The following is a 57,671-nucleotide window of genomic DNA, read 5'->3' on the forward strand; positions in this document are numbered from 1 at the left end:
ACATTAACGAGAACGTTAACGCATCTAAGAGCCGTATTAAAGATACCGATTTCGCGAAAGAAACGACTCAGATGACTAAGTCTCAGATCCTTTCTCAAGCTTCAAGCTCGATTCTTGCTCAAGCGAAGCAAGCACCGAACTCGGCACTTAGCCTACTAGGTTAATCGATTGAAAAGCCACGTTGACCGATAGTGTTGACGTTAGGCTTCCACAAATTAGCTCGTGGTGAGAGATGAGCGCTAAACAGACCCAGCTTCGGCTGGGTTTTTTATTGCCTGAAATTTGGAGAAGAGAGGGGAGTTGTGGTGTTGGTAGTTGATTGGAAAGCGAGATTCCCTATCACGTTCGTGCCTCACTGTAGGGAATGACGGGAGTTGGGTATTGGTGACTCTATAGCTAACTGTATAGAAGAGGTCGGTTTGAGTAACAATCACTCAGGCTTAAACCATAGTGTTTAATCGTCATCCCAGAATCGAACCGAGCGAGATGTCAGGGATCTCTGTTCGTGAGAGGCCCAAAGAAGAAGGGGATTTGTAGTTGTTAGGTATAAGGCCAAAGCGGCTGGTAATCTGGCATTAGAACTATATAGCAGGCACAAAAAACGCCACCCTTAGGTAGCGTTTTAATTAAAGCAGATAAGTAATCGAGATTACTTAGTTACTTTAAGAACTGGAGTTTCGCCAACAGTTACAGAACCAGAAAGCTTGTTCAGCTCTTTGATTTCGTCCATGTTAGAGATAACAACTGGAGTAAGCGTAGATTTTGCTTTCTCTTCTAGAAGCGCTAGGTCGAAAGTGATGATAGTGTCACCAGCTTTAACAGATTGACCTTCTTCAGCTACACGAGTGAAGCCTTCGCCTTTAAGTTCAACAGTATCGATACCGAAGTGAACGAAAAGCTCAACACCGTCGTCAGACTCGATAGAGAATGCGTGGTTAGTTTCGAAGATCTTACCGATAGTACCGTTAACTGGAGCTACCATTTTGTCGCCAGCTGGTTTGATCGCGATGCCGTCACCAACGATTTTTTCAGCGAAAACTACATCTGGCACATCTTCGATGTTTACGATTTCACCAGAAAGAGGTGCGATGATTTCGATTGCACCAGCATCAGCGCTGTCATCAGATACAAGCTTTTTCAGTTTGTCAAACAGACCCATTGTGTCATGCTCCTAACGTTTAGTTTTATTCTGTAGAATATACTATACCAATCTAACAAATTAGACGACTATTTTTAGCCGTCTAACGTTATTAAGCGATTGGCGATTACTGAGTTTTCTCAGCGATGAACTTTTCTACGCAAGCTTCAATTTCAGCAGCTGTTGGTAGAGATAGTGCTTCGTCAGCCATAGCTTTAACTTCAGCGAAGTTAGAGTTACGGATTACTTTCTTAACTTTAGGGATAGAGATACCGCTCATAGAGAACTCATCTAGACCCATACCAAGAAGAAGTAGCGTTGCACGCTCATCACCAGCAAGCTCACCACACATACCAGTCCACTTACCTTCAGCGTGTGATGCGTCGATCACTTGCTTGATTACTGTAAGAACAGCAGGAGATAGTGGGTTGTATAGGTGAGAAATCATTTCGTTACCACGGTCTACCGCAAGAGTGTATTGCGTTAGGTCGTTAGTACCGATAGAGAAGAAAGATACTTCTTTCGCTAGGTGGTGTGCGATTGCAGCAGCTGCTGGAGTCTCAACCATTACGCCGATTTCGATTTCTTCATCGAAAGCTAGGCCTTCAGCGCGAAGTTCAACTTTGTACTCTTCGATTGCTTTTTTCAGTTCACGGATCTCTTCAACAGAAATGATCATTGGGAACATGATACGTAGTTTACCGTGTGCAGATGCACGTAGGATGCCACGTAGTTGGTCACGTAGGATTTCACGACGATCCAAGCTGATACGTACTGCACGCCAGCCTAGGAACGGGTTCATCTCTTGTGGAAGGTCCATGTATGGTAGGTCTTTGTCGCCACCGATATCCATAGTACGGATAATCACTGACTCGCCTTCCATTGCTTCTGCTACTTCTTTGTAAGCAACGTATTGCTCTTCTTCAGTAGGAAGCGCGTCACGGTCCATAAATAGGAATTCAGTACGGTACAGACCAACGCCTTCACCGCCGTTACGCAGGATACCGTCACAGTCTTTTACTGTACCGATGTTGCCACAAACTTCTACACGGTGACCGTCTAGAGTTTCAGCGTGTAAATCTTTTAGTTTTGCTAGTTCAGCCGCTTCTGCTTCAAAATCTGCTTTGATTTTCTTAGCTTCTGCTAATTCAGCTTCAGAAGGGTTGATGATGATTTTGTTGTTCATCGCGTCTAGCACAAGCATGTCGCCGTTCTTAACTTGCTTAGTGATATCGTTAGTACCAACGATAGCTGGAAGCTCAAGAGAACGTGCCATGATTGAAGTATGAGATGTACGACCGCCGATGTCACAAGCGAAACCAAGAACGTAGTCTAGGTTGATTTGTGCAGTTTCAGATGGCGTTAGGTCGTAAGCTACTAGGATAACTTCTTCACTGATGTCTGATAGAGACACAATGTTGATGCCTAGAGCATTTTTAACGAAACGAGTACCGATATCGCGGATATCAGTTGCACGTTCTTTTAGGTACTCATCATCAAGAGATTCAAGCGCACAAGCTTGCTCTTCGATCACAGTGTGGATCGCGTTGTCTGCGTGCATTTTTTCTTTCTTGATGAGTGCTAAAATCTCTTCTTCTAGCTCTTCATCTTCAAGCAGCATGATGTGGCCTTCAAAGATTGCTTCTTTTTCTTCGCCAAAAGTTTCAAGTGCTTTTTGCTTAACAACTTCAAGCTGTTGAGAAGATTTGTTACGAGCGTCAAAGAAACGCTGTACTTCTGCTTCAACTTGGTCGTCAGAGATAGATTGAGTGTTTAGGACAATTTCATCTTCTTGAAGTAGTAGTGCTTTACCGAAAGCAATACCGGGAGATGCTAGGATGCCTGAAATCATAGCCTTACCTTAGTTGTTCAACTGTAAACGGGAGAGTGTGTGACTTTAAGTCGTCGACTAATGTCGCGCTTATTCCTATCTATTTCGAACAAAGCCACTTTGCTATGCAAAATGGCTTTGAAAGAAGGAGACCGTATTAGTGTAGTTGATCCATAAGAGCAACTAGGTGGTCTACTGCTTGCTGAGCTTGAGGACCTTCAGCTGAAATAGTAACGTTAGTACCTTTTACTAGGCCTAAAGTTTGTAGTTTGAACAGGCTTTTCGCGCTAGCGCTTTTGCCGTTAGAAGTCACTGTGATGTCAGCGTCGAAAGATTTTGCTTCTTTAACGAACTGTGCAGCTGGACGAGTGTGAAGACCGTTTTCTGCTGTGATTTCTACTTGCTTCTCGTACATTTTATATACCCCAATTAATTTATTTTTTGTAAGTTTGTAACCAGATTAGCTTAACTGCTTTAGCCCAAATGCGCTAGAGGCTAGTACGCCATGTTCGTGTTAGAACTTAGACTGGTTATAAATTTTTATCCAGCCATGGTCGTCTTTTGCTGAGTACTCATGACTTTCAGAATTTGTTTATTGCTTCTTTTATTTTGAAGCGAAAAATAAAACAGACCTGATATTACCAAAGGTGGGGCAGGGATCAACAAAAAAGCCCCTAAACGGGGCTTTTTTGGACGAAAAATTGATTTGACCACATATTATTGTTGGTTCTCTTTTTCCGTAAAGATGCCAGCAAATAGGGCTGTGCTTAGGTAACGCTCACCAGAGCTTGGTAGTACAGTAACGATAGTTTTTCCTGCAAATTCAGGTAGTTCGGCGATTCTGTTTGCTGCTACAACTGCCGCGCCAGATGAGATGCCTGCAAGAATACCTTCTTCTTTCATTAGGCGTTGAGCCATCTCAATCGCTTCTTCAGAAGTTACCGATTCAACACGGTCAATAATCTCTAAATCTAGGTTTCCAGGGATGAAACCTGCACCGATACCTTGAATTTTGTGTGGAGCTGGTTTGATTTCTTCACCTGCAAGTGCCTGTGCAATCACTGGAGACTCAGCCGGCTCAACCGCGACTGAAGTAATCGCTTTGCCTTTTTCACCTTTAATGTAACGACTCGTACCAGTGATAGTACCGCCCGTACCAACACCCGCTACAAACACGTCGATTTCGCCGTCTGTTGCTTCCCAAATTTCAGGACCAGTCGTCTGCTCGTGAATCTGTGGGTTAGCAGGGTTGTTGAACTGTTGAAGTAGCAGGTATTTGTCTGGGTCTGAAGCAACAATCTCTTCTGCTTTAGCAATCGCGCCGTTCATGCCTTTTGGTGCTTCAGTTAGCACAAGGTTTGCGCCAAGCGCTTTAAGCAGCTTACGACGTTCTAGGCTCATTGATTCAGGCATAGTTAGCGTTAGTTTGTAACCGCGTGCTGCTGCTACGAATGCAAGTGCAACACCTGTGTTACCACTGGTAGGTTCAACAAGCTCGATACCTGGCTTAAGCGTACCTGCTTTTTCTGCTTCCCAGATCATATTAGAACCGATACGGCACTTAACACTGAAGCTTGGGTTACGAGCTTCGATCTTAGCTAGGACGTTACCTTTGCTTACTTTGTTAAGGCGGACTAGAGGTGTGTTACCAATCGTTAGGGTGTTGTCTTCGTAGATCTTGCTCATGCGATATTCCTTCATTTAATGACAGAACTAAACGTAGTATATCAATCACTTTACCGTCTAGTGTCTTTCGATGTTTGTTCAGCTTGAATTTAGATTAAACAAGTTGAAAAAAAGGTAAAAGGATTAAAAAGTTATATCATATAGATATGTAGCAGAATTGACGCCTATCTTTATTGAAATCAGAACTTCAAAAAGATAGGCGAAACTAGGAAGTGTAGAAAGGGTTAGAGACGAGAACTATAGACGAGAACGTAGAGCTTGGTCTTTAAACTCAGCAACCCACATTGCTGTCGCGCCACAAACGGCAACGGGCATCACAATCAGGTTTAAAATTGGAATAGTAGTGAACACAGAAACAAGCGCGCCAAAGCTGTAGCTCTTACCTTGTTTTTGTTTCAAATTGTTTCTCATGTCATCAAATTTGATTTTATGGTTATCGAACGGGTAGTCGGCGTATTGAATCGCTAACATCCATGCTGTGAAAATGAACCATAAAAACGGAGCAACGGTTTGCCCTAGTGCTGGAATTAACAAAAGTAGGAATAAACCGATCGCTTTTGGCAGAATGTAGACAAGCTTGCGCCATTCTCTCGCTAATATACGTGGGGTATCTTTGAGGACATCAAGTAAACCATCGTCATTAACTTTTTTACCGCTCAACAACTCTTCAACTTTTTCCGCGAGTAAACCGTTGAACGGTGCGGCAATGAAGTTAGCGAGCGTGCTAAAGAAATACGAGAATGTGGCCAAGACGGTTAACACAAGTAATGGCCATAAAATGTATGACAACCACGACAAGAAACTTGGCAATGCACCAATCCAACCTTCAATCCAAGTGTTTAGGTTGGAGAAGATATAAAACAAGGCACCACCAACGAGTAACACGTTCGCGATAAGTGGCATTAGTACAAACTTACGAATGCTCGGTGATAAAGCGATTTTTATTCCGAAAATAAAATAGCCAAAGCCGGAGCGGGGAACAGATTCAATAGTCATATTTAAATTAGGTCACATGTGAATTTGGTTAAATAGCAAACATGTCTAGTGTACTCGACCGAAATTAAGAAAAAAAGCGTGGTGAAAATCACACCATGTAAGGAACTAATTGTATTAAGTTGTTCTAAAACAGTGGCTACTTTTGATAGAGTAGTGAGATTAGCCAAATTAACCCAACTTAGTGACAGCGTGTTTATAGCTAGTTGACTAAGAAAGCTGAGAGCGAAAAATGCAGGAATTGCGATTTGTACTCATTATTGTTGGCGCATTAGCTATCGCCGCATTATTGTTCCATGGTCTATGGACGAGTAAAAAAGAAGGGAAAGCAAAGTTTGGAGATAAGCCGCTCGGTAAGCTTGATAACGACAGCTTAGATGAAGCAGAAACTATTCCAAACCGTTCATTCGCCCCAGAAGATGATTTTGAGATAATCCGAAAAGAACGTAAAGAGCCGGATTTTGCTGTTTCACCCTCTGATACTGATCCGCTGATCGACTCAGATCCGCTAACAGCGCCACAAGCGAAAGAAGCTTACGAAGATGATATCGAATTAAATGATCTTCCTTCTTTCAGCGTAGAAGACCCAATTAAGGTTGAAAGTGAACCTGAAGTGATTGAGGAAGAGAAGGACGTTGAGCCTGAAGTTCCAAGCTTTGAGTTGACTGACGAGCAAAAAGAAAACCATGCCGGCTTTAAAGTGCAGTACGGTTCGTTTGAAGAGCCTTCTGAAACAGTTGATGAGCCAGTCGTTCCAAACGAAACGCTTACTCAAAGAGAGCCCGTTGTTGCGAAAGAAGTCGTGACTCCGCAAAGTGCGACTGTTGAAGAAGCAAAACCAGATGAAGAACTTGGTTTAGAAGTGATCGTTCTTAATGTTCACTGTGCTGGAGAGATCCCATTCGTTGGGACTGAACTTTTCCGCAGCATGGAGAACAACGGTTTAACTTATGGTGAGATGTCTATTTACCACTGCTTTGCACAATCTACAGATGCACCAAAGGTTATTTTCAGCGTTGCAAACATGATGCAGCCAGGAACGCTAGAACATGATGATCCTGCTGACTTCACGACTAAAGGTATTTCGTTCTTTATGACGTTGCCTTGTTATGGTCAAGCTGATCAAAACTTCAATGTGATGCTGAGTGCGGCGCAGAAAATTGCTGACGATATGGGCGGAAACGTGTTGGATGAGTCACGCAACTTAATGACACCAAACCGTTTATCTGACTACCGCAAGCAAATCAGAGACTTTATGACGGCATCGAATGCCTAGCCGTATTGTTTAGCCTTGTAAATAATCTATATTTATAGAAAAGGGCTCCTAAGGGAGCCCTTTTTGATATTTCAATCACGATAGAGAATGATATGAAAGAATCGATTCAAGTTACCTTAGAGCAGTTAAGAGAAACTCTGCATTATCACGCCGTTCGTTATTACGTAGAAGATAGCCCTGAGATCCCTGATGTCGAGTACGATCGATTAATGCAGCAATTGCTAAAGATCGAAGAAGAGAACCCGGAACTAGTGACGGTAGATTCTCCGAGCCAACGTGTTGGTGGTCAGCCTCTCGATGGTTTCACTCAAGTGACTCATGAGATCCCAATGCTTTCTCTGGACAATGCTTTCTCTGATGAAGATTTGGATGCGTTCAATAAGCGAATGTCTGATAGAGCGCCAACCGCTAACCTCAAGACTTTCTGTTGTGAACCTAAGCTTGATGGCCTTGCAGTTAGCCTACTCTATGTGAATGGTATTTTAGTTCAGGCTGCGACACGTGGTGACGGTGCGACGGGTGAAAACATCACTGAAAACGTGCGTACGATCAGCTCTATCCCACTTAAGTTACAAGGTGAAGGCTGGCCGCAGCGTATTGAAGTTCGTGGCGAAGTGTTTATGCCAAAAGCGGGTTTCGATAAGTTGAATGAGATGGCGTTGAAGAAAGGCGAGAAAGTATTTGTTAACCCACGTAATGCCGCCGCAGGTAGCCTGCGTCAGCTTGATTCTCGTATTACTGCGAAACGTCCGCTAGCTTTCTACGCATACAGTGTCGGTGTTGTACAAGGCGCTGAGCTATCAAATAGTCACTACCAACGCTTTTTACAGCTTAAAGGTTGGGGCTTACCTATGTGCCCCGAGACTAAGCAACTGAGCTCTCTCGAAGACGTGAAAGCCTATTACCAAGATATTATGACTCGTCGTGATGCTCTGGCTTACGAGATTGATGGCGTTGTTATCAAAGTCGACGATATCGCGGCTCAAGAAGTACTTGGCTTTGTTGCACGAGCGCCACGTTGGGCAATTGCTTATAAGTTCCCAGCTCAAGAAGAGATTACACTGCTCAATGACGTTGAATTTCAGGTGGGCCGTACTGGCGCTATTACGCCGGTTGCTAAACTTGAACCTATCTTCGTTGGTGGCGTGACAGTCAGCAATGCCACTTTACACAATGCCGATGAGATTGCGCGTTTAGGCGTGAAGGTAGGCGACAGCGTTATTATTCGCCGTGCAGGTGACGTTATTCCACAAATAGTGGCTGTTGTACTAGATCGTCGCCCTGAAACGGCTAGAGACATTGTTTTCCCTGATGCTTGCCCAGTATGTAGTTCTGCGGTTGAGCGTGTAGAAGGTGAAGCTGTAGCGCGTTGTACTGGCGGTCTAGTGTGTCAGGCACAGCGTAAAGAAGCGCTTAAGCACTTTGTGTCGAGAAAGGCGTTGGATGTCGATGGCCTTGGCGTAAAAGTGATAGAGCAGCTTGTGGACCGTGAAATGGTAGAAACGCCCGCTGACTTGTTCAAGCTTAGCGCGGGCGTAATTACAGTTCTTGATCGTATGGGGCCTAAATCGGCGCAAAATGTAGTTAGTGCACTTAATAAAGCCAAAGACACAACATTGGCACGTTTCCTTTATTCGTTAGGTATTCGTGAAGTGGGTGAAGCAACTGCGATGAACTTGGCGCAACACTTCAAGACGTTGGAGTTGGTTCAAGCAGCAACCCATGAACAGTTAGTTGAAGTGTCAGATATTGGTGACATCGTAGCAAGTCACCTCACGAGCTTCTTCTCGCAGGAGAAAAACAGAGCTGTAGTCGAGCAGTTGCTAGAGCTTGGTGTTAACTGGCCTGCAATCGAAGCTGTTGCGGATGACCAAGAGCTACCGTTAGAAGGTAAAGTGGTTGTGTTGACGGGTTCATTGTCGCAATTAGGTCGTAGTGAAGCGAAAGCCGCTTTGCAGGCTTTAGGTGCAAAAGTAACCGGTAGCGTGTCTAAGAAAACGGATATCTTATTCGCGGGTGAAGCCGCTGGTTCTAAACTGACTAAAGCACAAGATTTAGGTATCGAAATAAGAACAGAAGAAGATCTAATAGCCCTTATTTCGTAAGTAAATACAGATAAAAAAAGCTCAAAGGCACTCCTTTCAAGGGAGTGCCTTTTTTGTTTCTGATATAAAAATGAGGGCTTTTTAATTGTTGAGAATTTTGTTCCTATACGAACTCTAAAATCAGGACAGTGACGCTGCTCAACATTAATGAAATACCATTGTAGTTGTATCAAAAATGCGAGTCACTTCTATTTTTATAAGAGCGCGCTCCACTCAAGTGTTTGATATTTATTATTTTTATTGTTTTTGGTTGTGAGCTTTACGATTTATCGATCTGGATCACTAAGTGCCTACTAAATTTGCACCAACTCATATTTTTTTAGATGAAAATTAAGTTCTCATTGATCTTTTTGAGGGCGAAGTTAGTCTTAATGCCATGGATGCACATGATGTGTATAACCAGAAAGGAAATAGAGAATTCAGAGTTTAGGGTTCTCAAACAAGAAAAGGTATTTCTCTCTACGGCGGCCAACTTTAGGCGGGGAATATTCAAACAGCTATATCCATTTTTAGGAGTTTTATTCCATGGAAAACAAATTTTTTAAACGTACTCTACTAGGTGCAACGGTTGCACTTTTATCGACAGGCGTAATGGCGAAAGAAGTTGGTATCAACTCTGATTTCAACGTTGACGTATACGGTGTTGCAGCTATCTCTCTAGTTAACTACAACACGACTGATAACAATGACTCTAGCTCAGGTTACGCTGTAGAGAATGAATCTCGTATCGGCTTCCGTGCTCACAAAGATATGTTTGAAGACGTTACTATCACAATGCAGATCGAATCTGGCTACGTAGATAGCACAGACTGGTCTCACGGTGGCGTTTCAGGTGGTGTTCTAGGTTTCCGTGATACGTTCGTTGGTGCTTCTGGCTCTTGGGGTAACCTTCGTGTGGGTCGTGTTCTTACACCACTATACGAAATCGTCGACTGGCCATTCTCTAACCCTGGTTTAGGTTCTGTATTCGATTGGGGCGGCATCAACGGTCACTACGATCGTCAATCTAACCAAGTACGTTACGATTCAGCTAAATTTGGTGGTTTCTCTTTTGCAGCTTCTGTTGGTCGTGATGATAACGACAACGGTGGCGGTGCAGCGACTCGTGATGCAAACTTTGTTGGTGCAAGTGCTAAGTACAGCTTCGAAAAAGTAACATTCATGGGTGCGGTTGAATCTGGTACTCGTGTAGTAGCGGAGACTGGTGGTGAGTATGTTGTAGCTCAAGAAGACATTAAAGATGCAAACGGCAACGTAACTACGCCTAAAGGTGAAATTTACCTAACTGATACTGTAGCTGGTTACGATGACGATACATTCGCATACATCGTAGGTTTTGAAGCTAGTCTACCAGCTGGTTTCGGTATCGCAGCAGCATATAAAGGCGAAGAGCTAGATAACGGAATCCGTAAAGTGACTCAAGATTCTTACTCAATCATTGGTCAATACTGGAATGGTCCAATCGGTTTCAAACTAGGTTACGCAGCTAACCTTGAGTCTGAAACAAATGGTTCTAAAGATGCTAACTCAGACAGCAACACTATTTCTGGTCAGCTAATGGCTGTTCATAACGGTTTCGTACCTTACCTACGTGTAGCGGGTCGTACTGTTGGTGACGCTGATACAGATATCGTAACTCGCGTTGGTCTTGAGTACGGTTTCTAAGCTAGAATCTTTAGCTTAAACAGTTAGATAAAAATCAAAACGCTGGTAAATTTTGTTTGCCAGCGTTTTTCCATAGTGAACATAAGGAATTAGTCATAATGAATAAAGTTAGTGTAGTTGTATTATCATTATTTTTGGGAGCTTGTAGTTCACTCGATTCACAAAGTAATTTTGCAGACTCAGTTGCAGATGTACAGCCAAAAGGTGGTTACATTCAAGTGACTGGACAATCTTATGTAGCGGAAAGTAAAGCGAACGTCGGTGCTGATATCCTGAAATCGTCACTTTACTTTACATACAACAAAGAAGTAACACAGAACTCGGCTCCAGAATCTTCAATTATCATGGATGTGAGTTACTTCCAGAGCTATAAAGAATACGAAACCGTAAGCTTTTTTGGAAAGACGATAGACCTTGAAGAGAGACAGGTTCCAAGAGAGAGCTGCAGCGAACACTGCACAAAGACTCAATATATTGAATTTCCATTGAGCGAAGCTGACATTCAGCAAGCAAGAGAAAAGAACTTAGAATTTACACTTGATGGACAAAACTCAGTAATGAGTACAACTTTCATTGTGCCGAAAGCGTATATCGACACAATCTATAATGGCGCAAATAATCATACAGCTATCGCTGTTGCTCCAGTAGCGGTGCCTGTTGCGGCTGTAGTTGCTGAAGAACCAAAAGCATCACAAGCACAAGAGATGGTGAATTACTGGTATGGTGAAGCAACCAAAGAAGAGCAAGCTGCAGTGACAGATTGGGCATTCAAGAATCGTAAGAACGCGAACCCAGCACCACTAGAAGGCTCAAAAGAGATCGAAATGGTTTCATACTGGTTCAACAAGCTAGATAGTGAAGAAAAATCTCAAACTATTATTTGGTTGTTAGAGCAAGAGTAAGCCTTTAACGTTACGCCCTAACTATGTTTTTCAACCGCAGTATTGTATAACAGCAGTACTGCGGTTTTTCATTTTAGGCTTACAGGTAAGATTGTGAATATTGGTGAAGTAGCGAAGCGTGTTGGTACAACAGCGAAATCCATTCGTTTTTACGAAAGTAAAGGCATGATGAGTCCTCCACATCGTTCAGAAAACGGCTATAGGCAATACGGCGAGATTCACATCGAACAGTTGGAGTTTGTACTAAGAGCTAAAATGGTTGGATTTACCCTTGATGAGTGTAAAGCACTAGTTGATTTGGCAATGAACCCCGATAGAGCAAGCTACGAGGTAAAAAAGAAGGCAACGCAGAAGTTAGACGAAATAGAGTTGAAGCTTGCTGAATTAAATAAGATGAAAGCTCAACTGCAATCTTGGGTTCATGATTGCCCTGGTGATGCTTCAACGGAATGTCCTATCTTAAACAATTTATCTGGCCGCAGTTAGGTTATGTCAGCTAAAAAGAATCGTCAGGCCGCAATTTCATTACTAGCCTGACTTTAATCACCTATCACAGCACCTATCACAGCACCTTTCCGCCGTAATGTTTACAGATCAGCAATGGTACGTGAGTGACTGCATTACCATCTGAGCATTTTACAATTGGCCCCATGTTTCCGTTACCAGGAGACTGACTGCTCGCGAGAGCACTTCCGAATGATAAGCTGAAAATAGCTGTTAGAATTATTAAAAAATGTCTCATACAAACTCCATTAGGTTTATCTCTAATTGAGATAATTGAAAGTATGGACAAGGAAAAGAAAATTTCAAAAATTGGACGGACTTAACATTTTTAATAATTATAAATAAGCGAGAGTAAGGTTAACTATTCATATATATATTGGGTAAGAAATCTGGCTTTCTTATACCTTTTTAGCTCAATCAAACTTTTTAGCTTTACGAAATAAGAACTTATTTTTTTTTCAATTCAATCTATCGCAATGATAATTCGAATATTATTAAGGTTCAAAAATAGAAAAAGCCTGCATTTATTGAAAATGCAGGCTTCATATAGCTCTTGTTTATAAAGGTTCTATTATTAGAACGATTCCGTCTAAAGCGACAATCTTAATTTCGGTTCCAGATGGAATATCTTGACTGGCCTTTGCTGACCAAGAAGAGTCACCGAACTTAATTCGACAGCTACCTTTCTTTACGTCTTCACTTAAAATAACGGTTTGACCTACCAATTGCTTTTCTCTTTGGTTTAACTCTCGCCCTGCATCCGATTGCTTGTCATTCGAGAGTTGTCTTCTCCACCACAACCAAGTGGTAATAAGAGAGAAGCTAGCAAAGGACAGCCATTGCATCTGCCAACCAATTGGTAATGCTCCTAATAGGGCACCGACCAGCATGGCAGATATGCCTATCCATAAAAAGTAACCAGCGGTTCCAATTAGCTCAAGCGCTAACAATGCTAGACCAAACGCTAACCAATGCCAGTGGTTTACTTGTTCTAGTAATTCGACCATAAGTTAGTCCTTACTACCTTTGTCATTCTTATGTGCAAACATCTCCGCGATACCCGCTACAGAACCCATAAGGCCAGTTGCTTCGAGTGGTAGCATGATGATCTTGCCGTTTTCAGCTTGGCCTATAGATTTCAATGCGTCGGTGTAACCTTGTGCAATGAAGTAATTGACCGCTTGCATGTCACCTTGAGCAATTGCCGTTGATACCATTTCTGTCGCTTTAGCTTCTGCTTCTGCGGCACGCTCACGGGCTTCTGCTTGCAATATTGCCGCTTGCTTCTCACCTTCTGCTTTCAGGATCTCTGATTGCTTGTGGCCTTCTGCTTTCAAGATCTCAGCTTGTCGTACACCTTCTGCTTCTAAGATATCAGCACGTTTATTACGCTCGGCTTTCATCTGGGCATTCATCGCAGCAGTAAGGTCTGCTGGTGGCTGTACGTCTTTAATTTCGATACGGGTGACTTTTACGCCCCAAGGGTTTGTCGCTTCATCAACGATGTTCAGTAGCTTGGTATTGATCATGTCACGCTGACTCAGCATCTCATCCAGTTCCATCGAGCCAAGCACAGTACGGATATTGGTGAGGGTTAAGTTACGGATCGCATGTTCAAGGTCATTCACTTCGTAAGCTGCCTTAGGCGCGTCGATAACTTGAACAAAACAAACCGCATCGATAACCACATTTGCATTATCTTTGGAGATGACTTCTTGTGCTGGGATGTCGAGAACACGCTCCATCATGCTGATGCGCTGTCCAACTTTATCAATAAATGGAATGATTAAGTTAAGACCCGGTTTAAGGGTGTGTGTGTATCGCCCGAAGCGTTCAACGGTCCAGTTGTTGCCTTGTGGAACGGTTTTTACGCCAGCGAAGATAAATAACAGTGCGACGGCAGTAAAGACGCCGATAGTAATCAAGGTATCAATAGGCATACAAAATCCTTTGCAAGTTTGAGTTTTTGATAGTTCAGTATTGATACTGGCTCATATTTAAATTCTGAGCAAATTTATAAACGAGAAATGGGCCATAAAATATTGATTTTATGGCCCATTTTACATTCTATTATGCGATAAACTAATTGATTGAATTGTCAATTTTCGATGTTTAATCTACGGCTTTTTAGGTTTAACTAGTAAAGCAGAGAGTACAGTTGTCGACGGTACTTACTGGCAACTGGGTTACCTTGTCCAAGCGCACTCAAGATGTCCATGAACTCTTTCTTCATGTCACCATCGAGAGCATTAAGATCTTTGGCTAGGAAAGACCATAATAGATCCATAGCTTCTTCACTGCGGTTCACTTGGTGATATTGCAATGCTAATTCAGATGCTGTTTTAGCGTCGCTCGGATTTTGCTGAAGAGCTGCTTCTAATGCTTGTATTTCAGGGCTGTCTGCTGCTTGTTTATGAAGTTCAAGCTTTGCAACTAAGCCTTTGTAGTAGTTGTCTTGGTACTCAAGAGGGATAGTTGCTAGCTGAGTTTCAGCAAGGTCAAATTGTTGCGTTTCTAACAAACACTCTGCGATCGCCAGTTTTACTTCACCTTTATTCGTCAGCTCTGCTGGAAGTTGCTGCATTGCTGCTAGTGCCTGTGTGTGCTCGCCAGCTTGCATTTGCTCAAGAGCCTGACGCAAAGCAAGTTCATCTTGGCTAGGAAGGTGTTTGCTGAGCATATCGACAATAGCTTCTATGCTTTGAGGGCCACCGAGCCCATCGACTGGCTGACCATTAACAAACAGTGCAATAGTGGGCAGTGCTTGAACACCAAACTGGCTAGCAATAGCTTGCTCTTGTTCGCAATTGAGCAGGGCTAAGGTGAAGGCACCGTTGTATTGCTGAGTTAAAGTTTGCAGTTCAGGAATGACTTGGGCGCTCTCTTGGCTCATTGGTGCCCAAAAATGGATGAGTACAGGGGTCTGCATCGAACCTTCTAATACTTGACGAAAGTTCTGCTCATTAAGTTCAACAATATGCGGAGATTGCATTTACGTTCCTTGAGGTTTGTTTTGTGGATACGTTGCAAATATGGGGGGATTAGTCGGTAACTTCAAGATCTAACTCGGTTATCTCGGATAAAAAGAACCAAAAATAGAAAAACGCTATGCTTCGATGTTGATATAATTGTTATCTCAACATGGAAGGCATAGCGTTATCATCGAGGTAGTCAGTGAGGCGTTGCGTGAGATACTCAAAACAGAATAAACAACGTAATCGCCAGACCCACACCTACCCAATTAAGGCGGTTTAAAGTCATGAGATTTCCAGAGTAGAACCATCAATTGGGAATAACTGATGGGATAGGATAATCATGACATCTTATTGTTACGGAAAAATTACATCGTTACATTAAAGTTTGCGACTCTGCATTCAAAGTTAGTAATTTATGCAGCTTTTCTCAAAATAGGGTCTAGCAAGCGACTCGGTAGAATCCTTTTCAATACCGCGAACACTTTAGTCGGGGTCGTAACTCGGTATCTTAGCTTGGGTTTGTCGGCGGTGAGAGCATGGAATACCGGCTCAATACAACTTTCTGGAGGCAGGACAAAAGCGTTATTCGATGATTCTTTTTCGAGTCGATCTTTTTGTTGTTGGTAAGCGTCTTGGTGGGCGCTGCCAGAAATGTTGATCCATTTATTGAACGCTTTCAAGGCATTGGTTCTAAATTGAGTCTCAATTGGCCCTGGTTGCAGTAATGAGATCTGTATACCGCTGCCATGCAGTTCTAATCGTAAGGTATCTGTCCAACCCTCAATCGCGAATTTAGAAGCATTATAAGCACCACGATACTTCATGGCTGCAAAACCTAATACGGAACTGTTTTGTACGATTCGACCTTCGCCACGCTCGCGCATGTGCGGAAGGATCTGACAGACGAGATGATGCCAACCAAAGAAGTTGGTTTCGAATTGTTCTCTGAGTCCTTGGGTCGGTAAGTCTTCTAGCGCACCTGCTTGACCGTAAGCACCGTTATTGAATAATCCATACAATCCATTAGGTGCGAGATCAATAGCAAGCTTGGCGCCATGCTCAATACTTTCTTGGTTGGAAAGATCTAATTGAATACAGGTGAGGCCTTCATCTTGAAGGCGTTGAACATCTTGTGGATCACGACAAGATGCAATGACATGAAAACCACGCTTTTGAAGTGCATGAGCACATGTATAGCCAATACCTGTTGAGCAACCGGTAATCAGAATCGACTTGTTCACACTTAATCCTTTATTAGAGTCTCTATCGCTCTAGGGTAAAGAATTAGTCTTGATGTTGTAACAAGTTTTTTAGTGCTGGCTCGATTCTTGAGTAACTAAAGATGAATCCCATCTCAGTGAGTTTCTTCGGCTTGGAGCGAATGCTGTCAAATAGCAAACAAGATGATTCCCCCATGAGAATCGACATTGCCCATTTCGGCGTGAATAAGAAATGCGGTCGGCCTAATTGTTTCGCTAACGTGCTGCTGAACAGTTTGTTGGTCACAGGGTGAGGGGCACACATATTGAATTCCCCTTGAGCGTGGGGGAGTGACAACAAGTGATTGATGGCTCTCACCATATCGAGAATGTGAATCCATGGCATGTACTGCTCACCTGAACCTATTGGACCACCGACGCCGAGTTTATAAGGCAATAGCATCTTCTTGAGTGCGCCGCCATTCTCGCCAAGTACAACCCCTGTTCGCAGTAGTATCACGCGTGTGCTTTCTGATTGTGCTCTCTTGGCTATCTCTTCCCAGTGGGCACAGACTTTATGAGGAAAGCTTTCATCTTCTACTTGCAGTGACTCGTCAAATGGGTGCTGCTGTTGATCGCCATAGTAGCCGACGGCTGAACCGCTAATAAAAGCGTGTGGCGGGTTGTTACTGGCATGAATTAATTCGACCAGCTTTTCAGTGATGTGCCAGCGACTGTTACAGATCCTCTCTTTTTGCTCTGTACTCCAACGCTTATCGGCAATCGGTTCACCCGCGAGGTTGACCACCACATCAAAGTCATTGAGATCACTGAGCTCATCAAGGGATTGAATGTAATGAAGGTTGTTCTGGTTGAGGTGATTTAGGTTTTGCTTCGCATTTTCAGGACTCCGCGTCAGCAATGTCACGTCGTCAGTGTTCCAACTCTTGACCAATTCAGAGCCAATAAATCCAGTACCACCCGTTAACAATATCTTCATACCAATCTCCCTATTAAACATAATTATAGACATGGCTTGTTTTTAGTCGCCAATCAATACGAAAAAATCACTATAACGATCATAAGGTTTCAATCGTGTGATGCCCAAATTACGCCTTTTTCAATTTACAAAGGAGTGAAATTAAATTCATCAAGTCAGGATGTGTACCGTCATCACACTTATGCACTTTACTCGGATATGTTACCAACTGCGTAATATTTGTCACATAAGCAATGATAAGGATTTGCCATGATTATTATTAATTCATAATCAGCGACAAGGAATTGCGATGACGGCGGTGCTTGCTTTGTTTCGATCCATGTTAGGTAGCCTGAGGGATCTATTGCCAATCGTGGCGGTAATCGCTTTCTTCCAGCTTGCTGTCTTACAAGAGCCACTTCCTCATCTTTTATCTATTCTGACTGGCTTAGTGCTCGTCGTTTTTGGACTCACTTTCTTTATCTTTGGCCTTGAAATGGGGTTGTTTCCAATTGGCGAATCGATGGCTCAAGCATTTGCCAGAAAGGGGAGTGTGTTCTGGTTATTGATCTTCGCTTTTTGTTTGGGTTTTGGTACCACCATAGCCGAGCCAGCGTTAACCGCAGTCGCTGCCGAAGCCGCAGAAGTGGCAGCTGAGGGAGGTGTAATCCCCAATACGTTAGATGAAATGGAGCAGTATGCCAATGGCCTGCGCTTTACTGTGGCACTGTCAGTCGGTATCGCTATTTTACTCGGTGTGCTGAGAATCTTAAAAGGTTGGCCAATCCAGTACATGATCATCGGTGGATATATTGGAGTGGTCGTGCTCACTGCATTTGCTCCGGAAAACATCATTGGAATTGCGTATGACTCTGGTGGAGTAACGACATCGACGATCACCGTCCCATTAGTAACTGCGTTAGGGGTGGGTTTAGCCTCGGCAATTAAAGGGCGTAATCCGATGATAGATGGTTTTGGGTTGATCGCGTTTGCTTCGTTGCTGCCGATGATGTTTGTCATGGTGTACGGGATGGTGGTGACATGATCAGTGTTCAACAATTTATCGACACCTTTCTCGGCACTGTGATGGATGTGATCCCGATTGCGATCATCATCTTCGGTTTTCAGTTGGCGGTATTACGAAAGCCAGTCAATAACCTAGCCAAAGTGCTGATCGGTTTCTTCTACGTCATTCTTGGCTTATCACTCTTTTTGATGGGATTGGAGCTCGCGTTATTCCCTCTAGGGGAGACGATGGCAATGCAACTCACCGAGCCAAGCTTTTTGACTGAGTTTAAGATCAGTTCTGGTCTTGCTTTGGCTTGGTTTGATTATTACTGGGTCTATCTTTTCGCGTTTTGTATTGGTTTCAGCACCACGATAGCCGAGCCCTCTTTGATTGCTGTAGCGATTAAGGCGAACCAAGTTTCCGGTGGCAGTATCAGCGTCAATGGGCTGAGGATCGCCGTGGCATTGGGCGTTGCTATCGGTATCTCACTGGGCAGCTACCGTATCGTTGCGGGTGACCCGATCCACTACTACATCATTTTTGGTTATGTCGTCGTGGTCATTCAAACCTTTTACGCCCCAAAACTCATTATTCCATTGGCCTACGATTCGGGTGGCGTCACTACATCAACGGTGACAGTCCCTTTAGTGACGGCGCTCGGGCTTGGACTCGCTTCAACCGTACCAGGAAGAAACCCTGTTATTGATGGCTTTGGGTTGATCGCCTTTGCCAGCTTATTTCCCATCATTTCAGTGATGGGCTATGCCCAAATAACACAATGGTTAAACCGTTTACACACCTCTAAGGAGAGCAAAGATGCGCTTTAAACTTATCTTAGCGTTTGTAGAAGAGAGCAAGACCGACACTGTGCTCGATGCCGCGCGTGATGCGGGCGCGACTGGAGCAACGGTGATTAACAACGCCAGAGGGCAAGGCTTAAACCAAAAAACCACCTTCTTTGGCCTAACGCTAGAGGTACAAAAAGATGTGTTGCTGTTTGTGGTTGAGGAACACTTAGCGAGGCATATTCTTGAAACTATTGGCGAAGTCGGTGAGTTTGACCAAGAGTCAGGACAAGGTATAGCGGTGCAGATCGATATCGAAGATGCAGTCGGGGTTGCGCATCAAGTCGAGACATTAACTAAGGTTGTGGAGGATGAGTTATGAGTACCAGTGAAAAAATCCGAGTAGGTGATGTCATGGCCAATACGTACGTGATTATCGATGGGCTAACCACAGTGTTAGAAGCGATAGAGATGGCGAAGAAGCACAAAGTGAAAGCAATTATTGTCGATAAGCGCCACGAAGATGACGAATACGGCATCGTATTGATGAATGACATTGCCAAGAAAGTACTGGCTAAGAACCGATCTCCAAAGCGAACCAATGTTTATGAGATCATGACCAAGCCAGCGCTAAGCGTGTCTGCTGAGATGAACGTAAAGTATTGCGCTCGCCTGTTTGAACGCTTTGGTATCAGTCGTGCGCCAGTAGTTCGTGATAACAAGATAGTCGGTATGGTTAGTTACAATAATATCGTGATCAATGGTATGGCGAGAGATGACGTGTAGCATTTAGATACGTACAATAGGCTCATAAATTTTATGGAGAAGTACGTGTGAAATTATTTTTTGCTTCAGACCTACACGGTTCGCTGCCAGCAACAGAAAAGGTATTAGAACTCTACCAAGCATCTGGTGCGCAATATTTAGTTCTATTGGGTGACATTCTGAATCATGGACCAAGAAATCCGATTCCAGAAGGATACAACCCGCCGGCGGTTGCAGATAAGTTGAATGCGTTTTCTCAAGAGATCATTGCCGTTCGTGGTAACTGCGATAGCGAAGTGGATCAGATGTTGTTGTCTTTTCCAATGATGATGGATTACTCGTGGGTGCTATTAGAATCAGGCCAGCGTATCTTCCTAACGCATGGCCATTTGTACAACACCAATAAACGCCCTGCGTTGAAGGCGGGCGATATCATTGCACACGGTCATACCCATATTCCTGTCGCCGAATACCAAGATGACATCTTTATCTTTAACCCTAGCTCGGTGACATTCCCACGAGAGGGACACGCGGCAAGCTATGGCATCTATGAAAACAATACCTTCAAAGTCATTAGCCTTGAAGGTGATGTTCTCGTGAGTGGTCAGCTTTAAATCATTGGATCGGCTGTGAAAGGCTTATTTTGAGTCCACGTGGCCGAGATCTCTGTCTGGAGCAATGATGTTTCGTACTCTTTGCTTCAGAACTTTCGCCTCTGGAAAACCGTCATCTGCTTTTCTTTCCCAAATCTGCACACCATTACAAAAGATTTCGAACCTGCCTCCTGTGTCTGGGTGTAAGCTCACTTGTTCAATTTCTTCGCTGAAGGTATGCAGTAGCTCTTGGCATAACCAACTAGAGCGAAGCATCCAATTGCATTGACGGCAATAGTGTATCGCGATTGTGGCTTTTGTTGCTGTCTCTTTCGCTGGCGCCAGATTAGGTTGTTCCGTTTTCATGGTTAATCCTTAAAATGCTACATCCGTAATTTGATACCAACGGCTAACAAAAAAGGGGCTTCATGCCCCTTTTTTCTATTGGTTTACCGTTTCATGGTATTCAGCTATTCATAAACAGTAAATAGCGATCCAATCTTAGTTTGAAAACAATACGGTAGAACCATGATTTAAGCTAGTCAGTAGCAGTGCCTTCGGGTTAACAATATCTATGCGGCGGCTTTGCTCTGCGTCCATCTTAATGACTTGAGTGATCAGCTCTAGCTGTTCTTCTGAAAAGTCTTGGCGCTGAGCCGAGGTCACATCTTTAAACTCCGTTGGCGAAACCAGTAAGTAGTTATCGTTAATATCCCACTGACCCGTTTCAGAGATGTTGATGACATTCGCAGGCTCAGTTTGATTACCGTAAAGTCTAACCACTGACATTCTTAAATATGTACCATTTGGTAGGTATTTCGCATTCGATGATAGTTCAACTCTACGAAGTGGGCCGATTGAGTCAGCTTGCTTGTTATCGCTAATCAGCGTCACCATTCTCGACTGCCATTCATGCTGAGTGAGCAAGCGCTCTACTTTTGCATTGCTGCTCCAATATAGCCAACCACTCAAAAATGCCGATAGAACCAGTAAGATAATCGATACTTTTAATTTCATGTTACTTACCACCGTTACAAATGTCGTTTACATCCGACTGGTTTGCGTAAATTCTTAGGGTTACATTTTCGCTCGAGTAATCTTGCGGGTGAATGTAATTGAGGGCAAGGTTATTGGTTTGTCCTCCTGTAGCGATCACTTCAGCCGGCTTTAACACACCAGTGTGACTCGTGTTGTAACTTAATACACACTTTTCTATTGCTGGCAGCCAACTGCTGAGGTCTGGGTGGTTAACCGGTGATTGAACCTTTACACCATCCACTTCAGTCAAAACCGTGAACTCGGACTCCACCGGGGTAGTAAACGTTAAAACGAGAATCGGCATGATGAAAGCGGCAAGCAGTAACCAAAATGTTAACCATTTATTGGTGCTTTTAGCCGGAGCTACAACAGGAGCGGTTGCTGGTTCTACTGCCACTTTAGTTTGTTGAACTTTTGTAATTGGCTCAGGTTCAAATGTGTCAGTGATTGCTTGTTCAGTCGCTGCAGGCGTTGCAAACGTTAGGATAGGTTCAACGTCATTTTCTGCAATTTCAGCGGCTACTGGCTGATCATTTGATGACAGTGGCGCAGAGCGCTCAACGGTCGCAATAAATTGGTAACCGCGCTTCGGTACTGTCTTTACGAATTCAGGAGATTTAGTCGAGTCTTTGAGCATCTTTCTCAGAGTCGATACGGCTTGCGTTAAGCTTGAGTCATCCACCTCAAAGCCTTGGTCTCGCCAAACATACTCATGCAATTCATTACGAGTGATAACTTCATTAGGCCTTTCTGACAGCATCAAGAGAATGCGGCTTTCATTGCTACCAAGACGTACGACTTCACCGTCGCTCATTTGATCGACAAGTGAATTGCTGTTTGGGTCGAATACGAACCGTTGTGCGAGAATAAACTTTGTGCCGATATTACTCATTGAATTCTTCTATTTTGGATTGTTTTGGGGGGCGAAATAGACAAATCTCAGGTGAAGTTCCGTTAATTCTTCACCAAATCATGGCTTATTTTATGTTCTTTTATATTTATCAGGCTCAAGGATAATAAAAACAGATAAAAAAAACAGTGTTTTTATGATTTTTGACCTTGAATTTACATTTGTCATCCTCATGTTAATGAACAGAAGAGTGGCATCAAGTGTTACGCCCCTATGATTATTCAACATAAAGTATAGATGTTTTGGAGTAAAAATGAGCGAAACGGCAACGCAAAATAAAGAGACTCGTGGCTTTCAATCTGAAGTAAAACAACTACTTCATCTAATGATTCACTCACTGTATTCAAATAAAGAAATCTTTCTACGTGAGCTGATCTCTAACGCATCTGACGCGGCTGATAAGCTTCGTTTTCAAGCTCTATCGAACGGTGACCTTTACCAAGGTGATGCAGATCTAGGTGTAAAACTTTCTTTCAACGCGGAAGCAAACACGTTAACCATTTCTGATAACGGTATCGGTATGAGCCGCGACAACGTTATTGAGCATTTAGGTACGATTGCTAAGTCAGGCACTGCAGACTTTTTCTCAAAGCTGTCTGAAGACCAAAGCAAAGACTCTCAACTGATTGGTCAATTTGGTGTGGGTTTCTATTCTGCATTCATCGTCGCAGACGCGGTAACGGTTCGCACACGTGCAGCTGGCCTGCCGAACAATGAAGCTGTTCAGTGGCACTCTGCAGGTGAAGGCGATTACACAATCGAAGACATCACTAAAGAGTCTCGTGGTACTGACATCGTTCTGCACATGCGTGAAGACGGTAAAGAGTTCTTAAATGAGTGGCGTCTGCGTGAAGTGATTGGTAAATATTCTGACCACATCGGTATTCCTGTTTCTATCTTCACAGCAGTGAAAGATGACGAAGGTAAAGACACCGAAGAGAAACATTGGGAACAGATTAATAAGGCGCAAGCGCTTTGGACTCGCAACAAATCTGATATCGAGAAAGAAGAGTACCAAGAGTTTTACAAGCACGTATCTCACGACTTTGCTGATCCACTAACCTGGAGCCACAACAAGGTTGAAGGTAAGAACGATTACACAAGCCTGCTTTACATCCCAGCGAAAGCACCTTGGGACATGATGAACCGTGACCACAAGAGTGGCTTGAAACTTTACGTGCAGCGTGTATTCATCATGGATGACGCAGAGCAGTTCATGCCATCTTACATGCGTTTCGTTCGTGGCTTGATTGACTCAAACGATCTGCCATTGAACGTGTCTCGTGAAATCCTGCAAGACAACAAGGTAACTCAGTCTCTTCGTGGCGCATGTACCAAGCGTGTACTGACTATGCTTGAGCGCATGGCGAAGAATGACAATGATAAGTACCTAGAGTTTTGGAAAGAGTTCGGCCTAGTATTGAAAGAAGGCCCGGCTGAAGATATGGCGAACAAAGAGAAGATCGCTGGTCTACTTCGTTTCTCGTCAACGGAAGTGGATTCTGCTGAACAAACCATCAGCCTAGAATCTTACGTTGAGCGCATGAAAGAAGGCCAAGATAAGATTTACTACCTGACAGCAGATAGCTACGCTGCCGCTAAGAACAGCCCACACTTGGAGCAGTTCAAAGCTAAAGGTATTGAAGTGGTTCTAATGTACGATCGTATTGATGAGTACGTAATGAACTACCTGACTGACTTCGACGGTAAACAGTTCCAATCGATCACTAAAGCAGGCTTAGACCTAAGCAAGTTTGAAGGTGAAGAAGAGAAAGAGAAGCAAAAAGAGACAGAAGAAGAGTTCAAATCTGTTGTTGAGCGTACTCAATCTTACCTAGGTGGTCGTGTTAAAGAAGTTCGTACGACCTTCAAGCTAGCAACAACACCTGCGGTTGTTGTGACTGACGACTTCGAAATGGGCACGCAAATGGCGAAGCTTCTTGAAGCTGCGGGTCAAGCGGCACCGGAAGTGAAGTACATCTTCGAGATTAACCCTGAGCACGCACTGGTTAAACAGATGGCTGACGAAGCAGACGAGCAAGCGTTTGGTCGTTGGGTTGAGTTGCTACTTGGTCAAGCGATGCTGGCTGAAAAGGGCTCAATGGAAGATCCGTCACAATTCTTGGGTGCAATCAACGAGCTACTAACAAAGCGTTAGTCTTTCGACTTTAGGTTAAGCCAACAATTACAATAAAAAGCTCGCAAATGCGGGCTTTTTTTTATGAACGTCGTTGAAAATTGACCTAACGTGGTCAACGTCACCGTTATCGTCACAACAAATGTTGTCGATGTATTCTTTAGTCGTAAATTCAGCCCAATTGAATATTAATGTGATAGAATGCTCGACCTAATCAGCTGGGGCTAAGAAGCGACTATCTCCAGTTGTATGATTTTTAAACGTTATACCGAAACTTACCGTTTTGCTTCTGTTCACAGTTTTGCTTAGCCTCAATGGTTACTTAACGCTTTCTGTTCATCCTAAAAATGAGCAAGAATGGAGGGATAGTGAGCTTCGGTATAAATCATAATTTTATAAGAGGATTAAACATGCGCATCATTCTTCTAGGTGCTCCTGGCGCGGGTAAAGGTACTCAAGCTAACTTCATCATGAACAAATTTGGTATCCCTCAAATTTCAACTGGTGACATGCTACGTGCTGCTATCAAAGCGGGTACTGAGCTTGGTAAGCAAGCAAAATCAGTAATCGACGCTGGTCAGCTAGTTTCTGATGAAATTATCCTTGGTCTTATCAAAGAGCGTATCGCTCAAGATGACTGTGAGAAAGGTTTCCTACTAGACGGTTTCCCACGCACAATCCCACAAGCTGATGGCCTAAAAGAAATGGGCATCGCTGTTGATTACGTTGTTGAATTTGACGTAGCTGACGATGTGATTGTTGAGCGTATGGCTGGTCGTCGTGCTCACCTTCCTTCTGGTCGTACATACCACACTGTGTACAATCCGCCTAAAGAAGAAGGTAAAGATGACGTAACGGGTGAAGACCTAGTGGTACGTGATGACGACAAAGAAGAAACAGTTCGTGCACGTCTAGGTGTATACCACGATCAAACAGCTCCGCTAATCTCTTACTACGGTAAAGAAGCTGAAGCAGGTAACACTCAGTACCTTAAGTTTGACGGTACTAAGCAAGTTGCTGAAGTTAGTGCAGAACTTGAGAAAGCACTAGCATAATTGGCTAACAGCCAGTTTTAGAATTTGATATATTGGAAGCGACCTTAAGGGTCGCTTTTTTTGTTTCAATTTTTAGTACGATACCAATCTAGATAATTCGATTACACATCGTTCAAGACGAAACCGTTTTTGATGAAGGTGGCTCACAATCGAAAGTAGATGTTGTGATATCCCGTTTAAAGAATGATTATTCAGACATTTAGTGGGAAGCAATGATCTTAAACTTATGCAGATTAGTATATTACTTTCCAGAAAATCACATATTGGTCTCAGGTATCTATGGAAAATAATAAAAAGCAGGGCGTTTTACTGGTGAATTTAGGTACGCCAGATTCTGCGACCCCAGCTGGCGTTCGTCGATTTTTGAGTGAGTTCTTGCACGACAAGCGAGTAGTAAACCTAACTCGTTGGCTTTGGTGTCCTATTCTGCATGGGGTGATTCTTCCTATTCGTTCACCTAAGGTTGCGAAGCTATATCAGTCGGTTTGGATGGATGATGGATCACCTTTGCTCGTTTACTCGCAGAGACAAGCGGAAAAGCTAGAGAAAAAATTAGAGATGCCGGTTGCATTGGGAATGACCTATGGTAACCCAAGCCTTAAGACGGGTATCGAACAACTGATGGAGCAGGGCGTTGAAGACGTTATTGTATTGCCTTTGTACCCTCAGTACTCAGGTACAACGACAGCGGCTGTTTCTGATGGCTTAACCAAAGCTTTTAAGCAGATGCCTGTAATCCCAAGCTATCGCTTTATTCGCGATTACTATTCACACCCGAGCTATGCCAAAGCACTGGCTGAAAGCGTTCGCAGTCATTGGGATCAAAATGGCAGAGCTGATCACTTGGTTTGTTCGTTCCACGGCATTCCGAAGCGCTTAGCTGATGAAGGCGATATCTATCCACAGCACTGTGAAGCAACGACAAAACTGCTTGCAGCAGAGCTAGGTTTATCTGAAGAAGACATCACCATGACCTACCAATCTCGATTTGGTCGAGAGGAGTGGTTGAAGCCATACACTGATGAGACGCTTGAATCACTGCCAAACAAAGGCATCAAGAAGATCGATATCATGGCGCCTGCATTCTCGGTGGATTGCTTGGAAACATTGGAAGAGATTTCAGACCAGTGTAAAGAGACGTTCATCGAAGCTGGTGGCTCAGACTTTAGCTACATTATGTGTCTGAACGACAGAGACTCACACATCGACATGATGGCTGAACTAGTGGCGCTTCATCGCTAACTGATATGGCGATTGAATAGATAACAAAAGGGCTGCTCATTGAGCAGCCCTTTTTGATCTTGATGTTTCTTCTTGAAATCGATCTAGCTATTAAGCGACCGAAGTTTCTGCTTTTGGTTCTGCTTCAAGCGTCATGTTGGTTTCTACACCATGCATCCATGATACAAGCTTACCAGCACAAAGCAGCAGTAATATGGCACTCACCGTTGCTGTGATAGCAATACCACTGAAGATTGACATAGCACCAAGCTCACCAACGTGAGAACCGACCAGGCCTGCCACGTAGTTTGCCACCGCATTGAAGCCAAACCATGCACCCATCATCAATGATGCTAGGCGAAGCGGAGCTAACTTAGTGACCAACGACAGGCCAATAGGCGATAGACAAAGCTCACCAAGGGTATGGAAGAAGAAAGCACCGACTAGCCATAGCATTGATGTTTTCACGGTTAGGTCACCGCCTTGCTCCATTACCGCGCCCATCATGCACACAAAGCCCAGTGCTAAGAAGAACAATGCCATTGCAAACTTAACAGGAGAGTTGGGTTCACGCTTACCCAGTTTCACCCAGAACGCAGCAATGATTGGAGCAAGTGTAATGATGAAGAATGGGTTCAAAGATTGGAACCACGCAGCAGGAACTTCAAAGCCACCAATCATACGGTCAGTATATTGTTGAGTGTAGATGTTCATTAGGCCGCCAGCTTGTTCAAAGCCCGCCCAGAAAACAATCACGAACAGACCCATGATAAGAATCACTTTTAGTCTGTCGAACTCTTCTTTGGTCAGTGGCGCTTTTTCTTTAGATTTGTTTAGTGCTTTCGCTCTTGCAGCAGCAGGTACAGAACCGATGTTGCCCAACCAAGACTGAGCCATTGTCACTTGCATGATCAAGCTAATAACCATACCAATACCAGCGGCTAGGAAACCTGCTTTCCAACCGAATGAATCGACAGCAGCACCTGAAATTAAGCCACCAAGCAGCGCACCTAAGTTGATGCCCATGTAGAAAATGGTGAAAGCACCGTCACGGCGGTTATCGCCTTCTTGGTACAGATCGCCAACCATGGTTGAGATGTTCGGCTTAAACATACCGTTACCACTGATTAGCAGTGCTAAACCAAGGTACAGCGCGTTCACTTGGTCTAAACCGATGAAGCCGTTAGGTAGAGCCATTGTAAATTGGCCAAGTGCCATCAATACACCGCCAATCATAATTGATTTACGCTGACCTAGGTAGTTATCGGCAATCCAGCCACCAATTAATGGTGTGATGTAGACTAAGCCGGTGTAAATACCGTAGAGATCGAGTGCGTCTTTCGTTGACCAACCCAGTCCACCGTTGAGGGTAGTGTCAGTCAAAAATAAGACAAGGATGGCACGCATCGCATAGTAAGAGAAACGTTCCCATAGCTCTGTGCTAAAAAGTAGAAATAGGCCTCTAGGGTGGCCAAAGATGTTGTGGTTGCTTGGCATAAGTTTTACTAATTTTAGGTATTAAAAGATTTTATAGTCATTCATGTATACACAGTGGGATAAAAGTCTGCAATAGACTTATTTTATGGTCACGACAACTTGGTTTAACTAAGATGTTGATATTAAATATCTTTATTTTTAATGTTGCCCATTTTAGATGTGCTGCAAACTAATTTTCCAGATTTGAGTTGGTTGGTTAATAACCTTCATTAAAGTTGTGTTGAATTAAAATCTTTAGATATATTGCTCTGGTGTATCATTTTGAGTTTTAAGGGAGTGGCATGCGCATTAGGTGGGGCATACATATGCTTACAACAATGAGTCTTTTGATCTCTAAATGATCTCTGTACAATGCTTAACCACTCCGACACCTATAACTTTTTGTTGATAAATTGGTCTGCTACGCATTATTTTTCGTTAGCAACGATTCATTTTATTAATGGTGATTTAACCGTTTTAGGCATGTGGTAAAATATCTAAAAATATAAAATGGCTAGTCAAATGAAACGTTGGTATTTGCTTTACTGTAAGCGTGGTGATCAAAAACGCGCTCAGCAGCACTTAGAGAATCAGGGGGTAGAGTGCTTTTACCCTCAAATAGAAGTCGAAAAGGTGGTGAGAGGGAAAGAAAAGCAGGTCAAAGAACCGCTGTTTCCGTCTTACATCTTTGTTCGCTTCGACTATGAGCAAGGTCCTAGCTTCACGACCGTTCGTTCAACACGTGGCGTTGTGGACTTTATTAAGTTCGGTTCACTGCCGCACGAGGTCCAAGGAGACTTGGTGTTTGAACTTAAAGAGTTTGAGAAGTGCTGCAGTAACGAAGTGGAAGATTGTTGTGTTGAGTTTGAATCTGGACAGGTAGTTAAGATTCAGAGTGGCCAATTTGCTGGGGTTGAAGCTATTTTCGATCAGAAAGACGGTGAGGCTCGATCGATTATGCTGGTGAAAATGATCAGCCAAGTCGTTCCAATCAGTATTGAGAACGAAGCACTACAAGCTCGCGCATAACTGCAGTAATAAAAATAGGCTTAAAACAAAAGGCGCATAATGCGCCTTTTTTAGTCTTTAGGATTTGTTCAAAACGCTCTAAGCGTTGTAAGCATCGTTGTGAACGGCTTGTACTGCACGGCCTGATGGGTCGACACAGTTTTTGAATGACTCATCCCACTCAATCGCTTTCGCTGATGAACAAGCAACTGAAGGACCACCAGGTACACACTCTGCCGCAGATTCTAGAGGGAATAGCTCCTCAAAGATTTCACGGTAAGCATAACCTTCTTTGGTTGTTGGCGTGTTGTAAGGGAAACGGAACTTAGCAGCTTCCATTTGTTGATCCGTTACTTTTGCTTCAGCCGTTGCTTTCAATGTATCAATCCAATCGTAGCCAACACCATCAGAGAACTGCTCTTTTTGACGCCATGCGATTGAATCTGGTAGGTAGTCTTCAAAACACTCACGCAGGATGTGTTTCTCCATCTTACCGTTACCGCACATCTTATCTTCAGGGTTCAGACGCATTGCGACATCGATGAACTCTTTATCCAAGAATGGTACACGGCCTTCAACACCCCATGCCGCTAGCGATTTGTTTGCACGAGCACAGTCGAACATGCTTAGAGCAAGCAGTTTACGTACTGTCTCTTCGTGGAACTCTTTCGCGTTTGGCGCTTTATGGAAGTACAGGTAACCACCAAAGATTTCATCAGCACCTTCACCTGAAAGTACCATCTTGATGCCCATCGCTTTGATCTTACGAGCCAGCAAGTACATTGGCGTTGATGCACGAATCGTCGTTACATCGTAAGTTTCGATATGGTAGATAACGTCACGGATTGCGTCTAGGCCTTCCTGAATAGTGTAAGTCATCTCATGGTGCACAGTTCCGATCTTGTCCGCAACTTCACGAGCAGCGATAAGGTCTGGTGCGCCTTCAAGACCAACAGCGAACGAGTGCAGTTGTGGCCACCAAGCTTCAGATTGCTCATCATCTTCGATACGCATTGCCGCAAAGCGTTTTGCAACTGCTGAAGTAATTGATGAATCCAGGCCACCAGATAGAAGTACACCGTAAGGAACGTCAGTCATTAGTTGACGTTTAACGGCTGCTTCTAGCGCTTCAGTCAGTTCTTCTTTGCTTGTGCTGTTGCCTTGTACCGCAGCGTACTCGTTCCAATCGCGGATGTAGTAGCGTTGAGGTTCAGCATCTTTCGAAGAGTAGAAGCTACCTGGAGGGAATTCACTGATCGTCTTACATACTTCAACCAATGCTTTCATCTCTGAAGCCACGTAGTAGTTGCCGTGCTCATCGTAACCTTGGTAAAGCGGGATGATACCAATATGGTCGCGGCCCACTAGGTACTCGTCTTTCTCTTCGTCGTATAAAACGAATGCGAAAATACCGTTAAGCTCTTCTAGAAGGTCTGCACCCATCTCTTGGTATAGCGCTAGGATAACTTCACAGTCAGAATCAGTCTGGAACTGGTACTTATCTTCATAGCGTGCACGAAGTTCTTTGTGGTTATAAATTTCACCGTTTACTGCAAGAATGTGCTTTTTGTCTTGACTGTATAGTGGTTGAGCACCACTGTTCAAGCCAACAATAGCAAGACGTTCATGAGCAAGGATTGCTTTTTCACCAGCATAGATACCAGACCAGTCTGGACCACGGTGACGAAGCTTCTTAGACATTTCTAAAGCAATAGGGCGAAGTGCTGCGGCATCACTTTTAATGTCGAGAATGCCAAATACTGAACACATAGAACTTCCTTTTAAATAATTTCCAAATCAACTGCATTCAATTTGCCATTCTGGCTAAAAAAAGCAACCGGATGTGAGCAAAAAAATAATATAAAGGGTGTTCTGTTAGAAATTATCTAATTTTTATGTGCTTTTGGTGTGTGATGTTTAATTGCGGTTGGTTTTTTAAACAAAAACCTCTCAAAAGTGCGATAAATAGGCAGTTTTGAGAGGTTTAGTTGAACACTGTCTAATACTAGATTTTATTGATATTTGGATTTAACTGTTCGCAAACGTGGCGAGCAAAACCACTACCAGCCTCGCTGTAAATGTTAAATGCCGCATCAACGCCATTCTCTTTCAGTGTTTCGAGTTGATCGGGATATTCAGCAATAGCCGCAATTTGGCCTTTAAAGTTACGTGACTTTAATTGTTCTAAAGCGGTTTGATTACCTTGGTGGTGAGGCATTGCCAAAATCACCAGCTTTACGTTTGCTGTATCTAGAATTCGCTCCCAGAAATCTGGGTCAGTCGCGTCGCCAGAAATCACGTTTCTGCCTTGGCTTCTGTGGTTGTGCGCGGCTTCTTCACGCACTTCTACACCTAGGCTGACCTTGCCATAGCGAGTACGTAATTCGTCATAAGCACCGGTACCAATTCGGCCCATACCTAGAATAAGCACTTGGGCACGACCAGGGTCAATTCGCTTATCACGTCGGTGAAGCTTTTCTGACGCATGCTCTTTTAGCCATTTACCTGACTGCTGATAAAGCTTATGACCAGCTCGGTTTAAAGGAGCAGCGATTAGAAAAGACAGTGAAACTGCAATGGCAACGGCAACTAAGATATCACCCGACATCCAACCCATCTTGAAGGCGAGACCACCAACGATGAGGCCAAACTCGCTATAGTTAAACAGTGATAGCGAGGCAAGTAGAGACGTTCGAACACGGAACTTGAAGCGGTTGAGTACCAAGAAGTAGAGAACACCTTTCACAGGCAGCATCAGCAAGAACAAGATTGCGAGCATAAAGCCTTGAATGGTTGGTTGCTCTGACAGACCAATATTCAAGAAGAAACAGACAAGGAAAAGTTCTTTAAGGTTAAACAGCGACTTTGATAATTCTGAGGCTTTTGGGTGACCAGCAAGTAACATACCTAGAACAAGAGCCCCCAAATCTGGTTTCACACCAACCAAATGGAATAAACCAGCACCGACGACTAATGCGAAGAAGATGCCGGAAAGAACCAGCATCTCACCGTGACCAACCCAATCGAGCACTTTGTAGAACAGTGGGCGTAATAAGGGTAGGGCAAACAGAGCAATTGCATACCACTCAGGTATTTTGCCCGTAGAAGCCGTTAAGAATACTACGGCGAAGATATCCTGCATGACCAAGATACCAATCGCTAACGTTCCGTAGGTCGCATTCATTTCGCCTTTCTCTTGCAGAGTCTTAACCGCAAATACAGTACTAGAGAATGAAAGAGCAAAACCGAGCAGAACGATCTGTTCTACCGACATGGCAGCTAGCGATGAAATACCTAAGAACTTAAAGCCAAACAGGGCGACGGCGAAAAACAGAGTGGACAAAAGGTTGTGGATTGTCGCGCCAGCCCAGATCTCTTTAGAGAGTAGGGTTTTGATATCGAGCTTTAAGCCGATAGTAAATAGAAGCAGCGTGACACCAAGGTCAGCTAAAGTAATGATGGTGTCATTGGTTTCAAAGCCAAAGGCAAAAAGCCCAAAGCCTGCAACCAAAAAACCAACTAATGGGGGAAGGTGACACTTTAAAGCAATAAATCCTGCGATAAACGCAGTGGATATTAATATAAGTTCCATAACTTGTTGTTGTAGTTCCCTAGCTTAAAAAAACGGGCCGTGTTTATACAAACACGGCCCGCGGAAAATCAGAATTGTTTTCTCTAGTCTTCGAGAAGCTTCTGCAGTAACACGCCGTTAAGCATGGCGCGCTTAATCATAGCAAAAGCTCCCATCGTAGGATGTTTATCGATCTGTGATGCTACAATAGGCAGGCCGCTATGGAAAGTCGTTAACGACTGATTCTCTACATTGCGCTTAATTGCAGGAAAAACAATCTCTTGTGCCTTGGTAATATCACCAGCAATGATAACTTTTTGAGGGTTAAATAAGTTAATCGTCATCGCGATAGCCTTACCTAACTGGTTTCCTACTCGAACTAAGCTTTGCTTGGCTAGCTCATCACCATTAATCGCGTGGTCACAAACGTCTTGAATCGTAATATGCTCAAGCTCTGTTAAAGAAGACTCATAGCCTTGTTTAATCAGCTTCTGCACGCGTTCAACGATAGCTGGGTTTGCCGCTACTGTTTCAAGACAGCCGAAGTTACCACATTGGCATTGCTCGCCTAGCGGATCAATTTGGATATGACCAATTTCACCCACATTACGGTTATGACCTAGGAAAACCTGACCATTAACGATAATACCTGCACCTGTACCACGGTGAACACTGACCAAAATAGAATCTTGGCTATCTTTACTTGCACCGAAGTAGTGCTCAGCAAGCGCCATTCCACGAACATCGTTACCAACAAAACAAGCAACATGGAATGTATCGCGAATAATGTCGCTTAATGCGAGGTTATCGATGTCGGTATTCGGCATGTACTCAACAACACCGGTCGTTGGGTTAACCAAGCCTGGAAGCGTGACACCAATAGCAATCAGTTGATCGATCTTTGGTTGATGCTCAGCAATGAAAGCTTTGAGGTTATTGACCAAGCCTTGGGTAAGGTCTGATTGGTCTGAATAATTCAGGTCTTGCTGTTGGAAAGCCAATTCACGACCACCAAGGTCATGCAGGCTTATTTGAATGTAGTCTCGACCCAAACGCACAGCAACAGAATGAAAAGGCTCTACTTCTGTGGTTAGGGAGATAGCGCGTCTACCGCCAGTAGACGCTTGCTGCGCAACCTCTTTAATTAGGCCGCGCTCTAAAAGTTGGCGGGTAATTTTTGTAACACTTGCCGGTGCGAGTTGGCTTACATCAGCCACTTGTATACGACTGATAGGTCCCTGTTGGTCTATAAGTCGGTATACCGCCGCACTGTTTAGTTGTTTAACTAAGTCTACGTTACCTATTTGTCCGCCATTCATACTTAATTGTGCTCGTATTGTCCGTTAACAACAGTCGCTTTAACGTTAAAGTCTCGGTCAAATACAGCTAGGTTTGCAACCATGCCTTTTTTGATTCGACCTAGCTTGCTTTCTACACCGATAGCCGTAGCTGGGTATAGCGTAGCCATGCGAAGAGCTTCGTCTAAAGCGATACCAGCGTGCTCAACTGTATTCTGAACTGCTTCAATCATAGTCAGAGCTGAGCCGCCCAGTGTGCCGTTTTCATCAACACACTTACCATCACGGTAATATACTTTCTTACCGACAAAAATAAAGTATTCCATGTCAGCACCTGCAGGAGCTGTGGCATCCGTCACTAATACCAACTTTTCTCCCTTGATTTTATGCGCAATTCTGATGTTTGCGTAATCAACGTGGAAGCCGTCGGCAATAATGCCAGCGTAAACCTCAGGAGTATCGTAAATCGCGCCAACAACGCCAGGCTCACGACCAACCATCGGCGTCATTGCATTGAACAGGTGAGTGGCGAACGTGATACCAGATTCGAAACCTTGACGCGCTTCTGCGTAAGTTGCGTTGGTGTGGCCGATAGAAACGACAACGCCAGCTTTGTGCAGGCGTTCGATGTGTTCAGGGTCGTTAAGCTCTGGAGCCAATGTTACTTTTGCAACAAGGTCACGGTTCTCACAGATAAGCTCAATCATTTCGTTGTCAGATTTACGAATGTGATCGACGCTATGGATGCCTTTTTTCGCAACGTTTAGGTAAGGGCCTTCAAGGTGCAGACCTAAAGATTGGTTTTGGTACTGGTTATGGTATTCACGAGCTGCCGTAATAACCGCACGCATATCTTCGTCTGAAGAGGTGATAAGCGTTGGTAGGAAGCTAGTACAGCCAGATTTCAGGTTTGCTTTGTGCATGATCTGCATGGTTTCTGCAGTGATCTCATCGTTAAGCATTACACCGCCACAACCATTCAGTTGTAGGTCAATGAAACCTGGGCTTAGGTTTGCTCCGTCTAGGTCGCGAAGCTCGATTCCTTCTGGCAATTCAGAGATAGGACAGACTTTTTTGATCAGTTCGTTTTCGATTACAACAGCATGATCGGTTAGAACATCACTACCAGTGTAAATTTTACAGTTACTTAGCGCGTACATAGTCAGCTAATCCTTATTTCGTGAGATCTTTTAAATTCGTTCGTTACCTAAATGCGGACTTAGTTTGCGAGCATCATTTACGTAACGATTTATCTTTTATGGGCAAACGGCTTCAAAATGAGAAGCGATTTAAGTTGTTGAAAAACATATGAACAATTGATTTTTATTATACATTTAGGTCCATCAATAATGATTATTCACGGTGCTCTATAAGCCCGGAGTTACCATCTTTTTGCCTAATGATTAGATTTGGATTTTATCCATAAATGTTCATTTTTTTGAATGATAAAATAAGTTTTATGATCTCGCTAGCAAAAACCTCTGGATTTGGTAAAAACTGGTGATTAGGATCACAAATGGTAAGGTTTTAATTTGCGGAGCAAAATTAATTGAATACACTGAATAGGACTAAATTGAGCGACTAAAATAAGTTTCTCAAACGAATTCTAAAAAATCCTATAGGGGGAAACAACTGGTGAATATTCTAGGATATGCGCAGAAGCTTGGTAAGGCGTTAATGCTACCAATCGCAACGCTTCCGATTGCGGCATTGCTGCTACGTCTGGGTCAACCAGACTTACTCGATATCGCATTCATGGCATCTGCTGGTAACGCAATCTTCAGTCAACTACCATTATTGTTTGGTTTGGGTATAGCTATTGGTCTTTCTAAAGACGGTAACGGCGCAGCAGGTCTTGCTGGTGCAGTTGCTTACTTTGTTCTGACAGCAACCGCAACAAACATCGATGCTAGTGTAAATATGTCATTCTTCGGCGGTATCTTTGCAGGTATCATCGCAGGTCACTCTTACAATGCATTCCACGCGACTCGTCTTCCAGAGTGGCTAGCATTCTTCTCTGGCAAACGTCTAGTTCCTATTATGGCTGGTCTATTTGCTCTAGTTGCTGGCGCAATCTTTGGTGTTGTATGGCCTGCTGTTCAATCTGGTCTAGATGCACTTGCTCACGCAGTTTCAACGTCTGGCGCTATCGGTCAATTTGTTTACGGTACTCTTAACCGTGCACTTATCCCAGTAGGTCTACACCATGTACTGAACTCGTACTTCTGGTTCGGTATGGGCTCTTGTCAAGAGATCGTAGTTGCTGCAGAAGGCTTCTCTCAACTTTGTGTTGACCCTGCACTAGCTAAAACTTTAGTTGTTGGTCAAGAGTACACATTTGAATTTGCTAACTCAGTTAACCCAGAAATTGTTGCAACTGTTAAAGAAGTAACTGAAACAGTTAAATCTGGCGACCTACACCGTTTCTTCGGCGGCGATAAAGGCGCTGGCGTATTCATGAACGGTTTCTTCCCAGTAATGATGTTCGGTCTACCAGGTGCTGCACTTGCAATGTACCTAGCTGCTCCTGCTGAAAAACGTAGCCAAGTTGGTGGCGCACTATTCTCAGTTGCATTCTGTTCATTCCTAACAGGTATCACAGAGCCGCTAGAATTCATGTTCGTATTCCTAGCTCCTGCTCTATACGCAATGCACGCTGTATTTACAGGTTTGTCTCTAGTAGTTGCTAACATGTTTGGTACTCTGCACGGTTTCGGTTTCTCTGCTGGTCTTATCGACTTCGTATTGAACTGGGGTCTAGCAACTAAACCATTCGTACTACTACTAATCGGTCTTGGCTTCGGTGCTCTATACTTCTTCACTTTCTCTTTCGCAATCCGCGCTTTCAACTTGAAATCGCCAGGTCGTGAAGATGATGACGAAGCTGTTGCAGCTCCTGCTGGCGAAGCACCAAAGGGCGACCTTGCACGTCAATACCTGAAAGCTCTAGGTGGTCACGACAACCTAACTTCAATCGACGCTTGTATCACTCGTCTACGTCTAACTCTTAAAGACCGCTCTGTTGCAGATGAAGTTGTTCTTAAGAAACTTGGTGCTAAAGGTGTGGTTAAACTAGGTGAAAACAACCTACAGGTTATCCTAGGCCCACTAGCTGAAATCGTAGCTGGCGAAATGAAAGCTATTGGTGCAGGCGAAGACCTATCTGATGTAAAACTTCCACAGTAAGGGAAGTACTTAATTAAGACGTAAAGTTACTCTTAAGTAAGTGTCAAATTGAAAGCCTCCCACACGGGAGGCTTTTTTGTGCCTGCAGTTTAAGACCAGCGAACACGGTTCGTTCTATTCTTCATCGAATAGCAGAAATAATCGCAATTAACGGACGGTTCTTATTGTGCAAAGGCTAAGAATTGTGGATGATTAGCAACAATGATCTTTCTATCTTTGACTGGCGCTATAAGCGACCGTTTTCTTGGGGACGAAAGATAACTTTCTCTGACAATACTAAATACATAGAGGTGCTATAGATGAGTGAAGCTGAGGCTCGTCCATCGAATTTCATTCGCCAAATTATTGATAAAGATTTAGCGGATGGTACACACAGTAGCGTGCATACTCGTTTCCCGCCGGAGCCAAATGGCTACCTGCACATTGGTCACGCTAAATCTATTTGCTTGAACTTTGGTATTGCTCAGGACTACCAGGGACAATGTAATCTTCGTTTCGATGATACAAACCCTGAAAAAGAAGACGTTGAATACGTTGAGTCAATTAAGAATGATGTAAGCTGGTTAGGCTTCGAATGGTCTGGTGATATTTGTTACTCATCAAACTACTTCGATACGCTTTACGCTTATGCTGTGGAATTAATTAATAAAGGCTTAGCGTATGTTGACGAGCTAAGTCCTGATCAAATCCGTGAGTACCGTGGCACGCTAAAAGAGCCTGGTAAAGCGAGCCCATACCGTGACCGCAGCCCTGAAGAGAACCTAGCGTTGTTTGAAAAAATGCGTGACGGTGGCTTTGAAGAAGGTAAAGCGTGTCTACGTGCTAAGATCGACATGAGCTCTTCGTTCATGGTTATGCGCGATCCTGTTATCTACCGTGTTCGTTTTGCTCACCACCATCAAACGGCTGACAAGTGGTGCATTTACCCAATGTACGACTTTACTCACTGTATCTCTGATGCGCTGGAAGGTATTACGCACTCTATCTGTACGCTTGAATTCCAAGATAACCGTCGTTTGTACGATTGGGTTCTAGATAACATCACGATTGACTGCCAACCTCGTCAGTACGAGTTTAGCCGCCTGAATCTTGAATATACAGTGATGTCTAAGCGTAAGCTGAACCAACTTGTGGTTGAAAACCTAGTTCAAGGTTGGGATGACCCACGCATGCCTACTATTTCTGGCCTACGTCGTCGTGGTTTTACTTCAAGCTCGATTCGTGAATTCTGTAAGCGTATTGGTGTAACTAAGCAAGAGAACATGATTGAGTTCGGTTCACTTGAATCTTGCATCCGTGATGATCTGAACGAAAATGCACCTCGTGCAATGGCTGTTCTGGATCCAGTTAAGATAGTTATCGAAAACTACGAAGCAGATACAGTAGAAACGCTAACGGTTGCAAACCACCCGAACAAGCCAGAAATGGGTACTCGTGAAGTTCCATTTACACGCGAAGTTTGGATCGAACGTGACGACTTCCGTGAAGAAGCAAACAAAAAGTACAAGCGTTTGGTTCTAGGTAAAGAAGTTCGCCTGCGTGGTGCTTACGTGATCAAAGCTGAACGTATCGAAAAAGATGCAGAAGGCAACATTACGACTATCTTCTGTTCTTACGACAATGAAACATTGGGTAAGAACCCTGCAGATGGCCGCAAAGTGAAAGGCGTTATCCACTGGGTATCTGCTGATAAAGCACTGCCTGCTGAGATTCGTTTGTACGATCGTCTATTCACAGTGCCAAACCCAGCCGCTGCTGATGACTTCGCTGCAACGCTAAACCCTGAATCACTTGTTACGCTAAATGGTTTTGTTGAACCTAGCTTAGCAGAAGGTGTGGCAGAGCAAGCGTACCAGTTTGAACGTACAGGTTACTTCTGTGTGGATTCGAAAGACTCTAAAGCAGACGCACTAGTCTTCAACCGTACGGTTGGTCTACGTGACACTTGGGGTAAAACTGAAGCTTAATGCTTGAGTGCTTAGTTTGTTAAAAGCGACCCAATAAAAAACCGGCTTAGAGCCGGTTTTTTTGTGTCTGAATAATATGGGATAAGTATCGGAGATCGTACTTATGTAGGGCCATATAAAAAACGCCGGCCTAAGCCAGCGTTCTGTATTACTACTTCGCTTTATGCGCGTCTGGATTGCCTTTGCAATCTCCGTTAATGCTTTTGCCGTACAAGTACAAACTGTGGTTTGTTAGTTGCACGTTGTAACGCTGAGCAATCTCTTTCTGTCTTTCTTCGATGATGTCATCAGAGAATTCGATCACTTCGCCACAATCTAAACATACAAGGTGGTCGTGGTGGTGCTGTGTAGAAAGTTCAAATACAGACTTGCCGCCTTCGAAGTGGTGACGAGTTACAATGCCAGCGTCATCGAATTGGTTAAGTACTCGATAAACGGTTGCAAGACCGATTTCTTCACCTAGGTCGATCAGCTTCTTATATAAATCTTCAGCACTAATATGTTGGCAGTCTGGCTGTTGTAATACTTCTAAAATTTTGAGCCGTGGAAGGGTCACTTTAAGACCTGCATCTTTTAGCGCTTGATTATTGTCTGACATATACTTTCCTGTTGATGATCTGCAGCAATTAACAGAATTCAATATTAATACCATTATAGTTTAGTCAGGCATAACAATAAACCACGAACTTCAAAGGGTTACTTACTGACATCACAATCTGTTTTGTAAATTGGAAGTATCTCACTTATAGTGGAGGTACGACCAGTCAAGGTGACGGTGTTTCTGATATGAACATGGAATGTTGTTATGAATAAGCAACTCTCAAAAATATATAAACCCAACATTGTAAAATTTGCTCTTAATATTTGGCCTCCCTTTTGGGGAGCGGGTATTCGAATAGCCCACATTAGCACTGACTTTAGGGTTGTTAAGACAGTACTTAAGCTACGCTGGTGGAATAAGAACGCCAATCGTACTCAATATGGCGGCAGTATCTTTTCTCTTACCGATCCCGTTTACTCATTGATGTTAATGGGAATTTTAGGTGAACGATATTATGTTTGGGATAAAGAAGCGAGCATTAACTTCATCAAGCCGGGGCAATCGGACTTGTATGCAGATTTTGAGATAAGGCAAGGGCAGCTTGACGATATCTATCGTCAGACGCAACTCGGTGAAAAGTGCTTCCCCGAATTTATTATTCACGTGAAAGATAAGCAGGGTAATGTGGTTTCAGAAATTCAACGCACCCTCTATGTAAGAAAGAAGCCGCAATTTAGAGATGATGATGAAGCATTAGAGGCTGAGTGCTAATTAATAGATTTTAAATAGCAAAAAACCTCCTATAAGGAGGTTTTTTCATATCTACATAATGGTTATTAACTGTAACAATTAACAACCATCAGATAATTAGTCTTCTAGCTCTGCTAGGCACATCTCTTCGTGGATTTGTTTAACCCAGTTAGATACGCGCTCATCAGTTAGCTCAGGTTGACGGTCTTCATCGATACATAGACCAACGAATTGGCTGTCATCGCCTTCAACTAAACCTTTCGATGCTTCGAATTCGTAGCCTTCAGTTGATGTGTGACCTAGGATAGTACCGCCTTTCGCTTCAACGATGTCACGGATAGTACCCATAGCATCGCAGAAGTATTCTGCGTAATCTTCTTGGTCGCCACAACCAAAGATAGCAACAAGCTTAGTTGAGAAATCAATAGCTTCTAGCTCTGGGAAAAAGTCATCCCAATCACATTGTGCTTCGCCGTAGTACCACGTAGGGATACCAAGCAGCAGTAGATCGAAGTTATCGATATCTTCTTTGCTGCTTTTTGCAATGTCTTGAACGTGAACGAGCTGTTTGCTCAATTGCTTTTGAATCATCTTAGCAACAGCTTCAGTGTTACCTGTATCGCTACCAAAGAAGAGACCTACACTTGCCATAGAATCATTACCTTTCATTTTGTCTGTTGTCGGTGTAATAAAGTTCGGAAGAGAATCGTTAGATCCCAGTTCCTTCCCAGCTTAGTTGGATTATCCCTTTGGCGATAAAACCCGCACAGCCAAGGAAAAGTACTAACCATACGATGCGACGACCAAATGGAGGAACATTTCCCTGCTTGAGAACGTCCTTAATTGCCATACCGATTAAAAAGAAAATCGCGGCAAACAGGAGATCTAAACCAACAGATTCAATGATGTTCATGTAGTCGTAAAGCATGGGAACCTTATATACCAATTTTGCTTGGGCGCACTATATCACTGTTGCGAGATAAAGTTAATCTGCAGTGATTACTCAGCTCTCATTTATCTGCATGAAAAAGCGCGCTTAAGCGATGAATTTTCGTATTGCTCTGAGTACTTCAGCTGGCTTTTCTGCGTGTAGCCAATGACCCGTATTGGCAATGACGTGCGCCTTTGCGTTAGAAAATTGCTGCTGAACTGCAGTTTGGTGCTCAGCCGTGAGGTAGTCAGAATCCCCACCTTTTATTAGCAAGGTTTTGACCGAGGTTTTGTCGATCGGTTCCCAGCCAATGATGTGAGCGTAGTTTGCAAGTAGTGACGCGACGTTAAAGCGCCACTCCATAATGCCTTGTTCTGACTTGAATAGTGATTTCGTTAAGAACTGGCGAACCCCGTCGATTTCAATATGTTTTGCGAGTACTTTAAGTGCTTCAGAGCGAGATTCTGGTTTTTCTTCTATCACGGCTTGAAGGCCTGCGAATACGTTATCATGGCGACTTTGGGTGTAAGCGACCGGTGCCATGTCCAGTACGATCAGTTTACGTAGCTCTAGGTGTTGGGTGAGTGCCATGGCGACCTTGCCACCCATCGAGTGACCAATCACAGTGACGTCGTCTAACTCGAGATCTTTCAACAGTTGAGAGACATCTTGCGCCATCGCTTGGTAGTCATGAGTGTCACTATGGAAAGATTGGCCGTGGTTACGTAGATCGATACTAAGCACTTGATGATCGGCTTTTAGATCCCTAGCGAGCAAGCCAAGGTTGTCCAGATTACCGAATAATCCATGGATCAAAACAATGGTGTGACCCTCACCTTCAATTTTATAGTTGAGCTGTACTGACATTTTTATCTTATTCATGGTGGGTTTGACGTAGAGTATCCGCGCGGATCTCGCTATAATCCCCCAGAGTTTAAACATTGAGATTGTGAAAAGCGAATGAAAACAATTGAGGTTGATGAGGACCTATACCGTTTTATTGCGGGTCAGACAGAACGTATTGGCGAAAGCGCTTCAGATATTCTGCGCCGCTTGTTACAGGTTGATAGCCAAGGCATGGCTCCGATCGAAGAGATCGTTGAGCCAAAAGGTATCGTTGTTAGCAAAGAGGTAGGCTTTACTCCAGAGAAGTTCGATGGCGTTAAAGAAATGCGCTCACTACTAATATCAGATGAGTTTGCATCACTAAAGAAAGCCATTGATCGTTTCATGCTTGTGTTATCAACACTGCATAAAATCGACCCTTTAAGCTTTTCAGAAGCAACTCAAGTAAAAGGCCGTAAGCGCGTTTACTTTGCAGATAACGAAGCGACGTTGCTAGCAAACGGCAACACGACTAAGCCTAAAGCTATTCCACAAAGTCCTTTTTGGGTTATTACTAATAACAATACAAGCCGAAAAAGACAGATGGTTGAGCAGCTTATGAGCCGCATGAGTTTCCAAGCAGAATTGATAGAAAAAGTAACAGGTTCAATTTAACGAAATCTGATTTAAACCTCATAATATCCATGGATAAGAAGATATTATGAGGTTTTTTTGTTTTTAAATTTTATATATAAGGATGTCTAAAAATGGCTATGCACCCTCGTGCTGGGCAGAAAGCTCAGCAGGAAGATCTTCATAATATCCCGGCTTTAGTTGCTAACTATTTCTTACAGCAACCGGATGCTACGAACCCAGATCATAAAGTACTTTTCGGTACTTCAGGTCACCGCGGTACAGCAGACAAATCAACATTTAACGAAAATCACATTCTAGCAATTGCACAAGCGGTTGCTGAAGTTCGTGCCGAGCAAGGTACAACTGGCCCTCTTTTCTTAGGTAAAGATACTCACGCGCTATCTGAGCCTGCGTTCTCTACGGTTATCGAAGTGCTTGTAGCGAACGGTGTTGAAGTTATTATTCAAGAAAACAACGGCTTTACTCCAACACCGGGTATCTCGCACGCGATTCTTACGCATAACCTAGTGAATGACAAAAAAGCCGACGGCATTGTTATCACGCCTTCACATAACCCACCTCAAGACGGCGGTATTAAATACAACCCGACACACGGTGGCCCAGCTGAAGCTGAATTGACTCAAGCGATTGAAGACCGTGCGAACGTGATCATTGCTGAGCAAATGCAAGGTGTTAAGCGTACGCCTATCGCACAGGCTAAACAGTCTGAGCTAGTAAAAGAAGTTGACCTAGTCGCGCCATACGTCGCTGATTTGGTTAACGTCGTGGATATGGAAGCGATCCAGAAAGCAAACATCAAGATTGGTGTTGATCCACTGGGTGGCAGCGGTATTGATTACTGGCGTCAAATTGGTAAAGCGTACAATCTAGATCTTACTCTGGTAAGTGAAGCGGTTGACCCTTCATTCCAATTCATGTCTCTAGATAAAGATGGCGTAGTTCGTATGGACTGTTCTTCTCCATACGCAATGGCAGGCTTACTGGCGCTTAAAGACGAGTACGCTCTAGCATTTGGTAACGACCCAGATTACGATCGCCACGGTATCGTGACACCTAAAGGTTTGATGAATCCAAACCACTTCTTAGCGGTTTGTATTGATTACCTATACCGTAACCGTGAAGGTTGGGGTAAAGACGTTGCTGTTGGTAAGACACTAGTATCAAGTGCATTAATCGATCGCGTAGTTTCTGACTTAGGTCGCGAACTTTGTGAAGTGCCAGTTGGTTTCAAATGGTTCGTTGATGGCTTATACAACGGCCAGTTTGGTTTTGGTGGCGAAGAGAGCGCAGGTGCTTCTTTCCTACGTAAAGACGGTACGCCTTGGTCAACAGATAAAGACGGCCTGATTCTTTGCTTGCTTGCGGCTGAGATCACAGCAGTGACAGGTAAGAACCCACAAGAATACTACGAAGAACTTGCCGCTAAACACGGTGAATCTAAGTACAACCGTATTCAAGCGGTAGCAAATGGTGCACAGAAAGACGTGCTGAAGAAACTATCTCCAGAGATGGTTTCTGCTGAGACGTTGGCTGGTGATGCAATTACTGCACGCTTAACACACGCTCCAGGTAACGGTGCTGCGATTGGTGGCTTGAAAGTGACAACTGAGAACGGCTGGTTTGCTGCTCGTCCATCAGGCACTGAAGACATCTACAAGATCTACTGTGAAAGCTTTAAGGGTGAAGAGCACCTGAAAGCAATCGAAGCAGAAGCTCAAGAGATTGTGAACCAAGTATTTGCAGCGGCTGGCCTATAATCGAATCTCGATTACTAGAGTTGCTACGTAAATAGAAGAAGGGTTGATGTGAAAGCATCAGCCCTTTTTGTTTGTGTTAGTTACGTATAAGCGGGAAAAGGTAACTGAGTTAGCTCAGACGACTAACCGTGTGGCCAACTTTGTGGCATCACAAACCAGAATTGCCCCGACTTTGTTTGCCCATGGACGAAGCGATCACCGAACTCGGTGATAGGCTGACTGCTGAAATCATCCGTCCCTGCTGCCCATTGCTCTTTGGTGAGTGGATACAGTGGTTCACTGATTAAATGAGCCTGATCTTGATAGCACCAAAAGCCGTTTACTTGGCTTGGGTTAATGTCATAGCCCAAGCATTTTGTCGGTATGTTTTGCTCTAAGAAAGGGTTGGTATACAGACGACCTTGCATCAGTAAGTGTTTTGAGTCGACATCGATTTCTGGATATTGCTCAACAAAGGCGGCAGAAGAGGACATTTCGAGTTGGTGGCTGAGCATCCTGTCGAGTTTCTTATCCAATTGGTCGTGAGAGTTGGGTCCAAACCATGTTTGTTCGTGGAGCAGATAAAACTTAATCGCCACTTCCCAATGTTCCAGCTTTTGGCTGCTCTCTTCTTTAAGAATAAAGTCGATTGCACCGAGAGTTCTGCCTTCCACATTGATCTGAATCTCGTCGTGCTTTATCGAGTAATTCGGTGAGGCAGCGATCACTTGCTCGCATAGATATTGGTAGAGGAAACCTAATCTAGGATTACCCTCATAAGTATGTGATGAGTCGATGGCATGGTTGCTAGAGAATGCACTGAGATCCGAAACCGGTGGCTTGATTTCTAGTAATGGCGGTGAGTCGATGACCCATTGGTAAAAACGTTGCAGTGCTGTCATCTCTTCCTCATAAACTCATCGTGGGGCTTTCGACATTCTACCCGTAAATTGATATAACGACGTTATTATAAAGGTAAGCTGGAAAGAAAAATGATTAACTTACAATTAGAAAAGCTACTTAACGAAAAACTGCAGCCACAGCAGATTAAAGATTACTGTCCTAATGGTCTTCAAGTTGAAGGCGCGACAGAAGTGAAGCGAATCGTTACTGGTGTAACAGCTTCTCAAGCCTTGATTGATAAAGCGGTAGAACTGAACGCAGACGCTTTGTTAGTCCATCACGGCTTTTTCTGGAAAGGCGAGTCAGAAGCGATTCGTGGCATGAAGGGCAAGCGCATTCGTACCTTGATTAAAAATGACATCAATCTTTTAGGTTATCACTTGCCGCTTGATATCCACCCTGAGCTTGGTAATAACGCGAAACTGGCGGAGTTACTTGAGATAGAAGTCGAAGGCGGTTTGGAAGGGCACCCACAATCGGTTGCTATGTTTGGTAAATTAAAAACACCAATGACAGGTACTGAATTCGCAGCAAAAATCGATCAAGCTCTAAATCGTAAACCACTGCATATCGCTCCAGAAAACCAAGACAAAATGATAACGACCGTCGGTTGGTGTACTGGTGGTGGTCAAGACTACATTGAGCTAGCGGCTTCTCAAGGCATTGATGCTTTTATTTCTGGTGAAATTTCTGAGCGCACTACTTACTCAGCACGCGAGCAAGACATTCATTATTTTGCTGCTGGCCACCACGCGACTGAGCGATACGGTGTAAAAGCGTTAGGTGAATGGTTAGCGGAAGAACATGGCTTGGATGTTGAGTTTATTGATATCGATAACCCAGTTTAAGAGCAGATGCGAGATAAGGGGTACGAGTCGAGTGTATGCGTCGTTCTCTAGAATTGAGCAGGTAACCTGTATAGTTTATCTGCTCGCTTAAGGAGATCCCCAACTCATTCGTCCCTCGTTCTTGGGGATGACGATATTATTTTATTCGTTCACTTCGCATTCTTGAGGATGACGAAGTTGAGAGCGTACAAAAGAAAAGGGTTGATGTTCTCACATCAACCCCTTTTAACATTATGATTTATAGCAACTATTCACGTTCGTGAAGTGCTTTAAAGTCACGTTGTTCTTCACCAGTATATAGCTGACGAGGACGACCGATACGGTTCGTCGGATCGCTGTGCATTTCGTTCCAGTGAGCAATCCAACCGATGGTACGAGACATCGCGAAGATTACTGTAAACATAGATACTGGAATACCGATTGCTTTCAGAATGATACCTGAGTAGAAATCTACGTTCGGGTATAGCTTCTTAGAAACAAAGTACTCATCAGAAAGAGCGATACGCTCAAGTTCCATCGCCACGTCTAGTAGTGGATCTTGGATGTTTAGCTCTTTAAGCACTTCGTGACACGCTTCGCGCATTACTGTTGCACGTGGGTCGTAGTTCTTGTAAACACGGTGACCGAAGCCCATCAAACGGAATGGGTCATCTTTGTCTTTTGCTTTCGCAACGTATTCTTCAATGTTATCTACGCTACCGATCTCTTCAAGCATGCGCAGACAAGCTTCGTTTGCACCGCCGTGAGCTGGGCCCCAAAGTGATGCGATACCTGCTGCGATACACGCAAACGGGTTAGCACCAGATGAACCAGCAAGACGCACTGTAGACGTAGAAGCGTTCTGTTCGTGGTCAGCATGTAGAGTGAAAATCTTATCCATTGCACGAGCAACGATAGGGTTCACTTCATACTCTTCACATGGGTTTGCAAACATCATGTGTAAGAAGTTTTCTGCGTAGCCTAGGTCGTTACGTGGGTAGATAAACGGCTGACCGATTGAATATTTGTAACACATTGCAGCCAGTGTTGGCATTTTTGAAATCAGGCGGTATGCCGCAATTTCACGGTGTGTATCGTTGTTGACATCAAGTGAGTCGTGGTAGAACGCCGCTAGAGCGCCTACAACACCACACATTACAGCCATAGGGTGAGCGTCACGACGGAAGCCGTGGAAGAAACTAGCGATTTGCTCGTGCACCATAGTGTGACGTGTCACGGTAGTCTTGAACTTTTCGTACTCAGCTCTAGATGGGGCTTCACCGTAAAGAAGTATGTAACATACTTCTAAGTAATCAGCGTTATTGGCAAGTTGGTCGATTGGATAACCACGATGTAAAAGAATGCCTTTTCCACCGTCAATAAAAGTGATTTGAGACTCACAGGATGCAGTGGCAAGAAAACCAGGGTCAAAAGTGAAAAAACCATTAGAACCTAGTGTACGAACATCGATCACTGGAGTACCAAGTACACCTTCTGTAATCGGCAGCTCGATTGGCGCTTGACCTTCAATGTGAAGGGTAGCTTTCTTATCCGCCATAACAATCTCCTTTGTTTATTATTTAATCCGTCCAGGATGTTTATGTGCCATTTTTTTACTGGTCTTACGTGGGAAAGTCAATTTTTCTGAAGCTTTGTGTGCACTTGTTAGTGTTTTTTACATTAAATTCGTTAAAAATCTGGTCTGTGTAGCATTATTTGTTACATCAATTGTATTAGAATGTTGCCAGTCGTATAGTGACGCTGAAAAGTTTGGTTAAAACCTTATAAATGCAAGGCTAAGAAGAAATGTGAGGTGTCTTTCTTAATCGAGCAGTTAACAATTATTTTACAATTATCTAAGGCTCAACTTCGGTTATTTGTTAAGTTAATGTTAAATTTTGAAGGTTTACAATCAAATTTTGTCCATAACAATATCATAAGGTTATTTAATGACCATAATGCTCAATGGAGCTGAGTGAGCAAGCCCGTGAAAGAAAGAAAGACAAGACCTGTTAATTTAGATTTACAGACCATCCACTTTCCAATCACAGCAATAGCTTCCATCCTACACCGTGTGTCTGGGGTGATAACTTTTGTCGCGATTGGAATTTTGCTTTGGTTACTATCCATTTCCCTCTCATCCCCAGTAGGCTTTGCCGAAGCTAGCGACATTGTCGATGGTTTCTTCGTGAAGTTTATTCTGTGGGGCATTTTAACCGCTTTGGCTTACCACATTGCTGGTGGTATTCGTCACCTTCTTATGGACCTTGGTCACTTTGAAGAGCTGGAATCTGGCGCGAAGAGCGCTAAGGTTGCATTCGCAGCAACAGCGGTATTGTCTCTACTAGCGGGGATCTTAGTATGGTAAACAACGTTTCTACTTTTGGTCGTAATGGTGTCCACGATTATCTATTGATTCGTGCTACTGCCATCATTATGACGCTTTACACTATCTACCTAGTTAGCTTTTGTGCTTTCTCTGGTGATATCTCTTACGCATCTTGGACGCAATTCTTTGGTGGAACCTTCACTAAAGTCTTCACCATGTTAGCGCTTACTTCTGTTTTGGTTCACGCGTGGATCGGCCTATGGCAAGTACTAACTGACTACATCAAGTGCGCAAAACTGCGTGTTGGTCTTCAAGTCGGTGTTGTTGCAGTTCTTCTTGGATATTTCTTCTCTGGTCTGTTTATTTTGTGGGGTGCGTAAGTGACTATTCCTGTTCGTGAGTTTGATGCCGTAGTGATCGGCGCTGGTGGTGCAGGTATGCGTGCCGCACTGCAAATTTCTGAGCAAGGCCTTTCTTGTGCATTGCTTTCTAAAGTTTTCCCTACTCGTTCTCATACGGTTTCAGCGCAAGGCGGCATCACTGTTGCTCTTGGTAACGCGCATGAAGACCATTGGGAACAACATATGTATGACACAGTAAAAGGTTCTGATTACATCGGTGACCAAGACGCTATCGAATACATGTGTAAAAACGGTCCTGAGTCGGTAATCGAACTCGAAAAAATGGGCCTGCCTTTCTCTCGTTTTGAGAACGGTACTATTTACCAGCGTCCTTTCGGTGGTCAATCTAAAAACTTTGGTGGTGAGCAAGCGGCTCGTACCGCAGCTGCAGCCGACCGTACTGGTCACGCACTGCTTCATACGCTTTACCAACAAAACATTAAACACAAAACGACGGTTTTCTCTGAGTGGTATGCACTGGATCTTGTTAAAAACGAAGATGGTGCAATTTTAGGTACTACCGCGCTTTGTATGGAAACGGGCGAGGTTTGCTACTTCAAAGCGAAGGCAACAATCCTTGCGACTGGTGGTGCTGGTCGTATCTACGCATCAACAACCAATGCACACATTAACACTGGTGACGGTGTTGGTATGGCGATTCGTGCTGGCGTTCCTATGCAAGACATCGAAATGTGGCAGTTCCACCCGACGGGTATCGCTGGTGCAGGTGTATTGGTAACGGAAGGTTGTCGTGGTGAAGGTGGTTACCTTCTCAATAAAGACGGCGAACGCTTCATGGAACGTTACGCACCAAACGCTAAAGACTTAGCGGGTCGTGATGTTGTTGCTCGTTCAATGATGGTTGAAATTCGTGAAGGTCGCGGTTGCGATGGCCCTTGGGGTCCACACATCAAGCTTAAGCTTGATCATCTAGGTAAAGAGACACTTGAATCTCGTCTTCCTGGTGTATGTGAACTTTCTCGTACCTTTGCTCACGTTGATCCAGTGAAAGAGCCAATCCCAGTAATCCCTACATGTCACTACATGATGGGTGGTGTTCCAACACAAGTTTCTGGTCAAGCTATTAAGCAAACCGAAGACGGCAACGATGTTGAAATCCAAGGTCTCTTTGCTTGTGGTGAAATCGCATCAGTATCAGTACATGGTGCCAACCGTCTAGGTGGTAACTCACTGCTTGATTTAGTGGTATTTGGTCGTGCGACAGGTCTACACCTAGGTGAGACACTGAAGAAGCAAGACGAAGCGAAACCAGCAACTGAAGCAGACATTGAGCGTTCTCTAGAACGTTACAACCGTTGGGAAAACAGTACTGACGGCGAAGACCCAGCGCAAATCCGTAAAGATCTTCAACAGTGTATGCAGAATAACTTCTCAGTATTTCGTGAAGGTAAAGCAATGGCTGAAGGCCTAGAAGAGCTTAAAGCGATTCGCGAGCGTCTGAAGAATGCACACCTATCTGACAAGTCGACAGAGTTCAACACTCAACGTATCGAGTGTCTGGAGCTTGAAAACCTGATGGAAACTGCATTCGCAACAGCGGTTGCTGCAAACTTCCGTACAGAGAGCCGTGGTGCACACGCTCGATTCGATTTCCCTGACCGTGATGATGAGCAATGGCTATGCCACTCTCTTTACAACCCAGAGTCAGAGAGCATGACTAAGCGTGGTGTAAATATGGAACCGATCCATCGTGAAGCGTTCCCACCAAAAGCACGCACGTACTAAGGAGATATGACCATGAAACTGAATTTCTCTTTATACCGTTACAATCCAGATGTCGACCAGAAGCCTTATATGAAGGAATACACTCTAGAAGTGGATGAAGGTTCAGACATGATGCTTTTGGACGCGCTTATTCTGTTGAAAGAGCAAGATCCAACAATCTCATTCCGTCGCTCATGCCGTGAAGGTGTATGTGGCTCGGATGGTTTGAACATGAACGGCAAAAATGGCCTAGCGTGTATCACTCCGTTGTCTGCGCTTTCTGGCCAAGACAAGATAGTGATTCGTCCACTGCCTGGCTTACCTGTTGTTCGTGACCTGATTGTAGACATGACTCAGTTCTACGATAACTACGAAAAAGTGAAGCCATTCTTAGTATCTGACGGCAATGTGCCACCGGCTCGCGAAAACTTACAAAGCCCTGATGAGCGTGCTCATTTAGATGGATTGTACGAATGTATTATGTGTGCATGTTGTACAACGTCATGCCCATCGTTCTGGTGGAACCCTGACAAATTCATCGGACCAGCAGGCCTGCTTGCAGCGTACCGTTGGCTAATTGATAGCCGAGATACAGCGACAGATGAACGTTTGTCCGATCTTGATGATGCATTTAGCGTTTTTCGTTGCCATGGCATCATGAATTGTGTAAGTGTTTGTCCTAAGGGATTAAATCCGACGAAAGCGATTGGTCACATCAAGACCATGCTAGTGAATCGTTCGGTTTAAGTTATATAAAAATTGCCGCCCTAGAAGTTTTGGGGCGGCCTTTTAATAGCTCGGCATAGACCGCAGCAAACGTGAAAACTACTGGTTAAGGGAAAATATGCACAACGGCGTGATGAAGGCATGGCTCGAGTCTTCACACTTGGCTGGCGCCAATGCAACGTACGTAGAAGAACTCTATGAACTGTATCTAAGTGACCCAGATTCGGTAAGTGACGAATGGAGAAGTGTTTTTGAAGAACTGCCTGTGCAAGCTTCAGAGACAGTGGAACAACCACACTCTCGTGTTCGTGAATACTTCCGTCGACTCGCTCAAGAAACAAAGCATTACAGTGTCCAAGTTAGTGATCCAGATGTCGATGCGAAACAAGTAAAGGTTCTGCAACTTATTAATGCCTATCGATTCCGAGGGCATCAAGCAGCAAATCTAGACCCCCTAGGTTTATGGAAAAGAGCGACAGTTGATGAACTGGACCCTTCTTTCCACACTCTTACCGAAGATGACCTCAATGAGACGTTTAACGTCGGCTCTTACGCCATTGGCCAAGAGACGATGGTGCTTAAAGATCTCTACAAATCTCTAAAGCAAACTTATTGTGGCTCTATTGGTGCTGAATACATGCACATGACAAATACAGAGCAAAAGCGTTGGATCCAACAACGTTTAGAGTCTGTATCTGGTCAACCCTCTTTCAATAAAGAAGAAAAGCAAGCTTTCCTAGAAGAGCTAACCGCTGCTGAAGGTCTTGAGCGCTATCTTGGCGCTAAATTCCCAGGTGCAAAACGCTTCTCATTGGAAGGTGGTGATGCTCTTATCCCAATGACGAAAGAAATTATTCGTCATGCTGGCGGACAAGGCATGCGTGAAGTTGTTGTTGGTATGGCTCACCGTGGTCGTTTAAACATGTTGGTTAACGTGCTTGGTAAAAAGCCACAAGACCTGTTTGACGAGTTTGCGGGCAAGCACGATGACACGTGGGGTACTGGTGATGTGAAATACCACCAAGGTTTCTCTGCGGACTTCGCAACCCCAGGCGGCAACGTTCACTTAGCACTAGCCTTTAACCCATCTCACTTAGAAATCGTAAACCCGGTAGTTATCGGTTCAGTACGTGCACGTCAAGATCGCCTTGGTGATAATGACGGTAGCCGTGTACTTCCAATTACTATCCACGGTGACTCAGCTATCGCTGGCCAAGGTGTAGTACAAGAGACGTTTAACATGTCTCAAGCGCGTGGTTTCTGTGTGGGTGGTACGGTTCGTATCGTTGTAAATAACCAAGTTGGTTTTACAACGTCTAACCCACGCGATACTCGTTCTACGATGTACTGTACTGATATCGCGAAGATGGTTCAGGCTCCGATTTTCCACGTTAACTCTGATGACCCAGAAGCGGTCGCTTTCGTCGCTCGTTTGGCATTGGATTACCGTAATACGTTTAAGCGTGATGTTGTTATTGATTTGGTTTGTTACCGTCGCCACGGTCACAACGAAGCCGATGAGCCGAATGCAACACAGCCTTTGATGTACCAAAAAATCAAGAAGCACCCAACACCACGTAAGCTTTATGCTGATGTGTTAATGGAGCGCGGTGAGTTTGGTATTGATACGGCAACTCAACTCGTTAACGAATATCGTGATGCACTTGATCACGGTGAAGTTGTGGTTAAAGAGTGGCGCCCAATGGCACTTCACTCAGTGGACTGGTCTCCTTACCTAGGTCACGACTGGAACATCGAATGGGACAACAAGGTTGATATCGAGCGTCTGAAAGAGCTTGGTACCAAACTTTGCCAATACCCAGACAGCCATAAGCTGCAAAGCCGAGTCAATAAACTGTACAACGATCGTACTGCCATGGTGAATGGTGAGAAGCAAGTCGATTGGGGTATGGCCGAAACTCTGGCTTACGCAACACTTGTTGACGACGGTAAGCGTATTCGTATCTCTGGCCAAGATTCTGGTCGTGGTACGTTCTTCCACCGTCACTCAGTACTGCACAACCAATCAGATGCGAGCACGTATGTTCCTCTTGCGAACATTCACGATAAGCAGGGGCCATTCCAAGTGTTTGACTCGGTATTATCTGAAGAAGCAGTGCTAGCGTTCGAGTATGGCTATGCAACAGCAGAGCCAAGCGGTCTAACCCTTTGGGAAGCACAATTTGGTGACTTCGCAAACGGTGCGCAAGTAGTTATCGACCAATTCATTTCGTCAGGTGAGCAAAAGTGGGCACGTCTATGTGGTCTAACTATGCTGCTTCCTCACGGCTATGAAGGTCAAGGCCCAGAGCACTCTTCTGCACGTCTTGAGCGTTACCTTCAGTTATGTGCTGAACAAAACATGCAGGTTGTTGTTCCTTCAACACCAGCACAGGTTTACCACATGATTCGCCGTCAGGTTGTTCGACCAATGCGTCGTCCACTGATTGTAATGTCACCTAAGTCGTTGCTTCGTCATCCTCTGTGTACTTCTTCTCTTGAAGATTTGGCAGAAGGTACGTTCCAACCAGCTATCGCAGAAATTGATGATCTGGCACCTGAGAACGTAAAACGCGTCGTGTTCTGTTCAGGTAAGGTTTACTTTGACCTACTTGACCAAAGACGTAAGAACGAGCAAGACGATGTCGCTATTGTACGTATTGAGCAACTTTACCCGTTCCCTTATGAGGACGTGAGAGCTGCAATCGCACAATACACAAATGTAGTCGATTACGTTTGGTGTCAAGAAGAGCCACAAAACCAAGGTGCTTGGTACAGTAGCCAACATAATTTCCGAGCTGCTATCCCAGTAGGTGCTGATATTCAATACGCAGGTCGTCCTGCATCAGCATCGCCAGCTGTTGGCTATATGTCGGTACACTTGAAACAACAAAAAGCGTTAGTTGACGACGCTTTGACCCTACTTAAGAACTAGAAGTAAAAGGAAAATACGCACATGACAATTGAAATTCTGGTTCCAGATTTACCTGAATCTGTGGCTGATGCAACAGTTGCTACTTGGCACAAAAAACCGGGCGAAGCGGTTGCGCGTGATGAAGTCATTGTAGATATCGAAACAGATAAAGTAGTTCTAGAAGTACCGGCTCCTGAAGCGGGTGTTCTGGAAGCTATCATCGAAGAAGAAGGTGCTACAGTGCTTTCTAAACAGCTTCTGGCTAAAATCAAGCCGGGTGCTGTAGCTGGTGAACCAACGAAAGATACAACGGAAGATACAGAAGCTTCTCCTGATAAGCGCCACAAAGCGGCTCTTACAGAAGAGAGCAACGACGCACTAAGCCCAGCTGTTCGTCGCTTGCTTGCTGAGCACAACCTACAACCTGCTGACGTTAAAGGCACTGGTGTTGGTGGTCGTATTACTCGTGAAGACATCGATGCACACCTAGCAGCAGCGAAAGCGGCTCCGGCAGTAGCATCTGCACCAGCAGTTGAAGCGCCAGCAGCGGCTCGTAGCCAAAAACGCGTGCCTATGACTCGTCTACGTAAGACAGTTGCAAACCGCCTTCTTGAAGCGAAAAACAGCACAGCAATGCTGACGACTTTCAACGAAGTGAACATGAAGCCAATCATGGACCTTCGTAAGCAGTACAAAGACCAATTCGAGAAGCGTCACGACACGCGTCTTGGCTTCATGTCTTTCTACGTGAAAGCAGTAACAGAAGCGCTAAAACGTTTCCCAGAAGTGAACGCTTCTATCGACGGTACAGATATCGTTTACCACAACTACTTCGACATCAGCATGGCGGTATCTACGCCACGTGGTCTTGTGACTCCAGTACTGAAAGACTGTGACACACTAGGTTTCGCTGATATCGAGAAGGGCATCAAAGAGCTAGCAATCAAAGGCCGTGACGGCAAGCTAACGGTTGATGAACTGATGGGCGGTAACTTCACTATCACAAACGGTGGTGTATTTGGTTCTCTAATGTCTACACCAATCATCAACCCGCCTCAAGCGGCAATTCTGGGTATGCACAAAATCCAAGATCGTCCAATGGCTGTTGATGGCAAGGTAGAGATTCTACCAATGATGTACCTAGCGCTTTCTTACGACCACCGTCTAATCGATGGCCGTGAATCAGTTGGCTTCCTAGTGACCATCAAAGAGCTTCTAGAAGATCCTGCACGTCTGCTATTAGACGTTTAGTATCGCTAAAACGTCTAGTTAACCTCGTTAGCTAGACGTAAAAAGTTTCAAAGGCTAGGCTGCTCAACGTCTAGCCTTCACTTGAACTGTAAAGCCATTAGAAAATGGACAGCAGTTGATTTGAGAAGACCCTACAGACGTAACACAGGAAACTGTGTCGTTATGGAAATAATAATCCCTTAAGGGAAAATAAACGGAATATCAAAATGAATTTGCATGAATACCAAGCCAAACAGCTGTTTGCAGAATTCGGTTTGCCTGTACCAGAAGGTTTCGCATGTGATACTGCACAAGAAGCTTTTGAAGCTGCAGGTCGTATCAGTACAGCCAAGAAAGTCGTTAAGTGTCAAGTACACGCTGGTGGTCGCGGTAAAGCGGGCGGCGTAGAGCTACATGACACGAAAGAAGGCGTTAAAGAGTTTGCACAAAAGTGGCTAGGTAAAAACCTAGTGACTTACCAAACAGACGCTAATGGTCAACCTGTAACAAAGATCCTAGTTGAAGAAGCATCGAACATTGCTAACGAACTTTACCTAGGCGCTGTTGTTGACCGTGCAACGCGCAAAATTGTATTCATGGCGTCAACTGAAGGCGGTGTGGACATTGAGAAAATCGCTGAAGAAACTCCAGAGTTGATTCACCAATCAGCGATCGATCCTCTAGTAGGCCCTCAAGCTTACCAAGGCCGTGAACTTGCGTTCAAACTTGGTCTAGTTGGCGATCAAATTAAACAGTTCGTTAAGATCTTCATGGGTCTTGGCCAAATGTTCTCTCAGTACGACCTAGCTCTACTAGAAATCAACCCGCTTGTAATTACTGGCGAAGGCAACCTGCTTTGTCTTGACGGCAAGATCAACATTGACTCAAACGCAATGTACCGTCAGCCAAAGCTTCGTGAAATGCACGATCCTTCACAAGAAGACGAGCGTGAAGCTCACGCAGCTCAGTGGGAACTGAACTACGTAGCACTAGATGGTAACGTTGGCTGTATGGTTAACGGTGCAGGCCTTGCTATGGGTACGATGGATATCGTAAACCTACACGGCGGCAAGCCAGCAAACTTCCTTGATGTAGGCGGCGGCGCGACAAAAGAACGTGTAGCTGAAGCATTCAAGATCATCCTTTCTGATGACAATGTTAAAGCTGTACTAGTAAACATCTTCGGTGGCATCGTTCGTTGTGACATGATCGCTGAAGGTATTATCGGTGCGGTTAAAGAAGTTGGCGTAACAGTTCCTGTAGTTGTTCGTCTAGAAGGTACCAACGCAGATCTAGGTCGCGAAGTACTTGCTAATTCTGATGTTGATATCATTGCAGCTGAATCTCTAACAGATGCTGCTCAGAAAGTTGTTGCTGCTGCGGAGGCGAAATAATGTCTGTATTAATTAACAAAGACACTAAAGTAATCTGTCAGGGTTTCACTGGCGGTCAAGGTACATTCCACTCAGACCAAGCGATCGCATACGGTACGCAAATGGTTGGTGGTGTTTCACCTGGTAAAGGTGGTCAAACTCACCTAGGCCTTCCAGTATTCAACACAGTACGTGAAGCAGTAGAAGTAACTGGCGCAACTGCAACAGTTATCTACGTACCTGCTCCTTTCTGTAAAGATGCAATCCTAGAAGCGATTGATGCAGGTATCGAACTGATCGTAACGATCACAGAAGGTATCCCGACAACAGATATGATCGATGTTAAAGTGAAGCTAGAAGAAACTGGCGTTCGCATGATCGGTCCTAACTGTCCAGGTCTTATCACTCCAGACGAGTGTAAGATTGGTATCATGCCTGGTCATATCCACAAGAAGGGTAAAGTAGGTATTGTATCTCGTTCAGGTACTCTGACGTACGAAGCAGTTAAGCAAACAACAGATGAAGGCTTTG

Annotated in this window: 54 protein-coding genes (1 of these 54 running past the window's edge); 30 read left to right on the plus strand and 24 right to left on the minus strand. The window is 44.1% G+C overall.

The annotated features are described in order from the left end of the window. Positions 1-164, plus strand: a 164-nt coding sequence (locus AB4329_RS20535; protein WP_276607158.1) for a flagellin, incomplete at its 5' end; no start/stop codon positions are given. 485 nt (positions 165-649) lie between these two features. Here AB4329_RS20535 and crr read toward each other — a convergent pair. The 5 genes from crr to cysZ all read right to left on the minus strand — a co-directional run bounded on the left by crr (position 650) and on the right by cysZ (position 5,651). After that, a complete protein-coding gene (gene crr, locus AB4329_RS20540; RefSeq protein ID WP_004737851.1) occupies positions 650-1,159 on the minus strand; it encodes a PTS glucose transporter subunit IIA in 510 nt (169 codons plus the stop codon). A 106-nt stretch (positions 1,160-1,265) separates the two neighbouring features. Then, on the minus strand, positions 1,266-2,990 hold the full coding sequence (gene ptsI, locus AB4329_RS20545) for a phosphoenolpyruvate-protein phosphotransferase PtsI (protein ID WP_017063391.1): 1,725 nt from the start codon (positions 2,988-2,990) through the stop codon (positions 1,266-1,268). Positions 2,991-3,126: 136 nt separating this feature from the next. Next, the gene (locus AB4329_RS20550; RefSeq protein WP_004734263.1) at positions 3,127-3,384 is read right to left on the minus strand and encodes an HPr family phosphocarrier protein; all 258 of its coding nucleotides are present in this window, start codon (positions 3,382-3,384) and stop codon (positions 3,127-3,129) included. 302 nt (positions 3,385-3,686) lie between these two features. Beyond that, positions 3,687-4,655: a cysteine synthase A gene (cysK, locus tag AB4329_RS20555; RefSeq protein ID WP_017061934.1), complete on the minus strand. Its 969-nt coding sequence runs from the start codon at positions 4,653-4,655 to the stop codon at positions 3,687-3,689. 237 nt (positions 4,656-4,892) lie between these two features. Continuing rightward, positions 4,893-5,651 (minus strand): sulfate transporter CysZ, encoded by a 759-nt coding sequence (cysZ, locus tag AB4329_RS20560; RefSeq protein WP_029235129.1) that lies wholly within the window; start codon positions 5,649-5,651, stop codon positions 4,893-4,895. 229 nt (positions 5,652-5,880) lie between these two features. On the opposite strand from cysZ, the gene zipA reads away from it, so the two are divergent. From zipA to cueR, 6 genes are all read left to right on the plus strand, one after another. Further along, positions 5,881-6,924, plus strand: coding sequence for a cell division protein ZipA (zipA, locus tag AB4329_RS20565; RefSeq protein ID WP_017061932.1), 1,044 nt, complete (start codon positions 5,881-5,883; stop codon positions 6,922-6,924). A gap of 92 nt (positions 6,925-7,016) precedes the next feature. Then, positions 7,017-9,029 (plus strand): NAD-dependent DNA ligase LigA, encoded by a 2,013-nt coding sequence (gene ligA, locus AB4329_RS20570; RefSeq protein WP_372139195.1) that lies wholly within the window; start codon positions 7,017-7,019, stop codon positions 9,027-9,029. Positions 9,030-9,418: 389 nt separating this feature from the next. Beyond that, the gene (locus AB4329_RS20575; RefSeq protein ID WP_004734257.1) at positions 9,419-9,574 is read left to right on the plus strand and encodes a hypothetical protein; all 156 of its coding nucleotides are present in this window, start codon (positions 9,419-9,421) and stop codon (positions 9,572-9,574) included. Further along, entirely contained in the window at positions 9,555-10,694 is a 1,140-nt protein-coding gene (locus AB4329_RS20580; protein ID WP_372110531.1) for a porin, read from the plus strand. Before AB4329_RS20575 ends, AB4329_RS20580 begins: the two co-directional genes overlap by 20 nt. A gap of 98 nt (positions 10,695-10,792) precedes the next feature. Continuing rightward, complete coding sequence (locus AB4329_RS20585) at positions 10,793-11,596, plus strand: DUF2057 family protein (protein ID WP_048660874.1); 804 nt, start codon at positions 10,793-10,795, stop codon at positions 11,594-11,596. A 93-nt stretch (positions 11,597-11,689) separates the two neighbouring features. Continuing rightward, positions 11,690-12,082 carry a Cu(I)-responsive transcriptional regulator gene (gene cueR / locus AB4329_RS20590; protein ID WP_372139196.1) on the plus strand — a complete coding sequence of 131 codons (393 nt, stop codon included), beginning with the start codon at positions 11,690-11,692 and terminating at the stop codon, positions 12,080-12,082. Positions 12,083-12,657: 575 nt separating this feature from the next. Here cueR and AB4329_RS20595 read toward each other — a convergent pair. The 5 genes from AB4329_RS20595 to AB4329_RS20615 form a co-directional block, all read right to left on the minus strand. Continuing rightward, positions 12,658-13,107, minus strand: a complete 450-nt coding sequence (locus AB4329_RS20595; protein ID WP_017061926.1) for an NfeD family protein — start codon at positions 13,105-13,107, stop codon at positions 12,658-12,660. Positions 13,108-13,110: 3 nt separating this feature from the next. After that, on the minus strand, positions 13,111-14,040 hold the full coding sequence (locus tag AB4329_RS20600) for an SPFH domain-containing protein (protein ID WP_017063395.1): 930 nt from the start codon (positions 14,038-14,040) through the stop codon (positions 13,111-13,113). Between the two features lie 197 nt (positions 14,041-14,237). Next, positions 14,238-15,092: a co-chaperone YbbN gene (locus AB4329_RS20605; RefSeq protein ID WP_017061924.1), complete on the minus strand. Its 855-nt coding sequence runs from the start codon at positions 15,090-15,092 to the stop codon at positions 14,238-14,240. A 396-nt stretch (positions 15,093-15,488) separates the two neighbouring features. Beyond that, a complete protein-coding gene (locus AB4329_RS20610) occupies positions 15,489-16,316 on the minus strand; it encodes an SDR family oxidoreductase (RefSeq protein ID WP_017061923.1) in 828 nt (275 codons plus the stop codon). 43 nt (positions 16,317-16,359) lie between these two features. Continuing rightward, positions 16,360-17,274 (minus strand): TIGR01777 family oxidoreductase, encoded by a 915-nt coding sequence (locus tag AB4329_RS20615; protein ID WP_102332547.1) that lies wholly within the window; start codon positions 17,272-17,274, stop codon positions 16,360-16,362. 289 nt (positions 17,275-17,563) lie between these two features. Here AB4329_RS20615 and AB4329_RS20620 point away from each other — a divergent pair, with 289 nt between their 5' ends. The 5 genes from AB4329_RS20620 to yfcE are packed head-to-tail and all read left to right on the plus strand — an operon-like array spanning position 17,564 to position 20,426. Continuing rightward, positions 17,564-18,298 (plus strand): DUF1538 domain-containing protein, encoded by a 735-nt coding sequence (locus AB4329_RS20620; protein ID WP_017072437.1) that lies wholly within the window; start codon positions 17,564-17,566, stop codon positions 18,296-18,298. Further along, positions 18,295-19,089, plus strand: coding sequence for a DUF1538 domain-containing protein (locus AB4329_RS20625; protein ID WP_017062208.1), 795 nt, complete (start codon positions 18,295-18,297; stop codon positions 19,087-19,089). Before AB4329_RS20620 ends, AB4329_RS20625 begins: the two co-directional genes overlap by 4 nt. After that, positions 19,079-19,429, plus strand: a complete 351-nt coding sequence (locus tag AB4329_RS20630; RefSeq protein ID WP_017062207.1) for a P-II family nitrogen regulator — start codon at positions 19,079-19,081, stop codon at positions 19,427-19,429. The genes AB4329_RS20625 and AB4329_RS20630 overlap by 11 nt, the downstream gene beginning before the upstream one ends. Beyond that, positions 19,426-19,833 (plus strand): CBS domain-containing protein, encoded by a 408-nt coding sequence (locus AB4329_RS20635; RefSeq protein ID WP_017062206.1) that lies wholly within the window; start codon positions 19,426-19,428, stop codon positions 19,831-19,833. Before AB4329_RS20630 ends, AB4329_RS20635 begins: the two co-directional genes overlap by 4 nt. A gap of 47 nt (positions 19,834-19,880) precedes the next feature. Beyond that, on the plus strand, positions 19,881-20,426 hold the full coding sequence (gene yfcE, locus AB4329_RS20640; RefSeq protein WP_017068995.1) for a phosphodiesterase: 546 nt from the start codon (positions 19,881-19,883) through the stop codon (positions 20,424-20,426). Positions 20,427-20,450: 24 nt separating this feature from the next. On the opposite strand, the gene AB4329_RS20645 is transcribed toward yfcE, so the two are convergent. From AB4329_RS20645 to AB4329_RS20655, 3 genes are all read right to left on the minus strand, one after another. Next, positions 20,451-20,771, minus strand: coding sequence for a SelT/SelW/SelH family protein (locus AB4329_RS20645; protein ID WP_017062204.1), 321 nt, complete (start codon positions 20,769-20,771; stop codon positions 20,451-20,453). 135 nt (positions 20,772-20,906) lie between these two features. Beyond that, on the minus strand, positions 20,907-21,422 hold the full coding sequence (locus AB4329_RS20650) for a regulatory protein ToxS (protein ID WP_017063402.1): 516 nt from the start codon (positions 21,420-21,422) through the stop codon (positions 20,907-20,909). Position 21,423: 1 nt separating this feature from the next. Beyond that, a complete protein-coding gene (locus AB4329_RS20655; RefSeq protein WP_017063403.1) occupies positions 21,424-22,335 on the minus strand; it encodes a transcriptional regulator in 912 nt (303 codons plus the stop codon). 271 nt (positions 22,336-22,606) lie between these two features. Here AB4329_RS20655 and htpG point away from each other — a divergent pair, with 271 nt between their 5' ends. The 3 genes from htpG to hemH all read left to right on the plus strand — a co-directional run bounded on the left by htpG (position 22,607) and on the right by hemH (position 26,787). Continuing rightward, the gene (htpG, locus tag AB4329_RS20660; RefSeq protein WP_017062201.1) at positions 22,607-24,511 is read left to right on the plus strand and encodes a molecular chaperone HtpG; all 1,905 of its coding nucleotides are present in this window, start codon (positions 22,607-22,609) and stop codon (positions 24,509-24,511) included. A 389-nt stretch (positions 24,512-24,900) separates the two neighbouring features. After that, a complete protein-coding gene (adk, locus tag AB4329_RS20665) occupies positions 24,901-25,545 on the plus strand; it encodes an adenylate kinase (protein WP_017062200.1) in 645 nt (214 codons plus the stop codon). Between the two features lie 279 nt (positions 25,546-25,824). After that, the gene (hemH, locus tag AB4329_RS20670) at positions 25,825-26,787 is read left to right on the plus strand and encodes a ferrochelatase (RefSeq protein WP_137001204.1); all 963 of its coding nucleotides are present in this window, start codon (positions 25,825-25,827) and stop codon (positions 26,785-26,787) included. A gap of 90 nt (positions 26,788-26,877) precedes the next feature. Here the strand turns inward: hemH and AB4329_RS20675 are convergent, their stop codons facing one another. Beyond that, positions 26,878-28,263 carry a peptide MFS transporter gene (locus AB4329_RS20675; RefSeq protein WP_102393253.1) on the minus strand — a complete coding sequence of 462 codons (1,386 nt, stop codon included), beginning with the start codon at positions 28,261-28,263 and terminating at the stop codon, positions 26,878-26,880. 501 nt (positions 28,264-28,764) lie between these two features. Between AB4329_RS20675 and rfaH the strand changes: the two genes are divergently transcribed. After that, positions 28,765-29,271: a transcription/translation regulatory transformer protein RfaH gene (gene rfaH / locus AB4329_RS20680; protein WP_017068990.1), complete on the plus strand. Its 507-nt coding sequence runs from the start codon at positions 28,765-28,767 to the stop codon at positions 29,269-29,271. A 78-nt stretch (positions 29,272-29,349) separates the two neighbouring features. On the opposite strand, the gene asnB is transcribed toward rfaH, so the two are convergent. The 4 genes from asnB to nagA all read right to left on the minus strand — a co-directional run bounded on the left by asnB (position 29,350) and on the right by nagA (position 35,279). After that, entirely contained in the window at positions 29,350-31,020 is a 1,671-nt protein-coding gene (asnB, locus tag AB4329_RS20685; protein ID WP_017062196.1) for an asparagine synthase B, read from the minus strand. Between the two features lie 235 nt (positions 31,021-31,255). After that, positions 31,256-32,842 (minus strand): cation:proton antiporter family protein, encoded by a 1,587-nt coding sequence (locus tag AB4329_RS20690; protein ID WP_017062195.1) that lies wholly within the window; start codon positions 32,840-32,842, stop codon positions 31,256-31,258. 83 nt (positions 32,843-32,925) lie between these two features. Beyond that, on the minus strand, positions 32,926-34,140 hold the full coding sequence (locus AB4329_RS20695) for an ROK family protein (RefSeq protein WP_017062194.1): 1,215 nt from the start codon (positions 34,138-34,140) through the stop codon (positions 32,926-32,928). A gap of 2 nt (positions 34,141-34,142) precedes the next feature. Beyond that, a complete protein-coding gene (gene nagA, locus AB4329_RS20700) occupies positions 34,143-35,279 on the minus strand; it encodes an N-acetylglucosamine-6-phosphate deacetylase (RefSeq protein ID WP_017062193.1) in 1,137 nt (378 codons plus the stop codon). Positions 35,280-35,754: 475 nt separating this feature from the next. Between nagA and nagE the strand changes: the two genes are divergently transcribed. Together nagE and glnS are read left to right on the plus strand one after the other, a co-directional pair. Then, positions 35,755-37,305: an N-acetylglucosamine-specific PTS transporter subunit IIBC gene (gene nagE / locus AB4329_RS20705; RefSeq protein WP_032545860.1), complete on the plus strand. Its 1,551-nt coding sequence runs from the start codon at positions 35,755-35,757 to the stop codon at positions 37,303-37,305. 299 nt (positions 37,306-37,604) lie between these two features. After that, the gene (gene glnS / locus AB4329_RS20710; protein ID WP_017063407.1) at positions 37,605-39,272 is read left to right on the plus strand and encodes a glutamine--tRNA ligase; all 1,668 of its coding nucleotides are present in this window, start codon (positions 37,605-37,607) and stop codon (positions 39,270-39,272) included. 151 nt (positions 39,273-39,423) lie between these two features. Here glnS and fcrX read toward each other — a convergent pair whose 3' ends face one another. After that, positions 39,424-39,870 carry a ferric iron uptake transcriptional regulator FcrX gene (fcrX, locus tag AB4329_RS20715; protein ID WP_017061956.1) on the minus strand — a complete coding sequence of 149 codons (447 nt, stop codon included), beginning with the start codon at positions 39,868-39,870 and terminating at the stop codon, positions 39,424-39,426. Positions 39,871-40,077: 207 nt separating this feature from the next. Here fcrX and AB4329_RS20720 point away from each other — a divergent pair, with 207 nt between their 5' ends. Further along, positions 40,078-40,584 (plus strand): DUF4442 domain-containing protein, encoded by a 507-nt coding sequence (locus AB4329_RS20720; protein ID WP_372139198.1) that lies wholly within the window; start codon positions 40,078-40,080, stop codon positions 40,582-40,584. Between the two features lie 96 nt (positions 40,585-40,680). Here AB4329_RS20720 and fldA read toward each other — a convergent pair whose 3' ends face one another. The 3 genes from fldA to AB4329_RS20735 form a co-directional block, all read right to left on the minus strand. Beyond that, on the minus strand, positions 40,681-41,214 hold the full coding sequence (gene fldA, locus AB4329_RS20725; protein ID WP_010436745.1) for a flavodoxin FldA: 534 nt from the start codon (positions 41,212-41,214) through the stop codon (positions 40,681-40,683). Positions 41,215-41,272: 58 nt separating this feature from the next. Next, positions 41,273-41,491 carry a DUF2788 domain-containing protein gene (locus tag AB4329_RS20730; RefSeq protein ID WP_004737900.1) on the minus strand — a complete coding sequence of 73 codons (219 nt, stop codon included), beginning with the start codon at positions 41,489-41,491 and terminating at the stop codon, positions 41,273-41,275. 108 nt (positions 41,492-41,599) lie between these two features. Further along, positions 41,600-42,361 carry an alpha/beta fold hydrolase gene (locus AB4329_RS20735; protein WP_048660854.1) on the minus strand — a complete coding sequence of 254 codons (762 nt, stop codon included), beginning with the start codon at positions 42,359-42,361 and terminating at the stop codon, positions 41,600-41,602. Positions 42,362-42,454: 93 nt separating this feature from the next. Here AB4329_RS20735 and seqA point away from each other — a divergent pair, with 93 nt between their 5' ends. Both seqA and pgm read left to right on the plus strand, forming a co-directional pair. Then, positions 42,455-42,994: a replication initiation negative regulator SeqA gene (gene seqA / locus AB4329_RS20740; protein WP_019820493.1), complete on the plus strand. Its 540-nt coding sequence runs from the start codon at positions 42,455-42,457 to the stop codon at positions 42,992-42,994. Between the two features lie 92 nt (positions 42,995-43,086). Continuing rightward, the gene (gene pgm, locus AB4329_RS20745) at positions 43,087-44,733 is read left to right on the plus strand and encodes a phosphoglucomutase (alpha-D-glucose-1,6-bisphosphate-dependent) (RefSeq protein ID WP_017061952.1); all 1,647 of its coding nucleotides are present in this window, start codon (positions 43,087-43,089) and stop codon (positions 44,731-44,733) included. A 122-nt stretch (positions 44,734-44,855) separates the two neighbouring features. Here pgm and AB4329_RS20750 read toward each other — a convergent pair whose 3' ends face one another. After that, positions 44,856-45,614, minus strand: a complete 759-nt coding sequence (locus tag AB4329_RS20750) for a DUF1853 family protein (protein WP_017061951.1) — start codon at positions 45,612-45,614, stop codon at positions 44,856-44,858. Between the two features lie 90 nt (positions 45,615-45,704). On the opposite strand from AB4329_RS20750, the gene AB4329_RS20755 reads away from it, so the two are divergent. Then, positions 45,705-46,463, plus strand: coding sequence for a Nif3-like dinuclear metal center hexameric protein (locus tag AB4329_RS20755; RefSeq protein WP_017067382.1), 759 nt, complete (start codon positions 45,705-45,707; stop codon positions 46,461-46,463). Positions 46,464-46,710: 247 nt separating this feature from the next. Here the strand turns inward: AB4329_RS20755 and AB4329_RS20760 are convergent, their stop codons facing one another. Further along, complete coding sequence (locus AB4329_RS20760) at positions 46,711-48,000, minus strand: citrate synthase (protein WP_017061949.1); 1,290 nt, start codon at positions 47,998-48,000, stop codon at positions 46,711-46,713. Between the two features lie 417 nt (positions 48,001-48,417). On the opposite strand from AB4329_RS20760, the gene sdhC reads away from it, so the two are divergent. The 8 genes from sdhC to sucD all read left to right on the plus strand — a co-directional run. Continuing rightward, complete coding sequence (gene sdhC, locus AB4329_RS20765) at positions 48,418-48,810, plus strand: succinate dehydrogenase cytochrome b556 subunit (RefSeq protein ID WP_017061948.1); 393 nt, start codon at positions 48,418-48,420, stop codon at positions 48,808-48,810. Continuing rightward, positions 48,804-49,151, plus strand: a complete 348-nt coding sequence (gene sdhD, locus AB4329_RS20770; RefSeq protein WP_010436768.1) for a succinate dehydrogenase, hydrophobic membrane anchor protein — start codon at positions 48,804-48,806, stop codon at positions 49,149-49,151. The genes sdhC and sdhD overlap by 7 nt, the downstream gene beginning before the upstream one ends. Continuing rightward, on the plus strand, positions 49,152-50,918 hold the full coding sequence (sdhA, locus tag AB4329_RS20775) for a succinate dehydrogenase flavoprotein subunit (RefSeq protein ID WP_017061947.1): 1,767 nt from the start codon (positions 49,152-49,154) through the stop codon (positions 50,916-50,918). A gap of 12 nt (positions 50,919-50,930) precedes the next feature. Continuing rightward, positions 50,931-51,644, plus strand: a complete 714-nt coding sequence (locus AB4329_RS20780; RefSeq protein ID WP_010436773.1) for a succinate dehydrogenase iron-sulfur subunit — start codon at positions 50,931-50,933, stop codon at positions 51,642-51,644. A 97-nt stretch (positions 51,645-51,741) separates the two neighbouring features. Beyond that, positions 51,742-54,558, plus strand: a complete 2,817-nt coding sequence (gene sucA, locus AB4329_RS20785) for a 2-oxoglutarate dehydrogenase E1 component (protein WP_086716135.1) — start codon at positions 51,742-51,744, stop codon at positions 54,556-54,558. A 21-nt stretch (positions 54,559-54,579) separates the two neighbouring features. Beyond that, entirely contained in the window at positions 54,580-55,788 is a 1,209-nt protein-coding gene (odhB, locus tag AB4329_RS20790; RefSeq protein WP_060982217.1) for a 2-oxoglutarate dehydrogenase complex dihydrolipoyllysine-residue succinyltransferase, read from the plus strand. Positions 55,789-55,994: 206 nt separating this feature from the next. Beyond that, complete coding sequence (sucC, locus tag AB4329_RS20795; RefSeq protein ID WP_010436793.1) at positions 55,995-57,161, plus strand: ADP-forming succinate--CoA ligase subunit beta; 1,167 nt, start codon at positions 55,995-55,997, stop codon at positions 57,159-57,161. Further along, positions 57,161-57,671, plus strand: partial view of a succinate--CoA ligase subunit alpha gene (gene sucD / locus AB4329_RS20800; protein WP_004734209.1) — the 5' portion only. The gene runs 362 nt beyond the window's last position; only the first 511 of its 873 coding nucleotides appear in the window; its start codon is at positions 57,161-57,163; its stop codon lies off the right edge, out of view. Before sucC ends, sucD begins: the two co-directional genes overlap by 1 nt.

The organism is Vibrio sp. 10N.261.54.A5 (assembly GCF_041471145.1).
GTDB classification, from domain to species: Bacteria; Pseudomonadota; Gammaproteobacteria; order Enterobacterales; family Vibrionaceae; genus Vibrio; species Vibrio crassostreae_C.

Excerpts from the sequence above, each read along its gene's own strand:
- AB4329_RS20650 (WP_017063402.1), bottom strand. The coding sequence starts at position 21,422 with ATGAAATTAAAAGTATCGATTATCTTACTGGTTCTATCGGCATTTTTG.
- AB4329_RS20755 (WP_017067382.1), top strand. The coding sequence starts at position 45,705 with ATGATTAACTTACAATTAGAAAAGCTACTTAACGAAAAACTGCAGCCA.
- AB4329_RS20750 (WP_017061951.1), bottom strand. The coding sequence starts at position 45,614 with ATGACAGCACTGCAACGTTTTTACCAATGGGTCATCGACTCACCGCCA.
- AB4329_RS20675 (WP_102393253.1), bottom strand. The coding sequence starts at position 28,263 with ATGCCAAGCAACCACAACATCTTTGGCCACCCTAGAGGCCTATTTCTA.
- AB4329_RS20635 (WP_017062206.1), top strand. The coding sequence starts at position 19,426 with ATGAGTACCAGTGAAAAAATCCGAGTAGGTGATGTCATGGCCAATACG.
- fldA (WP_010436745.1), bottom strand. The coding sequence starts at position 41,214 with ATGGCAAGTGTAGGTCTCTTCTTTGGTAGCGATACAGGTAACACTGAA.
- cysK (WP_017061934.1), bottom strand. The coding sequence starts at position 4,655 with ATGAGCAAGATCTACGAAGACAACACCCTAACGATTGGTAACACACCT.
- AB4329_RS20585 (WP_048660874.1), top strand. The coding sequence starts at position 10,793 with ATGAATAAAGTTAGTGTAGTTGTATTATCATTATTTTTGGGAGCTTGT.
- AB4329_RS20655 (WP_017063403.1), bottom strand. The coding sequence starts at position 22,335 with ATGAGTAATATCGGCACAAAGTTTATTCTCGCACAACGGTTCGTATTC.
- nagA (WP_017062193.1), bottom strand. The coding sequence starts at position 35,279 with ATGTACGCGCTAAGTAACTGTAAAATTTACACTGGTAGTGATGTTCTA.
- odhB (WP_060982217.1), top strand. The coding sequence starts at position 54,580 with ATGACAATTGAAATTCTGGTTCCAGATTTACCTGAATCTGTGGCTGAT.
- AB4329_RS20615 (WP_102332547.1), bottom strand. The coding sequence starts at position 17,274 with ATGAAGATATTGTTAACGGGTGGTACTGGATTTATTGGCTCTGAATTG.
- glnS (WP_017063407.1), top strand. The coding sequence starts at position 37,605 with ATGAGTGAAGCTGAGGCTCGTCCATCGAATTTCATTCGCCAAATTATT.
- AB4329_RS20550 (WP_004734263.1), bottom strand. The coding sequence starts at position 3,384 with ATGTACGAGAAGCAAGTAGAAATCACAGCAGAAAACGGTCTTCACACT.
- AB4329_RS20780 (WP_010436773.1), top strand. The coding sequence starts at position 50,931 with ATGAAACTGAATTTCTCTTTATACCGTTACAATCCAGATGTCGACCAG.
- AB4329_RS20720 (WP_372139198.1), top strand. The coding sequence starts at position 40,078 with ATGAATAAGCAACTCTCAAAAATATATAAACCCAACATTGTAAAATTT.
- AB4329_RS20605 (WP_017061924.1), bottom strand. The coding sequence starts at position 15,092 with ATGCAATCTCCGCATATTGTTGAACTTAATGAGCAGAACTTTCGTCAA.
- AB4329_RS20625 (WP_017062208.1), top strand. The coding sequence starts at position 18,295 with ATGATCAGTGTTCAACAATTTATCGACACCTTTCTCGGCACTGTGATG.
- fcrX (WP_017061956.1), bottom strand. The coding sequence starts at position 39,870 with ATGTCAGACAATAATCAAGCGCTAAAAGATGCAGGTCTTAAAGTGACC.
- AB4329_RS20630 (WP_017062207.1), top strand. The coding sequence starts at position 19,079 with ATGCGCTTTAAACTTATCTTAGCGTTTGTAGAAGAGAGCAAGACCGAC.
- htpG (WP_017062201.1), top strand. The coding sequence starts at position 22,607 with ATGAGCGAAACGGCAACGCAAAATAAAGAGACTCGTGGCTTTCAATCT.
- seqA (WP_019820493.1), top strand. The coding sequence starts at position 42,455 with ATGAAAACAATTGAGGTTGATGAGGACCTATACCGTTTTATTGCGGGT.
- ptsI (WP_017063391.1), bottom strand. The coding sequence starts at position 2,990 with ATGATTTCAGGCATCCTAGCATCTCCCGGTATTGCTTTCGGTAAAGCA.
- rfaH (WP_017068990.1), top strand. The coding sequence starts at position 28,765 with ATGAAACGTTGGTATTTGCTTTACTGTAAGCGTGGTGATCAAAAACGC.
- hemH (WP_137001204.1), top strand. The coding sequence starts at position 25,825 with ATGGAAAATAATAAAAAGCAGGGCGTTTTACTGGTGAATTTAGGTACG.
- crr (WP_004737851.1), bottom strand. The coding sequence starts at position 1,159 with ATGGGTCTGTTTGACAAACTGAAAAAGCTTGTATCTGATGACAGCGCT.
- pgm (WP_017061952.1), top strand. The coding sequence starts at position 43,087 with ATGGCTATGCACCCTCGTGCTGGGCAGAAAGCTCAGCAGGAAGATCTT.
- asnB (WP_017062196.1), bottom strand. The coding sequence starts at position 31,020 with ATGTGTTCAGTATTTGGCATTCTCGACATTAAAAGTGATGCCGCAGCA.
- cysZ (WP_029235129.1), bottom strand. The coding sequence starts at position 5,651 with ATGACTATTGAATCTGTTCCCCGCTCCGGCTTTGGCTATTTTATTTTC.
- AB4329_RS20645 (WP_017062204.1), bottom strand. The coding sequence starts at position 20,771 with ATGAAAACGGAACAACCTAATCTGGCGCCAGCGAAAGAGACAGCAACA.
- AB4329_RS20620 (WP_017072437.1), top strand. The coding sequence starts at position 17,564 with ATGACGGCGGTGCTTGCTTTGTTTCGATCCATGTTAGGTAGCCTGAGG.
- zipA (WP_017061932.1), top strand. The coding sequence starts at position 5,881 with ATGCAGGAATTGCGATTTGTACTCATTATTGTTGGCGCATTAGCTATC.
- sucC (WP_010436793.1), top strand. The coding sequence starts at position 55,995 with ATGAATTTGCATGAATACCAAGCCAAACAGCTGTTTGCAGAATTCGGT.
- sdhD (WP_010436768.1), top strand. The coding sequence starts at position 48,804 with ATGGTAAACAACGTTTCTACTTTTGGTCGTAATGGTGTCCACGATTAT.
- AB4329_RS20730 (WP_004737900.1), bottom strand. The coding sequence starts at position 41,491 with ATGCTTTACGACTACATGAACATCATTGAATCTGTTGGTTTAGATCTC.
- AB4329_RS20760 (WP_017061949.1), bottom strand. The coding sequence starts at position 48,000 with ATGGCGGATAAGAAAGCTACCCTTCACATTGAAGGTCAAGCGCCAATC.
- AB4329_RS20580 (WP_372110531.1), top strand. The coding sequence starts at position 9,555 with ATGGAAAACAAATTTTTTAAACGTACTCTACTAGGTGCAACGGTTGCA.
- AB4329_RS20735 (WP_048660854.1), bottom strand. The coding sequence starts at position 42,361 with ATGTCAGTACAGCTCAACTATAAAATTGAAGGTGAGGGTCACACCATT.
- ligA (WP_372139195.1), top strand. The coding sequence starts at position 7,017 with ATGAAAGAATCGATTCAAGTTACCTTAGAGCAGTTAAGAGAAACTCTG.
- AB4329_RS20595 (WP_017061926.1), bottom strand. The coding sequence starts at position 13,107 with ATGGTCGAATTACTAGAACAAGTAAACCACTGGCATTGGTTAGCGTTT.
- adk (WP_017062200.1), top strand. The coding sequence starts at position 24,901 with ATGCGCATCATTCTTCTAGGTGCTCCTGGCGCGGGTAAAGGTACTCAA.
- sucA (WP_086716135.1), top strand. The coding sequence starts at position 51,742 with ATGCACAACGGCGTGATGAAGGCATGGCTCGAGTCTTCACACTTGGCT.
- AB4329_RS20690 (WP_017062195.1), bottom strand. The coding sequence starts at position 32,842 with ATGGAACTTATATTAATATCCACTGCGTTTATCGCAGGATTTATTGCT.
- AB4329_RS20600 (WP_017063395.1), bottom strand. The coding sequence starts at position 14,040 with ATGCCTATTGATACCTTGATTACTATCGGCGTCTTTACTGCCGTCGCA.
- AB4329_RS20575 (WP_004734257.1), top strand. The coding sequence starts at position 9,419 with ATGTGTATAACCAGAAAGGAAATAGAGAATTCAGAGTTTAGGGTTCTC.
- AB4329_RS20695 (WP_017062194.1), bottom strand. The coding sequence starts at position 34,140 with ATGAATGGCGGACAAATAGGTAACGTAGACTTAGTTAAACAACTAAAC.